This window comes from Lactococcus sp. EKM203L, assembly GCF_011800585.1.
Lineage (GTDB): Bacteria > Bacillota > Bacilli > Lactobacillales > Streptococcaceae > Lactococcus > Lactococcus lactis.
The window spans coordinates 1-57,671 of record NZ_JAALEQ010000001.1; the positions used below are offsets into that span (position 1 = coordinate 1).

At 35.8% G+C, this 57,671-nt stretch carries 58 protein-coding genes and 7 tRNA genes; 58 read left to right on the forward strand and 7 right to left on the reverse strand.

Annotation, left to right across the window (positions count from 1 at the left end):
* Window positions 1-80 precede the first annotated feature (80 nt).
* The 11 genes from HFD15_RS00005 to HFD15_RS00055 all read left to right on the forward strand — a co-directional run bounded on the left by HFD15_RS00005 (window position 81) and on the right by HFD15_RS00055 (window position 4,376).
* Window positions 81-153 (forward strand) — tRNA-Val (locus tag HFD15_RS00005).
* A 29-nt stretch (window positions 154-182) separates the two neighbouring features.
* Window positions 183-255, forward strand: a tRNA-Asp gene (locus HFD15_RS00010).
* A gap of 17 nt (window positions 256-272) precedes the next feature.
* Window positions 273-345 (forward strand) — tRNA-Lys (locus HFD15_RS00015).
* Between the two features lie 8 nt (window positions 346-353).
* Window positions 354-435: transfer RNA gene (locus tag HFD15_RS00020), tRNA-Leu, on the forward strand.
* A gap of 12 nt (window positions 436-447) precedes the next feature.
* Window positions 448-520 (forward strand) — tRNA-Thr (locus tag HFD15_RS00025).
* Window positions 521-545: 25 nt separating this feature from the next.
* Window positions 546-617, forward strand: a tRNA-Gly gene (locus tag HFD15_RS00030).
* Between the two features lie 35 nt (window positions 618-652).
* Window positions 653-738: transfer RNA gene (locus HFD15_RS00035), tRNA-Leu, on the forward strand.
* 162 nt (window positions 739-900) lie between these two features.
* Window positions 901-1,797, forward strand: coding sequence for a class II fructose-bisphosphate aldolase (locus HFD15_RS00040; RefSeq protein WP_003131457.1), 897 nt, complete (start codon window positions 901-903; stop codon window positions 1,795-1,797).
* Window positions 1,798-2,502: 705 nt separating this feature from the next.
* Window positions 2,503-3,618, forward strand: a complete 1,116-nt coding sequence (locus tag HFD15_RS00045; RefSeq protein ID WP_023189137.1) for a DUF4097 domain-containing protein — start codon at window positions 2,503-2,505, stop codon at window positions 3,616-3,618.
* Between the two features lie 61 nt (window positions 3,619-3,679).
* Entirely contained in the window at window positions 3,680-3,883 is a 204-nt protein-coding gene (locus tag HFD15_RS00050; protein ID WP_003131460.1) for a PspC domain-containing protein, read from the forward strand.
* 28 nt (window positions 3,884-3,911) lie between these two features.
* Entirely contained in the window at window positions 3,912-4,376 is a 465-nt protein-coding gene (locus tag HFD15_RS00055; RefSeq protein ID WP_017865035.1) for a PspC domain-containing protein, read from the forward strand.
* Between the two features lie 106 nt (window positions 4,377-4,482).
* Here the strand turns inward: HFD15_RS00055 and HFD15_RS00060 are convergent, their stop codons facing one another.
* Complete coding sequence (locus tag HFD15_RS00060) at window positions 4,483-5,235, reverse strand: biotin--[acetyl-CoA-carboxylase] ligase (protein ID WP_167593469.1); 753 nt, start codon at window positions 5,233-5,235, stop codon at window positions 4,483-4,485.
* A gap of 252 nt (window positions 5,236-5,487) precedes the next feature.
* On the opposite strand from HFD15_RS00060, the gene HFD15_RS00065 reads away from it, so the two are divergent.
* The 19 genes from HFD15_RS00065 (at window position 5,488) to rpsO (ending at window position 23,715) form a co-directional block, all read left to right on the forward strand.
* The gene (locus tag HFD15_RS00065) at window positions 5,488-6,681 is read left to right on the forward strand and encodes a cyclopropane-fatty-acyl-phospholipid synthase family protein (RefSeq protein WP_167593471.1); all 1,194 of its coding nucleotides are present in this window, start codon (window positions 5,488-5,490) and stop codon (window positions 6,679-6,681) included.
* Between the two features lie 325 nt (window positions 6,682-7,006).
* Entirely contained in the window at window positions 7,007-8,206 is a 1,200-nt protein-coding gene (gene metK / locus HFD15_RS00070) for a methionine adenosyltransferase (RefSeq protein WP_017865032.1), read from the forward strand.
* Window positions 8,207-8,651: 445 nt separating this feature from the next.
* Window positions 8,652-9,365 carry a glucosamine-6-phosphate deaminase gene (locus tag HFD15_RS00075; protein ID WP_058207872.1) on the forward strand — a complete coding sequence of 238 codons (714 nt, stop codon included), beginning with the start codon at window positions 8,652-8,654 and terminating at the stop codon, window positions 9,363-9,365.
* Window positions 9,366-9,595: 230 nt separating this feature from the next.
* On the forward strand, window positions 9,596-11,191 hold the full coding sequence (gene rny / locus HFD15_RS00080) for a ribonuclease Y (protein ID WP_023189132.1): 1,596 nt from the start codon (window positions 9,596-9,598) through the stop codon (window positions 11,189-11,191).
* A gap of 147 nt (window positions 11,192-11,338) precedes the next feature.
* The gene (gmk, locus tag HFD15_RS00085; RefSeq protein WP_003131468.1) at window positions 11,339-11,956 is read left to right on the forward strand and encodes a guanylate kinase; all 618 of its coding nucleotides are present in this window, start codon (window positions 11,339-11,341) and stop codon (window positions 11,954-11,956) included.
* A gap of 179 nt (window positions 11,957-12,135) precedes the next feature.
* Window positions 12,136-12,489, forward strand: a complete 354-nt coding sequence (gene rpoZ / locus HFD15_RS00090) for a DNA-directed RNA polymerase subunit omega (protein ID WP_010906189.1) — start codon at window positions 12,136-12,138, stop codon at window positions 12,487-12,489.
* A 138-nt stretch (window positions 12,490-12,627) separates the two neighbouring features.
* Window positions 12,628-14,967, forward strand: coding sequence for a primosomal protein N' (locus HFD15_RS00095; protein WP_167593473.1), 2,340 nt, complete (start codon window positions 12,628-12,630; stop codon window positions 14,965-14,967).
* 58 nt (window positions 14,968-15,025) lie between these two features.
* Window positions 15,026-15,400 (forward strand): nuclear transport factor 2 family protein, encoded by a 375-nt coding sequence (locus tag HFD15_RS00100; RefSeq protein ID WP_025017158.1) that lies wholly within the window; start codon window positions 15,026-15,028, stop codon window positions 15,398-15,400.
* 12 nt (window positions 15,401-15,412) lie between these two features.
* Window positions 15,413-15,934, forward strand: a complete 522-nt coding sequence (locus HFD15_RS00105) for an NUDIX hydrolase (RefSeq protein WP_023189128.1) — start codon at window positions 15,413-15,415, stop codon at window positions 15,932-15,934.
* Complete coding sequence (locus tag HFD15_RS00110; RefSeq protein ID WP_003131474.1) at window positions 15,900-16,364, forward strand: VOC family protein; 465 nt, start codon at window positions 15,900-15,902, stop codon at window positions 16,362-16,364. The genes HFD15_RS00105 and HFD15_RS00110 overlap by 35 nt, the downstream gene beginning before the upstream one ends.
* Window positions 16,361-17,320: a methionyl-tRNA formyltransferase gene (fmt, locus tag HFD15_RS00115; RefSeq protein WP_023189127.1), complete on the forward strand. Its 960-nt coding sequence runs from the start codon at window positions 16,361-16,363 to the stop codon at window positions 17,318-17,320. The genes HFD15_RS00110 and fmt overlap by 4 nt, the downstream gene beginning before the upstream one ends.
* A 174-nt stretch (window positions 17,321-17,494) precedes the next feature.
* Complete coding sequence (locus tag HFD15_RS00120) at window positions 17,495-17,737, forward strand: GlsB/YeaQ/YmgE family stress response membrane protein (protein ID WP_003131476.1); 243 nt, start codon at window positions 17,495-17,497, stop codon at window positions 17,735-17,737.
* A gap of 27 nt (window positions 17,738-17,764) precedes the next feature.
* Window positions 17,765-18,325, forward strand: a complete 561-nt coding sequence (gene amaP / locus HFD15_RS00125) for an alkaline shock response membrane anchor protein AmaP (RefSeq protein ID WP_010906186.1) — start codon at window positions 17,765-17,767, stop codon at window positions 18,323-18,325.
* A gap of 10 nt (window positions 18,326-18,335) precedes the next feature.
* Window positions 18,336-18,524 (forward strand): DUF2273 domain-containing protein, encoded by a 189-nt coding sequence (locus HFD15_RS00130; RefSeq protein WP_012898445.1) that lies wholly within the window; start codon window positions 18,336-18,338, stop codon window positions 18,522-18,524.
* 20 nt (window positions 18,525-18,544) lie between these two features.
* Window positions 18,545-19,051 carry an Asp23/Gls24 family envelope stress response protein gene (locus HFD15_RS00135; protein ID WP_012898444.1) on the forward strand — a complete coding sequence of 169 codons (507 nt, stop codon included), beginning with the start codon at window positions 18,545-18,547 and terminating at the stop codon, window positions 19,049-19,051.
* Window positions 19,052-19,249: 198 nt separating this feature from the next.
* Window positions 19,250-20,524 carry a 16S rRNA (cytosine(967)-C(5))-methyltransferase RsmB gene (rsmB, locus tag HFD15_RS00140; protein ID WP_014570715.1) on the forward strand — a complete coding sequence of 425 codons (1,275 nt, stop codon included), beginning with the start codon at window positions 19,250-19,252 and terminating at the stop codon, window positions 20,522-20,524.
* Between the two features lie 80 nt (window positions 20,525-20,604).
* A complete protein-coding gene (locus HFD15_RS00145; protein WP_003130802.1) occupies window positions 20,605-21,381 on the forward strand; it encodes a Stp1/IreP family PP2C-type Ser/Thr phosphatase in 777 nt (258 codons plus the stop codon).
* Window positions 21,381-23,264: a Stk1 family PASTA domain-containing Ser/Thr kinase gene (gene pknB / locus HFD15_RS00150; protein WP_058207874.1), complete on the forward strand. Its 1,884-nt coding sequence runs from the start codon at window positions 21,381-21,383 to the stop codon at window positions 23,262-23,264. The genes HFD15_RS00145 and pknB overlap by 1 nt, the downstream gene beginning before the upstream one ends.
* Window positions 23,265-23,445: 181 nt before the next feature.
* On the forward strand, window positions 23,446-23,715 hold the full coding sequence (gene rpsO / locus HFD15_RS00155) for a 30S ribosomal protein S15 (protein ID WP_010906184.1): 270 nt from the start codon (window positions 23,446-23,448) through the stop codon (window positions 23,713-23,715).
* Window positions 23,716-23,793: 78 nt separating this feature from the next.
* Here rpsO and proC read toward each other — a convergent pair whose 3' ends face one another.
* Entirely contained in the window at window positions 23,794-24,582 is a 789-nt protein-coding gene (proC, locus tag HFD15_RS00160) for a pyrroline-5-carboxylate reductase (protein ID WP_012898440.1), read from the reverse strand.
* Between the two features lie 227 nt (window positions 24,583-24,809).
* Here proC and glmU point away from each other — a divergent pair, with 227 nt between their 5' ends.
* The 21 genes from glmU (at window position 24,810) to ileS (ending at window position 46,064) form a co-directional block, all read left to right on the forward strand.
* A complete protein-coding gene (gene glmU / locus HFD15_RS00165) occupies window positions 24,810-26,186 on the forward strand; it encodes a bifunctional UDP-N-acetylglucosamine diphosphorylase/glucosamine-1-phosphate N-acetyltransferase GlmU (protein ID WP_003130798.1) in 1,377 nt (458 codons plus the stop codon).
* A gap of 104 nt (window positions 26,187-26,290) precedes the next feature.
* On the forward strand, window positions 26,291-26,875 hold the full coding sequence (locus tag HFD15_RS00170; RefSeq protein ID WP_012898439.1) for an NUDIX hydrolase: 585 nt from the start codon (window positions 26,291-26,293) through the stop codon (window positions 26,873-26,875).
* Window positions 26,868-27,146: a cell wall synthase accessory phosphoprotein MacP gene (gene macP / locus HFD15_RS00175; protein WP_003130796.1), complete on the forward strand. Its 279-nt coding sequence runs from the start codon at window positions 26,868-26,870 to the stop codon at window positions 27,144-27,146. The genes HFD15_RS00170 and macP overlap by 8 nt, the downstream gene beginning before the upstream one ends.
* A gap of 32 nt (window positions 27,147-27,178) precedes the next feature.
* Window positions 27,179-27,859 (forward strand): 5'-methylthioadenosine/adenosylhomocysteine nucleosidase, encoded by a 681-nt coding sequence (locus HFD15_RS00180; protein ID WP_012898438.1) that lies wholly within the window; start codon window positions 27,179-27,181, stop codon window positions 27,857-27,859.
* Between the two features lie 57 nt (window positions 27,860-27,916).
* Complete coding sequence (locus HFD15_RS00185; protein ID WP_058207875.1) at window positions 27,917-28,510, forward strand: HD domain-containing protein; 594 nt, start codon at window positions 27,917-27,919, stop codon at window positions 28,508-28,510.
* A gap of 128 nt (window positions 28,511-28,638) precedes the next feature.
* On the forward strand, window positions 28,639-29,949 hold the full coding sequence (pepC, locus tag HFD15_RS00190; RefSeq protein WP_021722575.1) for an aminopeptidase C: 1,311 nt from the start codon (window positions 28,639-28,641) through the stop codon (window positions 29,947-29,949).
* Window positions 29,950-30,030: 81 nt separating this feature from the next.
* Window positions 30,031-30,435 carry a MerR family transcriptional regulator gene (locus HFD15_RS00195; RefSeq protein WP_023189759.1) on the forward strand — a complete coding sequence of 135 codons (405 nt, stop codon included), beginning with the start codon at window positions 30,031-30,033 and terminating at the stop codon, window positions 30,433-30,435.
* Between the two features lie 15 nt (window positions 30,436-30,450).
* Window positions 30,451-31,329, forward strand: a complete 879-nt coding sequence (locus HFD15_RS00200; protein WP_021722576.1) for a LysR family transcriptional regulator — start codon at window positions 30,451-30,453, stop codon at window positions 31,327-31,329.
* A gap of 165 nt (window positions 31,330-31,494) precedes the next feature.
* Entirely contained in the window at window positions 31,495-32,823 is a 1,329-nt protein-coding gene (locus HFD15_RS00205) for an MFS transporter (protein ID WP_167593475.1), read from the forward strand.
* 11 nt (window positions 32,824-32,834) lie between these two features.
* Window positions 32,835-33,680 carry an aldo/keto reductase gene (locus tag HFD15_RS00210; RefSeq protein WP_167593477.1) on the forward strand — a complete coding sequence of 282 codons (846 nt, stop codon included), beginning with the start codon at window positions 32,835-32,837 and terminating at the stop codon, window positions 33,678-33,680.
* A 129-nt stretch (window positions 33,681-33,809) separates the two neighbouring features.
* The gene (locus tag HFD15_RS00215; protein ID WP_039116077.1) at window positions 33,810-34,928 is read left to right on the forward strand and encodes an FAD-binding oxidoreductase; all 1,119 of its coding nucleotides are present in this window, start codon (window positions 33,810-33,812) and stop codon (window positions 34,926-34,928) included.
* A gap of 145 nt (window positions 34,929-35,073) precedes the next feature.
* On the forward strand, window positions 35,074-35,802 hold the full coding sequence (gene rlmB, locus HFD15_RS00220) for a 23S rRNA (guanosine(2251)-2'-O)-methyltransferase RlmB (RefSeq protein WP_012898430.1): 729 nt from the start codon (window positions 35,074-35,076) through the stop codon (window positions 35,800-35,802).
* A gap of 112 nt (window positions 35,803-35,914) precedes the next feature.
* Complete coding sequence (locus tag HFD15_RS00225) at window positions 35,915-36,784, forward strand: DegV family protein (protein ID WP_012898429.1); 870 nt, start codon at window positions 35,915-35,917, stop codon at window positions 36,782-36,784.
* Between the two features lie 160 nt (window positions 36,785-36,944).
* Window positions 36,945-38,315, forward strand: coding sequence for a cell division protein FtsA (ftsA, locus tag HFD15_RS00230; protein WP_003132393.1), 1,371 nt, complete (start codon window positions 36,945-36,947; stop codon window positions 38,313-38,315).
* 30 nt (window positions 38,316-38,345) lie between these two features.
* A complete protein-coding gene (ftsZ, locus tag HFD15_RS00235) occupies window positions 38,346-39,599 on the forward strand; it encodes a cell division protein FtsZ (RefSeq protein ID WP_003132392.1) in 1,254 nt (417 codons plus the stop codon).
* A 3-nt stretch (window positions 39,600-39,602) separates the two neighbouring features.
* Window positions 39,603-40,280 carry a YggS family pyridoxal phosphate-dependent enzyme gene (locus tag HFD15_RS00240; protein ID WP_003132391.1) on the forward strand — a complete coding sequence of 226 codons (678 nt, stop codon included), beginning with the start codon at window positions 39,603-39,605 and terminating at the stop codon, window positions 40,278-40,280.
* A gap of 33 nt (window positions 40,281-40,313) precedes the next feature.
* Window positions 40,314-40,904 carry a cell division protein SepF gene (locus HFD15_RS00245; RefSeq protein ID WP_003132390.1) on the forward strand — a complete coding sequence of 197 codons (591 nt, stop codon included), beginning with the start codon at window positions 40,314-40,316 and terminating at the stop codon, window positions 40,902-40,904.
* Window positions 40,904-41,179 (forward strand): YggT family protein, encoded by a 276-nt coding sequence (locus HFD15_RS00250; RefSeq protein WP_010906174.1) that lies wholly within the window; start codon window positions 40,904-40,906, stop codon window positions 41,177-41,179. Before HFD15_RS00245 ends, HFD15_RS00250 begins: the two co-directional genes overlap by 1 nt.
* Window positions 41,176-41,967 (forward strand): RNA-binding protein, encoded by a 792-nt coding sequence (locus HFD15_RS00255; protein WP_012898427.1) that lies wholly within the window; start codon window positions 41,176-41,178, stop codon window positions 41,965-41,967. The genes HFD15_RS00250 and HFD15_RS00255 overlap by 4 nt, the downstream gene beginning before the upstream one ends.
* A 56-nt stretch (window positions 41,968-42,023) precedes the next feature.
* A complete protein-coding gene (locus HFD15_RS00260; RefSeq protein WP_058207877.1) occupies window positions 42,024-42,950 on the forward strand; it encodes a DivIVA domain-containing protein in 927 nt (308 codons plus the stop codon).
* A gap of 315 nt (window positions 42,951-43,265) precedes the next feature.
* Window positions 43,266-46,064, forward strand: a complete 2,799-nt coding sequence (ileS, locus tag HFD15_RS00265) for an isoleucine--tRNA ligase (RefSeq protein ID WP_058207878.1) — start codon at window positions 43,266-43,268, stop codon at window positions 46,062-46,064.
* Window positions 46,065-46,121: 57 nt separating this feature from the next.
* Here ileS and HFD15_RS00270 read toward each other — a convergent pair whose 3' ends face one another.
* The gene (locus HFD15_RS00270; RefSeq protein ID WP_014570713.1) at window positions 46,122-46,238 is read right to left on the reverse strand and encodes a DUF4044 domain-containing protein; all 117 of its coding nucleotides are present in this window, start codon (window positions 46,236-46,238) and stop codon (window positions 46,122-46,124) included.
* Window positions 46,239-46,296: 58 nt separating this feature from the next.
* Window positions 46,297-46,479: an SPJ_0845 family protein gene (locus tag HFD15_RS00275; RefSeq protein WP_003132378.1), complete on the reverse strand. Its 183-nt coding sequence runs from the start codon at window positions 46,477-46,479 to the stop codon at window positions 46,297-46,299.
* Between the two features lie 242 nt (window positions 46,480-46,721).
* Between HFD15_RS00275 and tuf the strand changes: the two genes are divergently transcribed.
* Complete coding sequence (tuf, locus tag HFD15_RS00280) at window positions 46,722-47,909, forward strand: elongation factor Tu (RefSeq protein ID WP_003132374.1); 1,188 nt, start codon at window positions 46,722-46,724, stop codon at window positions 47,907-47,909.
* Between the two features lie 93 nt (window positions 47,910-48,002).
* Here the strand turns inward: tuf and HFD15_RS00285 are convergent, their stop codons facing one another.
* A complete protein-coding gene (locus tag HFD15_RS00285; RefSeq protein ID WP_012898424.1) occupies window positions 48,003-48,347 on the reverse strand; it encodes a DUF1831 domain-containing protein in 345 nt (114 codons plus the stop codon).
* Window positions 48,348-48,370: 23 nt separating this feature from the next.
* On the reverse strand, window positions 48,371-49,498 hold the full coding sequence (locus tag HFD15_RS00290) for a cysteine desulfurase family protein (protein ID WP_029344390.1): 1,128 nt from the start codon (window positions 49,496-49,498) through the stop codon (window positions 48,371-48,373).
* A 240-nt stretch (window positions 49,499-49,738) separates the two neighbouring features.
* On the opposite strand from HFD15_RS00290, the gene HFD15_RS00295 reads away from it, so the two are divergent.
* The gene (locus HFD15_RS00295; protein WP_058207879.1) at window positions 49,739-50,170 is read left to right on the forward strand and encodes a universal stress protein; all 432 of its coding nucleotides are present in this window, start codon (window positions 49,739-49,741) and stop codon (window positions 50,168-50,170) included.
* A gap of 121 nt (window positions 50,171-50,291) precedes the next feature.
* Here the strand turns inward: HFD15_RS00295 and HFD15_RS00300 are convergent, their stop codons facing one another.
* Complete coding sequence (locus tag HFD15_RS00300; RefSeq protein WP_012898422.1) at window positions 50,292-51,257, reverse strand: ribose-phosphate diphosphokinase; 966 nt, start codon at window positions 51,255-51,257, stop codon at window positions 50,292-50,294.
* 364 nt (window positions 51,258-51,621) lie between these two features.
* Between HFD15_RS00300 and HFD15_RS00305 the strand changes: the two genes are divergently transcribed.
* From HFD15_RS00305 to HFD15_RS00325, 5 genes are all read left to right on the forward strand, one after another.
* On the forward strand, window positions 51,622-52,767 hold the full coding sequence (locus HFD15_RS00305; protein WP_010906169.1) for a hypothetical protein: 1,146 nt from the start codon (window positions 51,622-51,624) through the stop codon (window positions 52,765-52,767).
* A gap of 282 nt (window positions 52,768-53,049) precedes the next feature.
* On the forward strand, window positions 53,050-55,371 hold the full coding sequence (gene pnp, locus HFD15_RS00310; RefSeq protein ID WP_023189772.1) for a polyribonucleotide nucleotidyltransferase: 2,322 nt from the start codon (window positions 53,050-53,052) through the stop codon (window positions 55,369-55,371).
* A gap of 208 nt (window positions 55,372-55,579) precedes the next feature.
* A complete protein-coding gene (locus tag HFD15_RS00315; protein WP_167593479.1) occupies window positions 55,580-56,350 on the forward strand; it encodes a hypothetical protein in 771 nt (256 codons plus the stop codon).
* 106 nt (window positions 56,351-56,456) lie between these two features.
* Complete coding sequence (cysE, locus tag HFD15_RS00320; RefSeq protein ID WP_003132365.1) at window positions 56,457-57,056, forward strand: serine O-acetyltransferase; 600 nt, start codon at window positions 56,457-56,459, stop codon at window positions 57,054-57,056.
* A 13-nt stretch (window positions 57,057-57,069) separates the two neighbouring features.
* Window positions 57,070-57,663 carry a TMEM175 family protein gene (locus HFD15_RS00325; protein ID WP_058207880.1) on the forward strand — a complete coding sequence of 198 codons (594 nt, stop codon included), beginning with the start codon at window positions 57,070-57,072 and terminating at the stop codon, window positions 57,661-57,663.
* Window positions 57,664-57,671 lie beyond the last annotated feature (8 nt).

Below are 57,671 nucleotides of genomic sequence, written 5' to 3' on the forward strand. Positions count from 1 at the left end.
TCGAACACAGAAGTTAAGTCCATCTACGGCGGAAGTACTTGGGGGTTGCCCCCTGGGAGATAGGCGAGTGGCCAAGTTTTGGGAGTTTAGCTCAGCTGGGAGAGCATCTGCCTTACAAGCAGAGGGTCAGCGGTTCGATCCCGTTAACTCCCATTGGTTGTTTCAGCCATTAAGTGAATAAAGGTTCTGTAGTGTAGCGGTTATCACGTCGCCCTGTCACGGCGAAGATCGCGGGTTCGATTCCCGTCAGAACCGTTAGTAGAAATACTAATGACTCGTTAGCTCAGTTGGTAGAGCATTTGACTTTTAATCAAAGGGTCGCTGGTTCGAGCCCAGCACGGGTCATAATCCTAGCGGATGTGGCGGAATTGGCAGACGCACTAGATTTAGGATCTAGCGCTTAACGGCGTGGGGGTTCAAGTCCCTTCATCCGCATACTAGGTATTAGCCGACTTAGCTCAGTTGGTAGAGCATCTGATTTGTAATCAGAGGGTCGCGTGTTCGAATCATGTAGTCGGCATTGTCGTAAGACACAAAGTTTAAGTGCGAACGTAGTTCAGGGGTAGAACACAACCTTGCCATGGTTGGGGTCGCGAGTTCGAATCTCGTCGTTCGCTTGATAATTCTCCCCAGTGGGAGTTTTTGTATAATACCCGGGGTGGCGGAACTGGCAGACGCACAGGACTTAAAATCCTGCGAGGGGTAACCTTCGTACCGGTTCGAAACCGGTCCTCGGGATATGCTAAGATTAATAGTTATTAAACTATTAATCTTTTTTTATCTTTCTTTAAGAATGGCTTAATAAAGCGGTTACTTTGTATTTTTACGAGCTTGGACTAGAAAAATACTTCACAAAATGCTATACTAGGTAAGTAATAAAATATTCGGAGGAATTTTGAAATGGCAATCGTTTCAGCAGAAAAATTCGTACAAGCCGCTCGTGATAACGGATACGCTATCGGTGGTTTCAACACAAACAACCTTGAATGGACTCAAGCTATCTTGCGTGCAGCAGAAGCTAAAAAGACTCCAGTATTGATCCAAACTTCTATGGGTGCGGCTAAATACATGGGTGGTTACAAAATGTGTAAACTCCTCATTGAAACTCTTGTAGAATCAATGGGAATCACAGTTCCAGTTGCTATTCACCTTGACCACGGTCATTTTGATGATGCTTTGGAATGTATCGAAGTTGGTTACTCATCATTGATGTTTGACGGTTCACATCTTCCAATCGAAGAAAACCTTAAACTTGCTGAAGAAGTAATCGCTAAAGCTCATGCTAAAGGCATCTCAGTTGAATGTGAAGTTGGTTCAATTGGTGGTGAAGAAGACGGTATCGTTGGTGAAGGTGAACTTGCTCCTATCGATGATGCAGTTGCAATGGCTAAACTTGGTGTTGACTTCCTTGCAGCAGGTATCGGTAACATTCATGGTCCTTACCCAGAAAACTGGAAAGGTCTTCACATCGATCACCTTGAAAAATTGAACAAAGCACTCGTTGAAGCTATGGGACACAATGTGCCAATCGTACTTCACGGTGGTTCTGGTATCCCTGATGATCAAATCAGAGAAGCTATCGCTAATGGTGTAGCTAAAGTTAACGTTAATACTGAATGCCAACTTGCTTTCGCAGCTGCTACTCGTAAATTCGTTAACGAATTTGACGCTAATGAAGCAGAATACATGAAGAAAAAACTTTTCGACCCACGTAAATTCTTGAAACCTGGTTTCGATGCAATTACTGCGTCTGTTGAAGAACGTATCGATGTATTCGGTTCAGCAAACAAAGCTTAATCAACTTTTAAAACATGATTAAATAAACGTTTGTCATTTATGATGGACGTTTTTTTATTTTTCAATTTGCTTTGATATAGCATAAGGTTCTATCTTAGTATATAAGTTTAATAAGTATTTTCATTTTTATCGATTATGTGCTAGTAAAAAACTTTATCTGGTTGTTGGAAATCTATCATTGCTTACAGAATGATGAAAGAAAATTTGATTTTAACAAATTGGCACATTGAATTCCTGATTGCGCCAGAAGAATGCTTGTCTTACAAAAAATTTTGTCTAATTTACGAAGAATCTGGTATAAGCTTTATTGATTTGAACTATTATACAGCAAAAGAGTGTACTCTAGTAATTCCTTCATTAATTGTTCTTAGGATATTTGAAATTTCTCCATTAGAAGGCATTTGAGAGGAAATAAAAAAAAATAATATTGTCAGCGAACGCCATATTTCTGCTGGTGTAGCTGCTTTGGCAACTTATATTCAACCTAAATAATTACTGACAAAATTAATTAGTAGTTCTGTCATTAAAATAGGAGTATTGAATCTTTTATTTAGCTAAAAAAAGAAGATGTTAAAAATCAGCCCAAAGGCTGATTTTTATTTGGTAAAAGTTTGAGATAATAAGTGTACGAGATAAAGATAATCTCAATAAAAAAAGTTTTTAAGATATTGAATGCTTGAATGAGCAGAGAAAGGATCTAAAAAAATGGCTAATAAAAAAGATAGAATTATGGATTTGATGCGTCGTGGAATTATCACGGAAGATGAAGCTTTAGAATTACTTGAAAAAAATGGTTCAGTGAATGGAGAAGCTTCTGATGATAAAACTGAGAACAAAGAATTCACATATACAGATAAAGAAGGATATGTTAATCACGATGTAGATTTTCCTGATGCAATGAAAAATGTTGCAGAAAGTTTGTTTGCTAGAGGTAAAGAAATTTTCCAAGGGGTTGCAAAATCTGTTGATGATAATATTGATTTTTCAAAAGGATTTCCTAAGGTTAAATCAATTTCTCACACTGTAGAAAAAGATATCAACGAAGATTTCAAAAATGTTAATCTTAATCTTAAGAGTGGTAAAGTAAATATTTTACCGGGTGAAAATGCCCATGTAAAAGTAGAATATAAAATTTACGGGGCAGTTGAAGATGGTGATGTAGAAGCTTATATTGCTGAAAAAACTAAACTTGAAGTTGAAGATGATGTGCTTGAAATTGAAGCAAATGGTCGAATTTCTGCGGATATTGAACTTTACTTACCAGTAAAAGAATATGAAAATATTGAGATTAATACACCTCATGCAGAACTTAAAGTTGAAAAAATTTCCAGTCAAAAAATGAATATTAATCTTATGAACGGAAATGCTGAAGTGCTTGAAGTAAACAGCGATGAGTTGAAGATTAACAATAAGAATGGTGAAATCAAAGTAATTGATGGCACGAATTCAGATTTAGAATTAACTGGAGTTAATGGTAATATCAGAATTACAACTGCTTTTGAATCTGGTGATGTCTCACTCGTAAACGGAAATATTTTGCTGACCGAAAAAACAGGAACGGCTCACAAATTAAATCTTAAAAATGTGAATGGCGATATCAAAGTTTCTGTACCAGAAAGTTTGGGCTTGGTTGGTCATGTTCGCACAATCTTTGGCGGATATAAGACACGTTTAAATCTTGATAGTCCTTTTGAAGCTGGCCGTAATGGAGCAGCGATTGTCCGTCAAGGTGCTGAGTCATTAACCTTTGAATTTGAAACAAAATCAGGAACGATTTGGCTTAAAGATACTGAAACTACTGACAAAGAAGAAACTGAATAAAATTTTACTGACAGAAATTTTATAAGAGTTCTGTCAGTAAATTTGAAAAGAAAGGTGAGAAATGGCTAAGAAAACTCTGAAAAGATCAAGTAGCAATCGAGTCATCGCAGGAACCGTCGGGGGACTTGGTGAATACTTTGGCTTGAGCCGTACAGTAATTAATGTAATTCGGGTTCTGATTGTGCTTGGTACTTTCGGAAGTTGGGGAACATTACTCATTGTTTATGTGATTGCGAGTCTATTGATGACACCGTCACAAGGTTAATTCAACGATTATGAAGAAAGGATAAATTATGTCTCAAAGACAATTAACAAAATCAGTGACAAATCGTAGAGTCAGTGGTGTCATTGCAGGTATTGCAGAATATTTTGGTCTGGGTCGTGATGTTGTGACGATTCTACGTATCCTATTTGTTGTTCTGGCTTTTGGAAGCTGGGGCGGATTGATTCCATTGTATTTCGTAGCAAGTTGGATTATTCCAAGTGCTAGACCACGAAATTACTATGATGATTCAGAAGATGATTATCAAGAAAAATGGAATCGTAAAGCGCAACATTTTGATGAAAAAATGGATCGTTGGTCAGAACGTTATTCAGATAAAATGAATAATTGGGCACGTCGTTATGAAGATAAAGGACGTCAAAATCAACAAGATTCAAACCAATGGGGAAATTCATGGGATGAACCAAAAAGTCGTAAGACTAAGGAAGCACAACCAGTTGAAAAAGAAAAAGAAGATGACTGGTCAGATTTCTAAAAAAGTTACTGACAGAAAGTTCTGTCAGTAAAATAATTCTGGTCCACCATGACCTAAAACTGGCCTCCTATATAATATAATAATAATAACTGAAAAAATGGACTGATTAAGTCCATTTTTTTAGTGAGATTTCGCCACTGGAAAGTATTTTTTGCTGACCATTATCTAAATTTACGATAAGCTCACCTTTAGAGGTTAAATCTGTGGCTCTTCCGGAAAAAGTTTGTCCAGATTGAACAAATTCAACTTGTTTGCCAAGAATAAATGAGTGAGATTTATAAATTTGGAAAAATGAACCCTCTGATAAACGATGAAATTCAGACCAGATTTCGGCAATTAATTCCGAACGACTGATGCTTGCTTGTTCATTATAAAATAAAGAAGTGGCTCTTTCTTCGATTTCAGTTGGAAAGTGGGAAATAGAAAAATTAATTCCGACACCAATGATAATTTGAGCTTCTTGAGTTGGATTAAGTGAAGTTTCGGCAAGAATACCAACAAATTTTTTATCGTCTAGATAAATATCGTTAACCCATTTAATTTGAGGCCTTTTGTCAGTTAATTTTTCGATTGCTGACACAATGGCAGCTCCTGTCAGCAGAGTGAACTCTGGAAGTTTTTCTAGTTCAACTTTGGGCTTGAGTGACAAACTCATATAAATTCCGCCAGACGGCGCAGCAAAATACTGACGGCCAAAACGACCATAAGTTTTATTTTGTCTTTCAGTTAAATAAAGACAATTTTCTTGTCCGTCTAATTTAGCATCTTTTTGAGTTGATTCAGATTCAGCGACAATTTTTACATCAGTCAGCCAAGGATTTTTTTGTAAAATAATAGATTTTTCAAGTTTGTCGTTCATTTTTTTATTATACCATGTGAAGTCGACTGCAAGCGAGAGGGAAAATTAGGAAATTACGTTTCTGCACTTGCGCAAGTTCAAAGTTATCTATTTTCTAGAATCTAGGAGACTGACCTCGGTTATGGGCAAAATCTTTAGCAATTTACTGACAATGAAAATTTTCAGAAAAATCTAACGATAGTAAGTATTTGACTTTCAATAATCTACGGAGTATAGTTTTATTAGAACAATGTTAGGAAAGGGAAGAATAACTTGGTATTTGAAAAAACAGTTTTGAACAAAGCACTTGCAGTTGCTTTCGATATCCCCATTGCAGTAACTTATTGGGATGGAAAAACAGAAAAGTATGGTGAGGGAGAAACGCAAGTTCGCATTACTTTTAATAAAAAATTCTCATTTAGTGAATTGAGCTCAATGCCAACCTTAGTATTGGCTGAAGCTTACATGAATGAAGAAATTGAAATTGAGGGGAGCATTCAAGAGCTTGTTACATCAGCATATCGTAAGGCTGGTAGCTTTTTAACAGACCAATCTGGTTTTGGGAAATCAATGATAAAACTTTTGGGAAATCATTCTCAAAAACAATCTCGTGAAGATATTCATAGTCATTATGATATTGGGAATGACTTTTATAACAAATGGCTTGACCCAACGATGACTTATTCATGTGCTTATTTTGAACATGAAGATATGACTTTGGAAGAAGCACAAATTGCTAAAGTTCATCATATTTTGGACAAACTCGATAGTAAACCTGGGGGACGTTTGCTTGATATTGGTTGTGGCTGGGGAACTTTGATGTTTAAGGCTGTTCAAGAATATGGCCTTTCAGCAGTCGGAGTGACACTCTCAGAAGAACAATATTATTATGTTCGCAAAAAAGCGGATGATTTGGGACTTTCTGATAAAGTGAAAGTTTATTTGGTTGATTATCGTGACCTCAAAGAAGAACCTTTTGATTACATTACATCTGTCGGAATGTTTGAACATGTTGGGAAAGAAAATTTGGAAATGTATTTCCAAAAAGTTTCTGATTATCTCAAACCAAACGGTCGTGCATTGATTCATGGTATTACTGGACAACATCGCGGTGCTGGTGTGGATCCATTTATTGAAAAATACATTTTCCCTGGAGGTTATATTCCAAATATTGCTGAAAATGTTGAACATATTATGACTGCTGGTTTGCAAATGGATGATCTTGAACCTCTTCGTCGTCATTATCAAAAAACGCTTGAAATTTGGAATGAAAATTATCTCGAAGTTTTTGATGAAGTAGAAAAAGAAATGGGTAGACCATTTGCAAGGATGTGGACACTTTATCTTCAAGCCTGCGCTGCAAGTTTTGAAGCTGGAAATATTGATGTTGTTCAATATCTTTTGACTAAAGGTGCTTCAGGTCAAGGTTTGCCAATGACCCGCGAATACATGTTTAAAAAACATTAAGTTTGACAATTGATAAGTTGAAAAACAAGACCATTCAGCATTTCGGGTTTGAATTATCATAAGGACAACTTATTTAAAATTTATCAGTAGATTTATTTTAGAATCATGTAAAGGAAAGAGTGCATTTTTTCCAAAAAAGAGGTAAAATAAGAGAGTTACGAGTCCCGAAAGGATTTGATTTATTTTAAAAATTACTGATGAAAATACTAGCATATCCGTAAGCGCTGAAGCGCCAACGGCTATCCTATGAAGGTTTTTCGTCAGCAAATATTAGATAAGTTTAAAGACGCCTTGTAACCAAAATTTAGATTGGGGGACATTTTTAATGTCAGAAAAACATTTATTTACATCAGAATCAGTATCAGAAGGCCATCCAGATAAGGTTGCAGACCAAATCTCAGATGCCATTCTTGATGCCATTCTCGCACAAGACCCACATGCACACGTTGCTTGTGAAACGGTCGTATATACAGGGACGGTCAATGTCTTTGGTGAAATCTCAACATCAGCTTATGTTGATATTGCTCATGTCGTTCGTGAAACAATCAAAAAAATTGGCTATACAGATAGCGAAAATGGATTTGATTATAAATCAGTGGGCGTTCACGTCTCACTTGTTGAGCAATCAAGCGATATTGCACAAGGGGTAAATGAAGCCGAAGAAGTTCGCGATAAAAATGGCCAATTAGTTGACCCGCTTGATTTGATTGGTGCTGGTGACCAAGGAATGATGTTCGGTTTTGCGACTAACGAAACTGCCGAATATATGCCACTCGCCATCTCACTTTCACATAAATTAGTTAAAAAATTAGCTGATTTACGTAAATCAGGTGAAATTTCATACTTGCGTCCTGATGCAAAATCACAAGTAACTGTAGAATATGATGATAATGGCAAAGCAAAACGCATTGACACAGTCGTTATTTCTACTCAACATGCTGCGTCAGCAACAAACGAAGAAATTCACGATGATGTGATTAATAAAGTCATCAAGGCTGTTATTCCAGCTGAACTTTTAGATGATGAAACTAAATACTTCATCAATCCAACAGGACGTTTTGTTATTGGTGGTCCTCAAGGGGATTCAGGCTTGACTGGACGTAAAATTATTGTTGATACTTATGGTGGGTATGCTCCCCACGGTGGTGGAGCTTTCTCTGGTAAGGATGCAACAAAAGTTGACCGTTCAGCTTCTTACGCAGCACGTTATGTAGCCAAAAATATTGTGGCAGCTGGACTTGCAGAAAAAGCGCAAATTCAACTTTCGTACGCTATTGGTGTTGCGACACCAACATCAATCAATGTTGATACTTTTGGCACAGGTAAAGTCTCAGATGATGAACTTTTAGCAGCAATTCGTAAAGTATTTGATCTTCGCCCAGCAGGAATTATTCAAATGCTTGACTTACTCCGTCCTATTTACGGACAAACAGCAGCTTACGGGCACTTCGGCCGTACAGATGTAGAATTACCATGGGAACAAACAGATAAAGTTGAAGAACTTAAATCCGTTTTAGGTAAATAATCGGCCTCGCCGACCTTCGTTCGGTCTACGTCGCCATTGTCTCCTCCGCTGTCCTTTCTCGCTAATGGGCTAAAGCCCAAAGTCGAAAGGCACTTCGGCCGTACAGATGTAGAATTACTATGGGAACAAACAGATAAAGTTGAAGAACTTAAATCCGTTTTAGGTAAATAATCGGCCTCGCCGACCTTCGTTCGGTCTACGTCGCCATTGTCTCCTCCGCTGTCCTTTCTCGCTAATGGGCTAAAGCCCAAAGTCGAAAGGCACTTCGGCCGTACAGATGTAGAATTACCATGGGAACAAGCAGATAAGGTTGAAGAACTTAAAATAGCTCTTAAAAAATAATAAAAAAAGCGGATTTCCGCTTTTTTATTTTCAACGAGTAGAATTGCTTTAAATAGAATACTTAATCCTGTAAAATAGAAGTAACAAGAAAAAAGGAGCTCCTATGAAAAAAATAATCACTAAAGATTACGCCACAATGAGTGAACTTGCTGCAGCGATTGTTCTTGATAAGATGATGCTTTCAAAAAGGGTAAATCTTTCGCTTACAGCGGGAAATACCCCTCTTGGAATGTATGAAATTCTTATTGATAAACTCCAAAAAATGAATTTTGATCGCTCAAATATCCATTATTACAATTTTGATGAAGTACCACTTGCTGGTGAACGCTATGGATTAACAATGAGTGCTTTAAAGACAGCTTTCTATGATCGAGTACATATTGATGATGGTAATCTTCATGAATTAAATGCTCAAAATAATCAAGTTTTTGACCAAAAAATCTTACAGGACGGTGGGATTGATTTGATTGTTATGGGGATAGGAGAAGATGGTCATTTTTGTGCAAATATGCCAGGACATACAAGCTTTGAGCGAGAAATTTTTGCTGTTCCATTTGAAGAAGGGGATGAGATTTATCAGTCAATCAAAAATTTGACAGATAAAGAACCGGCTTCTCCTTATGTCACTTTTGGTCCACGAACAGTTCTAGCTAGCAAGCAACTTTTAGTTTTTGCTGACGGAAAAAAGAAAGCAGATATTATGAAAAAAGTTCTTGAGGGCCCAATCACAGAAGAAATTCCAGCTTCTATTTTACGGACACATCCAAATATTACTTTTATTTTGGATGAAGAAGCAGCTGCTTTACTTGAAAATTAGTTGATGAAGACAGTTAGTAAAATAACTGTTTTTATTTATTCGTGAAGGAGGTCAATTTATGATGACATAATTGACTCTAAATTATTCTGAAAGCGTTACACTATCTTTCATTGAATAATGAGCCTTAAAATGATATAATAAATGAGTGTTTTACTATGTAAAATACATTAATTTATAATCAAACTGTGAGTAGAATTTATTGGAATTACTACTGACTTTAGAGGAGACTAATGGACATTATTTCTATCGTTCTCTTGGTCTTATTGGTTGTATTAGTTGTCGCATTTATTTTTTACGCTCAAAATATAAAGAAAAATAAGCAGGATGCTGAATCTCTTTTTAATGAAGCTGAAAATAAAGCAAATGAGGTGATGGCGAATGCTAAACGTGAGGCGGAGTCTTTGAAAATGGAGGCTGAAGCCTTCAAAAAAGAAGCCCGTTACACCCTTCGTGAAGAAGAACAAAAGCAACGTCGTGAAATCGAAGATGAATTTAAGCAAGAACGTCAGGAGTTAAAGGAGACTGAAAAGCGCCTAAAACAACGTGAAGAAATCTTAGACCGTAAGGATGATACCTTAACGAAAAAAGAAGAAAACTTAGATTCTAAAGAGGAGAACCTCGTTAGAAAAACTGATACGCTCAGTAAGCGAGAAGAACAATTAGCGCATATTGAAGAAAAGAAACGACTAGAATTGGAGCGTATTTCAAATTTGAGCATAGATGATGCTCGTGAAATTATTTTGAGTGAAACTCGAGATGGTTTGACAAAAGAAATGGCTCAAATTATTCGTCAAAGCGAAGAAAAAGCTCAAGTTGAAGCAGATAAGCGAGCTAAAAATATTATCTCACTTGCTATTCAACGCGTTTCATCTGATTCTGTAGCTGAACAAACTGTTTCGGTTGTCAATTTACCAGACGATGGTATGAAAGGTCGGATTATTGGTCGTGAAGGTCGTAATATTCGTACTTTTGAAGCTTTGACTGGGATTGATGTCATCATTGATGATACGCCAGAAGCAGTTGTACTTTCAGGATTTGACCCAATTCGTCGTGAAATTGCTCGTATGACTCTTGAACAATTAGTTCAAGATGGTCGAATTCATCCAGCGCGAATTGAAGAGTTGGTTGAGAAAAACCGCAAAGCACTTGATCATAAAATGCGTGAATATGGTGAACAAGCAGCCTTTGAAGTTGGGGCGCATAACTTGCATCCTGACTTGATGAAGATTATGGGACGTTTGCATTTCCGTACTTCATATGGACAAAACGTACTTGATCACTCAGTTGAAGTTGCTCATATTGCTGGTAATTTGGCTGGCGAAATGGGAGAAAATGTGGCACTTGCTAAACGTGCAGGTTTCTTGCATGATATTGGTAAAGCACTTGACCATGAAGTTGAGGGAAGCCACGTTGAAATTGGAACAGAACTTGCGCGTAAGTACAAGGAAAATCCAATTGTCATCAATACAATTGCGAGTCACCACGGTGATACAGAACCTTTGAGTAACATTGCGGTACTTGTTGCAGCGGCTGATGCTTTGTCAGCAGCACGTCCTGGAGCTCGTCGTGAATCAATTGAAAATTACATCAAACGTTTGAAAGACCTTGAAGCAATTTCAACAAGCTTTGAGGGTGTGGAAACAGCATTTGCCTTGCAAGCTGGACGCGAAATTCGTGTAATGGTTAAACCAGAAAAATTAACGGATGACCAAATTGTGATTTTGGCGCATGATGTGAAAAATCGAATTGAGGATGAAATGGATTATCCTGGTAATATCAAGATTACTGTTATCCGTGAAACTCGAGCGATTGACTATGCAAAATAAAAAACTGTCTTTTGACAGTTTTTTTGTGTCTTATTACGAAATTATATTTCTTTTTTGTTACAAAAGCTAGTTTTAAGAGCTAGCTTTTGATAGAATGAGTTTAATCGTTGATTAAGAGATGGAATTAGAGATATATCGGAGGAAAAAATGCGTGAGCGTGGTTTATTAATTGTTTTTTCTGGACCTTCTGGTGTTGGAAAAGGAACAGTTCGTGCTAAAATTTTTGAGAGTGAAAACAACTTTGAATATTCAGTGTCAATGACAACGCGTAAGCAACGTCCTGGCGAAGTAGATGGAAAAGATTATTATTTCCGGACACGTGATGAATTTGAAGAAATGATTCGCAATGGTCAGATGCTGGAATATGCTGAATATGTTGGAAATTATTATGGCACACCTTTAACTTATGTCAATCAAACATTGGACGAAGGAAAAGATGTTTTTCTAGAAATTGAAGTGCAAGGTGCGCTTCAAGTGAAGGAAAAAGTTCCAGATGGTGTTTTTGTCTTCTTGACTCCACCAGATTTGGAAGAATTGCGTGGACGTTTAGTTGGACGTGGGACAGATTCGGCTGAAGTCATTGCTTCACGACTTGAAAAAGCAAAAGAAGAAATTCGCTTGATGAGTGAATATGATTATGCCGTCGTTAATGACAAAGTTGAACTTGCTGCCGAACGTGTTAAGAAGATTATTGAAGCTGAACATTACCGTGTGGACCGCGTGATTGAACGCTACGTTCATATGATTGATGATGTGAAAGTTTGATTTAATTGGAAAAATTACTGACAGATTTGTCAGTTTAATGCGAAGGAGCTATCAATTCTACTGATAGTCCTGCCAGAAATGATAAAGTTGATAAATTTTACTGACAGAATTTTATTTTGACGATAACAAGTCTGTCAGTAAAAATAGAATGAAAAGTTTAGAAAATGAGGTAATGAATTATGATGTTAGAACCTTCAATTGACAAGTTATTGGACCAAGTTGATTCAAAATATTCTTTAGTAGTTTTGGAAGCAAAACGTGCGCATGAATTGCGTGATAAAGAACGTCCAACAAAAGAATTTAAAGCTGTAAAAAATACTTTGCGTGCTTTGGAAGAAATTGCTGATGGAACAGTTAAAATTCACCCATCACCTGAATTGAAACGTGAAACTTTAGTTGAAAAACGCGAATTGGAACGTTTGCAAGCTAAGATGAAAGAACAACTCATCAAAGAGCAAATTGCTAAAGAAGAAGCTGAAGAAGAAGCAAAACAAAAAAATAGCCGCGCCGCTAAAGCAGCTGCCGCAGAATAAATTTTTTAAGCGTCAATTGGCGCTTTTTTTATTTCTAAAAGTTACTGACAGCTTTGTCAGTAAGAAGCGGATAAGTCAAAAGCAGGAAAAATGCTTTTCTGTTATAATTAAAGATAAGAAAACGGAGGTCAAAAATAAATGAAAATTGCTAAAGTCATCGTTGATGTGCCTCTGATGCAGACGGATAAACCCTTTTCTTACAGCCTTTCAGCTGAATTTGAAAATTTGCTTGAAGTGGGCATGCGGGTTCATGTTCCTTTTGGAAGTGGAAACCGGCTTGTTCAAGGAATTGTCATTGGATTTGAAGATGAAGAACTTGAGCCATCAGTAAATTTGAAAGGAATTTCTGAACTACTCGACGTTGAGCCAGTCCTAACGGATGAACAGCTTTGGTTGGCAGATGAAATGCGTCATTCAGTATTTTCTTATAAAATTTCATGTCTAAAAGCCATGTTACCTAATCTTTTGAATTCTAATTATGACAAGCTCCTAAAATCGACTGACGGAACTTCTGTCAAATGGTCACAACTGACAGAAGCAGAAAAAATCTCGTCAGCAAAGGCTGTGCGTTTGGGTCAGCTGTCAGTAGAATATTTAGCAAAATCTAAAGAAAATAGAAAAACAGAAAAATTCTTATCTATTCCAGATATCGAAAAACTAGCTGAATTTGAAATTGAAAAGAGAGCCAAAAAACGCTTAGAGTTGAAATATTTTCTATTAAGACTTCAAGAAGAAAAAATTGCAGTCAAATCATTAAATTTTTCTTCACAAATCATTAAATTTTTCGTTGAGCATGACCTAGTCAAAATTGAAGAGGTTGAAATTTCGAGGACGAAAGAAAAATTTGAAGATGTGGAAAATGACAGTGCTAAAATTCTCAACTCCGAACAAAATGCATCTTACGAAAAAATAATTGCATCTTCTGACAAACCATTTTTGTTGGAAGGAATTACTGGTTCAGGTAAAACAGAAGTTTACTTACAGACCATTGACCATTTTCTCAAACTCGGTAAAACAGCAATTATGCTTGTGCCAGAAATTTCTTTGACGCCACAGATTACTAATCGATTTATTGCTCGTTTTGGAGATAAAGTGGCGATTATGCATTCTGGTTTATCTGATGGTGAAAAATATGATGAATGGCGAAAAATTAAATCTGGCAAAGCTCAGGTAGTTGTCGGTGCACGTTCAGCTATTTTTGCACCTGTTGAAAATTTGGGAATTATCATCATTGATGAAGAACATGAAACTTCATATAAGCAAGATTCAAGTCCCCGTTATCATGCAAGAGATATTGCGCTTTTGCGTGCAAAATGGCATGGTGCAAGACTTGTTTTAGGTTCTGCAACGCCAAGTTTAGAAACGCGAGCACGTGCCATGCGCGGAGTTTATGAACTTTTATTACTGACAAAAAGGGCAAATGAAGCAGCAAACCTGCCAGAAATAAAAATCATTGATATGCGCAGTGAAATTTCTGACCAATCTGCTAATTTTTCACAATCTTTACTGACAAAAATAAAAGAAAAAATTGACAAAGATGAACAAGTCATTTTGATGTTGAATCGAAGGGGTTATTCTTCATTTGTCATGTGTCGTGAATGTGGTTTTGTTGTTGATTGTCCCAATTGCGATATTTCCTTGACCCTTCACATGGATACCCGAACTTTGAATTGTCATTATTGTGGTCATGTCGAAGGAATTCCGCAAACTTGTCCTAATTGTCATTCACGAAAAATTCGTTATTACGGTTCAGGAACGCAAAAAGTCGAAGAAGAACTTCGAGAAATCATGCCTGAAGCACGAGTTTTGCGAATGGATGTAGATACGACTCGGACAAAAAATGCTCACGAAAAAATTCTTGAAAAGTTTGGTAATCATGAAGCTGATATCCTCTTAGGAACTCAGATGATTGCCAAAGGTTTAGATTTTCCAAACGTAACCTTAGTGGGTGTCATTAACGCAGATACTGGCCTAAATCTACCTGATTTTAGAGCGAGTGAGCGTTCCTTTGAATTGTTGATGCAGGTGGCTGGACGAGCTGGACGAGCAGATAAAAAAGGTGAAGTATTAATTCAAACTTTCAATCCACATCATTATGCTATTGAAATGACCAAGGCTCAAGATTACGAAAAATTTTATGAAATGGAAATGAGATTTCGTCGTGAACTTTCCTATCCACCTTATTATTTCACCGTTCAAGTGCTTGTTTCTCATCAAGATGAAGAAGTTGCCATTCAAAAATCTTATGAGATCGCTCAATTACTCAAGCAAAATTTGACAGAAAAAGCTAAAATATTAGGGCCAACCGCCAGACCAATTGCCAGAACACATAACCTTTATCATTATCAAATCTTAGTTAAATATCGTTTTGAAGAAGAATTAGAATCAGCTTTAAATCAAGTGCTTGAATTAACCCAACTTCGGGATAACAAAAATTTACGAGTATTGATTGATAGTGAGCCACAAAATTTTGTATAAAAATTTCCACAGGTGGAAAAGTTAAGAATTTGAAAACAAAAGAAAGTTGGTGTGGAAAATGCAGAAAATAGAACTTTTTCAACAAACAATTGACGCATGGTTAAATAAAGACATCAAAAAGTTACTGATAGTTTTATCAGAAGATATTTTATGGACAGAATATTTCGGCGCTCAGTATCAAGGAAAAGCTGAAATTGAAAAATGGTTCTGTCAGTGGAATAATCCTGTGGAAAACAAAGTTAAGTCATGGACTGTGGATAAATATTATGTGGATAATGAGACTGCTTTATTCACATGGACTTTCCGGTGTTTTTATGAAGGTAAAGAAGGCATTCTTGATGGAATTTCTCTTGTTAAATTTTCCGGAAATAAAATTTGTGAAATTCAAGAATTTGAACAAAAATATGAAAAATTTCGGCCATTTTTGAAATGAAATGAGGTAAATATGTTTGAGAAATTCGATTTATTGAAGCATTTTGGAGTCTATGGTGTGGCAATTGACAATGAGAAATTACTTGTCATTGAAAAAAATTCAGGTCCCTATCAAAATCGCTATGATTTACCTGGCGGTTCGCAAGAAGTTGGTGAATCAATGTTTGACACATTAGAGCGAGAAGTTCTTGAAGAAACAGGCTTTACGGTTCTTGCAAGTACTAATAATCGCCTGTATTCCGCTTGGATTTATGAAAATGACCGTCGAGTCGTTGGGCACCACATTTTCAATCTTTTTGATGTAAAATTAAATAGTGTAGCCAAAAAATTACCACAATTTGTTGCTGACGGAAAAAATGACTCTGACAGAGCAGTCTGGAAGTCGATTAAAAACTTGTCAGTAGAAAATTCATCTCCACTTGTCCTAAAAGTAATTGCCGAAATCAATAATTATCCCCATGTGGATAAAGCTGAAATTTACAGAGATTGGAAGGTCAACTATGGAAGCAAAAATTATCCCAAGCCTTTGGTTTGATAACAATGCCAAAGAAGCAATGAACTATTATGTATCTGTATTTCCAAATTCAAAAATCAAAAACATCGAATATTATCCTGATGAAAAGCTAGATGAGCATTTCGTAGGAATGTCTGGAAAAGTATTAAATGGTGAATTTAGTCTGAATGGCCTTGACTTTATCTGCCTTGATGGCGGTCCAATTTTCAAATTTAATGAAGCAGTTAGTTTTACTGTGACTTGTAAAAATCAAGCCGAAATTGATGATTATTGGTCAAAACTTTCTCATGTTAAAGAAGCCGAACAATGCGGTTGGTGCAAAGATAAATTTGGTATTTCTTGGCAAATTATTCCAGAAAATCTTGGACAGTTAATGGCAAAAGGCGATAAGGCTGTTCAAGTATTAATGAAACAAAAGAAAATTATTATCGAGGAGTTTGAAAACTTATGACAAAAACAAAAATTATCTTTATGGGGACACCACAATTTGCTGCGACCGTTTTAAAAGGTTTGATTGATTCTAATCAATATGAAATTCTAGCAGTAGTGACTCAACCAGACCGTAAGGTTGGTCGGAAACAGGAATTAAGAATGACACCAGTTAAAGAACTTGCCTTAACGGTTAACTTGCCTGTTCTTCAACCAGAAAAACTTTCTGGCTCAGTAGAAATGACTCAAATCATGACGCTCCTTGAATCAGGAGAAGTTGGAATTGTGACTGCCGCCTTTGGACAATTTTTGCCAGGTAAATTATTAGATGTTGCTCAATTTGCAGTCAATACTCATGCTTCTTTACTACCAAAATATCGCGGTGGGGCACCTATTCATTATGCTATTATGAATGGCGAAAAAGAAGCTGGTGTAACCATCATGGAAATGATTCGTAAAATGGATGCCGGTGACATGATTGCTCAAGATTCTACTCCAATTCTTGAGGATGATAATGTTGGCACTATGTTTGAAAAGTTAGCCCTTGTTGGACGTGATTTGTTACTTGAAACATTGCCAAAATACCTGAGTGGCCAATTAAAAGCTCAAGCTCAAAACGAAGATGAAGTGACTTTTAGTCCTAATATTTCGCCAGAAGAAGAAAAAATCGACTGGAATAAATCTGCACGTGAAATTTTCAATAAAGTTCGTGGTATGAATCCATTCCCAGTTGCACATACCACATGGAATGGTGATCGTTTCAAGATTTATGAAACAAAAGTTGTTGATGATTCTGTCAGTAACTTACAAGCTGGTGAAATTGTGGAAAAAACGAAGAAATCATTAAAAGTTGCCACAGGTGAGGGCCTCCTTGAACTTCTTTTCGTTCAACCAGCCGGTAAACCCAAGATGGATATCGTTAGCTTTCTTAATGGCCTAGGTCAAAAAATACAGGTTGGGGATAAGTTTGGCGAATAAATTTGTCCACAATAATAAATTAAAAGTTCTATCAATTTTAATGATAGAACTTTTTTTACTTCAAAATTTAGCAAGTAAGTTAGGGTGTAATAAAAAGAAAGCGAATTACTTTAAAAGTTGCTTGAACTTTGATATATTAAAAATGTACAGGAACTGTACTAGAAAGAGGTATTTATGATTTGGTCATTAATCGTCGGAGCTATTATTGGTGTAATTGCAGGAGCAATTACAAATAAGGGCAAATCAATGGGATGGATTGCTAATATTTTAGCTGGTCTTGTTGGGTCTTTCGTCGGGCAAGCACTTTTAGGCTCTTGGGGTCCAAGTTTAGCTGGTATGGCACTTATCCCTTCTATTGTTGGTGCTGTCATCGTTGTTGCTGTCGTTTCATTCTTCTTAGGTAGAGCTAACAACTAGATAAAGCAGCAAAAGAGAGGAGGTATCGTGTCAAAAGGAAAAAAATTTATTTTTATTTTGGCTGATTTATTCTTTCTCACCATTCTTATCCCCATATTATGGGATTACTTTAATTATATGAATTTTCGTTGGGAGCTTATGCCCTCATCAGAAATTCCTTACATTGGGAATCATCTTTCCCAATATATATTTATCAGCTCTTCAATTTTAGGAGCATTATTGTTAATTTGTTTGCTGATTCTTATTTTTTATCCAAAAACTTATCAGGAAGTTCTACTAGATGATAAAACAGGAAATCTAACTTTAAAAGTTTCAGCAATCGAAGGATTGGTCAGAGAAATTGTTAGTAACAACGGTTATATCAGAAATCCAAAAATCAATGTGACTTTATATCAAGCCAAAATAAAAATTGATGTTAAAGGAGAAATTATTCCCAGAGTTGAGATTGTCGAAAAAACAAAAGAAATTGAGCAAGAAATTAAAGAAAGTATCCAAAATTTCTTTGGTATAAATTATGACTTAAAATTAAAAATAAAAGTTAGCTCACTTGCTGAAAATAAAAGTTCGACAAGTCGTCGTGTAGAATAAGGAGGTGGAAATGAATCTTTTAGAAAGATATCGCTATCCGATAATTGGAGGAATAGTAGGTTTAATTATAGCTATTTGTATCTTCACAATCGGATTTTGGAAAATGATTCTTCTCTTCTTACTTATTGGCTTAGGAATTTTCGTTGGCCTTTATCTTCAACGTACGGGAATCATTGAACAACTATTAAAGAAAAAATAAGAAAATACTAGGAGGAAATTATGGTACAAGAAAACACAAAAACAGAAGTAACTGAAGTTAAAGGTAGCTTGACTTACGAAGATAAAGTGATTCAAAAAATTGTTGGACTTGCCCTTGAATCTGTCAATGGACTATTGTCTGTCGATGGAGGATTTTTCTCAAATCTGACAGGAAAACTAGTAAATACAGATGATGTTACAGCAGGTGTCGGTGTAGAAGTTGGTAAAAAACAAGTTGCAGTGGACCTAAAAGTAGTCACAGAATACAAGAAGAACGTTCCTGATATTTACCAAAAAATTAAGGATGTCATTCGTAAAGAAGTTTCTGATATGACTGATTTAGAAGTTGTTGAAGTTAATGTTACAGTTGTTGATATTAAGACAAAAGAACAACAAAAAGATGATGAAAAAAGTTTACAAGATCGTGTGGTTGGCGCAGCTCAAACAACAGGGAAATTTACATCTGATCAAGTAGATAAAGTAAAAGAAAAAGTTGATGACATGGGTGATGATGCTCGTGTAAAATAAGAATCAATTTAACAAAAAAACTGACAAGATGTCAGTTTTTTTGTTACTTTCAAGAAAATTTTACTTTAAATAGAAAACCGTTAAGTATTATATATAGTACAAAAGAATCATGAAAAGAGAGTATTTTTAAGAAATTTAAGGAAAATCATCTGACGAAAGTCATTGACAGTCATTGACTACTAAGGGTATAATAGCTCTATGACAAAAAATGCAAGACAAACCGCACTCGATGTATTGAATGACATTTTTGGCAATGATGCTTATGCCAATATTTCATTGGATCGAAATTTGCGAGATTCTGAACTATCCACAGTTGATAAAGCTTTTGTGACTGCCCTTGTATATGGAGTGGTTTCTAAAAAGGATTTATTGGAGTGGCATATTACTCCCTTCTTGAAAAAAGAACCAAAACCTTGGGCAAAAATGCTCCTATTGCTTACAGTTTATCAAATCTTATTTATGGATAAGGTCCCAACTTCGGCAGCAGTAGATGAAGCAGTCAAAATCGCTAAACGTCGTGATGGTCAAGCGACGGCTAACTTTATCAATGCTGTGTTACGTAATTTCATGCGTTCTGAACATCGAAATGAAGAACCAAAGGATTGGGAAACAAAATATTCAATGCCCAAACTTTTATTGGATAAAATGGTTCGTCAATTTGGTGGAAAAAGAACAGGAGAAATTTTAGAAAGTCTTGAAAAGCCAAGTCACGTTAGCTTACGAAAAATTGACCCAACCGTAGAAATTTCAGGAACTCGTGCTTCTCTACTGACAGAAAGTGCTCTAATTGCTGACAGTGGAAATTTTGCAATGACAGAAGAATTTCAATCTGGCAGAATTACGATTCAAGATGAAACAAGTCAATTAGTTGCCCCTCAACTTGATTTAGAAGGAACAGAAGAAGTTCTTGACGCTTGTGCAGCTCCTGGTGGTAAAAGTACTCATATGGCTCAATATTTAACAAGTGGCCATATCACAGCACTAGATTTATATGATCATAAACTTGATTTAATTAATCAAAATGCAGAGCGTCAACATGTTGCGGATAAAATTACTACTCAAAAAGCCGATGCGACAATGATTTTTGAAGAATTTGGTTCAGATAAATTTGACCGAATTCTTGTGGACGCTCCGTGTTCAGGTATTGGATTAATTCGACGCAAACCAGATATTCGCTACAGAAAAGAAAGTTCGGATTTTGTTGATTTACAAAAAATTCAGCTAGAAATTCTGAACAGCGCCTCGAAAAGCCTGAAAAAAAGTGGTATAATGGTATACAGTACTTGTACAATTTTTGATGAAGAGAACTTTGACGTTGTTCGTCAATTTCTAGAAAGTCATCCTAATTTTGAACAAGTTGAAATTTCTAGCGATAAGGCAGATATGATTAAAGAAGGATGTATTTTTATTACTCCAGAAATGTATCATACAGATGGCTTTTTCATCGCGAAATTTAAGAAAATAGGCGAATAACTGCTGACAAATATTTTTTTTAATTCTGTCAGTAATTTTTAGACCTAAAAATAAAACTTTATTCTTGTTAAGGAGAAAAAGTGGAATACAGTATTTTATCAGATATCGGTTCAAAACGTAGTACTAATCAAGACTATGCCGGTACTTATGTCAACCGTGCAGGTTATCAGCTCTTTTTATTAGCTGATGGCATGGGAGGACACAAAGCAGGTAATGTCGCAAGTAAACTTACCGTAGAAGATCTCGGCAAACTTTGGTCAGAGACATTTTTTGATGCGGGAACACCAGAAGCAACTCTTGAGATTTGGCTAAAAAATCAAGTTCGTAATGAAAATGAAAATATTGCCAGCCTTGGAAAACTTGATGAATACCAAGGAATGGGAACAACTCTTGAAGCCTTGGTTATTAAAGCAGGAATGCTCGTTTCTGCCCATGTAGGTGATAGCCGAACTTATTTAATGCGCGATGGTGAATTAAATAAAATAACCACAGACCATTCTTTAGTTCAAGAGCTTGTAGATGCAGGGCAAATTACCGAAGAGGAAGCTGAAGTTCATCCGAATAAAAATATCATTACTCGTTCACTTGGGCAAACTAGTGAAGTTCAAGCAGATATTCAAGTTTTAGAACTTCAAGTAGGGGACATTATTTTGATGAACTCCGATGGTTTAACAAACATGGTTTCAACTACCGAAATTATGGAAGTTTTAGAGCGGGAAGATTTAACTTTAGATAATAAATCTGAAGCTTTAGTTCGTTTAGCCAATGAACATGGAGGTTTGGATAATATTACCGTCGTTTTGATTAAGTATGATGAAACGTCAGAAAGCGAAACACCAACGCAGGAGGTTAGTTGATGATTCAAATCGGTAAAATCTTTGCCGATCGTTATCGGATTATCAAAGAAATCGGACGTGGCGGAATGGCGAACGTTTATCAAGGTGAAGATACTTTTCTTGGTGACCGCTTAGTTGCAATAAAAGTGCTACGTTCAAATTTTGAAAACGATGATATCGCGATTGCTCGTTTTCAGCGAGAAGCATTCGCCATGGCAGAACTTTCACATCCAAATATCGTAGGTATTTCTGATGTTGGTGAATTTGAAAGTCAACAATACATTGTCATGGAATTTGTTGACGGCATGACACTTAAACAATACATCAATCAAAATGCACCTTTAGCCAATGATGAAGCTATTGAAATTATTACTGAAATTTTATCAGCAATGGACATGGCCCATTCACATGGTATTATTCACCGGGATTTAAAACCACAAAATGTTTTAGTTTCCAGTAGTGGAACTGTAAAAGTAACGGATTTTGGAATTGCGAAAGCACTCTCTGAAACTTCACTTACTCAAACAAATACAATGTTTGGTTCGGTTCATTATTTATCACCAGAGCAAGCGCGTGGTTCAAATGCAACTGTTCAATCAGATATTTATGCGATTGGAATTATTTTATTTGAACTTTTAACAGGTCAAATTCCATTTGATGGAGATTCTGCAGTTGCTATCGCTCTAAAACATTTCCAAGAGAGTATTCCAAGCATCATCAATCTCAATCCAGAAGTTCCGCAAGCTTTGGAAAATGTTGTCATTAAAGCTACAGCGAAAGATATTAAAAATCGCTATACTGATGTAGAAGAAATGATGACTGATGTGGCAACTTCAACGAGTCTTGATCGTCGTGGGGAAGAAAAATTAGTTTTCAATAAGGACCATGATGAAACAAAAATTATGCCTGCCAATCTAATTAATCCTTATGACACCAAGCCTCTGATTGATAAAAAAGAAGATAATGATTCACAAACAGATGAAAAAGCTGCAAGCTCAGAAGTAGTAAATAAAAACAAAAAATCTAAAAAAGGCTTGATTATTGGTCTTATTATCCTTCTTTTAGTTGTTGGCGGTGCTACTTTGGCTTGGGTTGTCTCAACACCAACTAATGTTAAGATACCTAATGTGACAAACTCGACGCTTGACCAAGCAAAAAGCAAAATTAAAGATGCAAAACTAAAAGTGGGAACAGTTCATAAACAACAAAGTTCAACGATTGCTGAAGGAAATGTTATCAAGACTGATCCAACTAGTGGAACAACCGTGAGATCTAATAGCTCCGTTGATATTTATGTTTCTACGGGAAATGAAGATATCATCAAAATGAAGGACTTTGTCGGTGAAAAGATTGATGAGGCGATGGCAACATTACTTAAGGATTATGGTATTGATGAAAGCCAAGTCACTCAAACTTCCGTTCCTAGTGATTCTTACCCAGCAGGTACAATCATTAAACAAAGCCCTAAAAAAGGTTCTAGTTTTGATACCAAAGGGAGTGAAAAAATTACCTTTGAAGTTTCAAGTGGAAAACAAGTTGAAGTTCCGGATTATAAACCGAACGGTCAATATATGACTTATTCACAGTATCAAGCTGCCTTAAAAGCTGCAGGATTCACTAATATTACACTAGACCCTCAAGCAACAACGAATCAACAAGCCGACGGTTATGTATATTCTGTTTATCCGACTGTTGGAGCGTCCGTTGATCCAACTCAAGAAATTGTAATCACTTATAGCGTCTATACTGCTCCAAGTTCAAGTTCAACAACTTCTGAATCAACAACGACGCCTGAAACTTCGTCAAGCACAACTTCAAGTACTTCAAGTTCTACAACAAGTCAGCCGTCAACAGATAACAACAATAGCAGCAAAGAATCTTCAACAACGTCATCAAGTAGTTGAGAAAAATAAACTAGGAATCTCGTGTTCCTAGTTTTTTGATAAATAAGTTAATTTACAAGAAGCTTGTAAAATTAGGCAAAAAAGTGTATCATGGTAGAGTAGTTTTTTACAACCCGTTCTTGGTTTCATGCTTGCCAAGCTGTCACTCGGACTGGGCAATACAAATAAAGGAGAAAAACTCATGGCAATTTCAAAAGAAAAAAAACAAGAAATCATCGCTCAATACGCTCGTAAAGAAGGCGATACTGGTTCACCTGAAGTACAAATCGCTGTATTGACTTGGGAAATTAACCACCTTAACGACCACATCAAATCTCATAAAAAAGACCACGCAACACAACGTGGTTTGATGAAAAAAATCGGTCACCGTCGTAACCTTCTTGGATACCTTCGTGGAAAAGACGTTCAACGTTACCGTGAACTTATCGCTTCATTGGGACTTCGTCGTTAATAAAAAAATGCCATATGGCATTTTTTATTTTATAAATTAAAAACTAAAAGGATCGTTTTCCTTCTAGTTTTTTTATTTTTAAAGATTTTTTTCTTTTTCGATAGTAGCGCTAATAGCATCAATAACTGTTCCGATAAAATGGTTTTGTTCTAAACTTACCACACCAGCGACAGTAGTTCCACCAGGACTTGAGACTTTATCGACTAATGACCAAGGATTTTCACCACTTTGGAGAATCATTTCAGCTGAAGCACGAACCGTTTCGGCAACAATTGCTGTGGCTTGATCTTTAGGAATACCATGCAATACACCGGCACGTGCCATGGCATCAATGAACATATAAATAAAAGCAGGGCTTGAACCGGCAATTGCTGCAAATGTTGAAAAATCTTTTTCAGCAATTTCATGGACAGAACCAGTTGATTTAAAAATTTCTTGAACTGTAGCATAAGCAGAATCATCAACAAATTCATTTTTGACAATGGCCGATGTTGACTGACCGATTTGTGCATTGATATTTGGCATCACTCGGATGATTGGTTGATTTTCTGAATCAGCCAGATGTTTCAAGTCAGATAAAGTGAGTCCCGCTGCAATTGAAATTAATGTTTTGTCTTTAGTTAAATGATTGATTAATTTACTTAAAACAGAGGGAAGTACTTGAGGTTTAACTGATAGAATGATAAAATCAGATTCTTGAACGAGTTCTTCATGATTACTTGCAGCCGTAACATTAAGGGTTTCCGCTTGTTTTTGAGTTTTTGTTAAATTGTGTCCGGAAATGATGATTTTGAATTTATTTTTGTCAAGTCCAGAAATAATAGCTGTTGCCATTTTTCCAACTCCAATAAAACCTATTGTTTTCATAAATAAAATCCCTTCTTTTCTTTTCGTCCATTTTATCATAAAAAGTAATAATAAATCACTTTAGTAGCATCGTAAAATAAATCAGATTTTTTCTAAGTCTGAGTACTAGCTCGCATATTTAGCGCATATTGAGAGGATTTGAATTAAAAAGATAACGAAAATGCCCCTTGATTATGGTATAATTAGGTAAACATTTTATTTTATTTGTAATAATAAAGGAGAAATCTATGAATAAATTCGCAATTGTCTTGGCGGCTGGTAAAGGAACTCGTATGAAATCAGCACTTCCGAAGGTCTTACATCAAGTGGCTGGAAAATCAATGCTTGCTCATGTTCTTACAAGTGTTTCTGAGGTAGAAATTGCTAAAAATGTAGTGATTGTTGGTCATGAAGCGGATCGTGTGATTGCAACTTTACCTAAAGGGACTCAATTTGTGAAACAAGTTGAGCAATTGGGAACGGGTCATGCCGTTCGGATTGCTGCGGATTTATTGGCAAATGAAGATGGAGCAACTCTTGTTATTGCTGGTGATACACCATTAATTACTGGACAAACGTTAGAAGCACTTTTTGACTATCACTTTGCACAAAATGCAACAGCAACTATCTTGACAGCAATTGCACCAAATCCAACAGGATATGGACGAATTATTCGTGATGAAAATGGCTCAGTAGAAAAGATTGTTGAGCAAAAAGATGCGAATGATTTTGAAAAATCAATTACCGAAATTAATACTGGGACTTACATTTTTGATAATAAGTCACTTTTCAAAGCCTTGAATGAAATCACAACTGATAATGCCCAAGGAGAGTATTATTTAACAGATGTCATTGAAATTTTCAAAAAAGCTGGTCAAACGGTAGCGGCTCATATCCTTGATGATTTTGACGAAAGTTTAGGAGTTAATGACCGTGTTGCCCTTTCACAAGCTGAGTTGACGATGCGCAAACGAATCAATCATCAACATATGGTGAATGGTGTAACTCTTATTGACCCTGCGACAACTTATATTGACAGTGAAGTAACGATTGGTGAAGAAACTGTGATTGAAGCAAATGTAACAATAAAAGGAAATACCTTTATTGGTAAAAATGTTTTGATTACAAATGGTAGCCGTATTGAAAATTCAGAAATTCATTCAAATTGTGAAGTTCGTAATTCAACGGTTGAAGAAAGCAGAATGAGTGTTGGAAGTAATGTAGGACCCTATGCTCATTTGCGTCCCGGAACTGTTTTGAGCGAAGAAGTTCATGTTGGAAACTTTGTCGAAATTAAAGGTTCAACGCTTGGTAAAGGTACAAAAGCTGGTCACTTAACTTATATTGGAAATGCAACGGTTGGTGAGAAAGTGAACTTTGGTGCTGGAACAATTACAGCAAACTTTGATGGTAAAAATAAATTCAATACTGAAATTGATGACTTTGCCTTTATTGGTTCGAATTCAACAATTATTGCTCCATTGCATATCGGTAAAAATGCCTTAACAGCAGCAGGATCTGTTGTAACAGAAGATGTACCAGATGAAGCAGTCGAAATTGGACGTGGAAAACAAGTGAATAAACTTGGACGTGCTAAAAAAATGCCACATTATCGTGGTCAATAATTAACAAATAAAAGAAAGAGTTTCTCCTGAAGCTCTTTCCTTCGATTTTGATGAGAAAACTATTCTTTAAATTATTTTAAAAAGTTTTCGGAAGAAAGGACACAATGTTAAATTTTGATGATAAAAAATTTGAAGAAAAAACTTTAGCTAGAGAAGAAATTTTTAGTGGGAAGATTTTTCATGTTGTAAAAGACGTAGTTTCTTTGCATGATGGACAAGAGAGTTTTAGAGAACTTGTTTTTCATAATGGAGGAACAGCGATTGCACCTGTTCACAACAATAAGATGATTTTAGTTGGTCAATATCGTAAAGCATTGGAAAAATTTATTTTTGAAATTCCGGCAGGAAAACTTGAAAAAGGTGAAGAAAAAGATCCCAAAGCTGCGGCCTTAAGAGAGCTCGAAGAAGAGACTGGATATCTGGCGCAAGATTTGACAGAAATTACAGCTTTTTATGGGACACCCGGTTTTTCATCAGAGAAAACATATGTCTATTTCTCATCAAATTTAACAAAAGTGGAACATCCAAAACCCGCTGATGACGGTGAGTTTTTGGAACAAATTGAAGTCACTTTAAGCGAAGCAAAAAAAATGATTGAACTTGAACAAATTGCGGATGCAAAAACAATTATGGCTATTTGGTATTGGGAAATGCAATATTTGAAAAAGGAGCTTGAAAATAATGCCTAAACCTCTTTTAACAGACGAAGTAATTGAACAAGCAAAACAGGATAAGAAAAATCTTGAACGCAGATTGCAAAGAGAGCTTGAAGAAGATACTGAAATCGCTGAAAAATACGATAGTATTGAGAAAAATTTAAGCAAAAATGCTGTTTATAAAAGTCGAAGAATTGAAAATGCCAAGGCTCAAAAACGTGGAAAAGCAATTAATAAATGGCTTTTCATCGTTACACTAATTGTTGTTCTATTGGCAGTAGCTTTCTTTTTGTACTACTTTTAGAGAGTAAAAAGATTAGAAAAAAGGTAAAAAAAATGAAAATAGGAATTATTTGTGCGATGGATGAAGAAATTCGCATACTTGTTGAAAACTTAGAAAATGCAGAAAAACATACTCGTCATGGTTTAGTTTTTCATACAGGTTCAATTGGCCGGCATGAAGTGGTCCTTGTCCAATCTGGAATTGGTAAAGTGATGTCTGCTTTGGCAGTTGGATTTTTGGTTGACATTTTTGATGTCGACGCCATTATCAATACTGGATCAGCGGGAGCAGTTGCTCAAGGTTTAGCAATTGGTGATGTTGTAGTTGCCGATAAACTTGCTTATCATGATGTTGATGTTACTGCTTTTGGTTATGCTTATGGCCAAATGGCTCAACAACCTTTATATTTTGAATCAAGTAAATATTTTGTTTCTGAATTGAAAAAAGTTTTAGAAAATGTGCATGTTGGATTGATTACTAGTTCAGATAGTTTTATCAGTAGCTCTAGTAAAATTGCTGAGATTAAAGAGCATTTTCCGGATGTTTTAGCCGTTGAAATGGAAGGGGCTTCTATTGCTCAAGCTGCAACAGCACTTGGAAAACCATTTGTAATTATTCGTGCGATGTCTGATACTGCTGACCATGATGCTAATGTTAATTTTGATAAATTTATTATTGAAGCAGGAAAAAAATCAGCTGAGGGCTTGATTCGTTTACTCGAAGAAATGGTATAAAATTGGAATCTATCTTTTGATAGATTTTTCTTTTTATGAGAACTAAGAGGAAGTGAAATGGGAGAAATCAAGGATAAAAGGTTAGAACTCTTAATTGAGGAAGTTAATATTTTTTTGAATAATGACCAATTGTTTGAGCACTGTTTAGCAGTGGCAAGGACGGCTGAGGCACTGACAGAAGAATTAACTGATTCTAATGAAAGACGTTCGCAAGCTTTTATAGCAGGACTTTTACATGATATTGGTGGAATTTATCCAAATGATCAAAGAGTAGAAAAAGCAGAAATTTTTAATATCGAATTACTGAGAGAAGAGCGTGAATTTCCATTAATTATTCATCAGAAACTTTCTAAGTATTTGGCGAGTCAACATTTTAAAATTACTGACGAACAAGTTCTGTCAGCAATTGAATGTCATACTACCCTAAGAAAAAATTTTACAGAATTGGACTTGATTGTTTTTCTTGCTGACAAAATTAGCTGGGATGGTGGAGATAATGCGCCATTTAGGCAGGGATTACTGACAGCTCTGTCAGTAAATTTGCAAAGTGCGGCACTTTATTATATTAATTTCATTATTGATGATGGATTGAAAGTTGCCCACCCATGGCTTTTAGAAGCAAAGAAAGATTTAGAAAATCAGCTTTCCTAGCTGATTTTTTTGATAATTTAGATTATAATAGAAGAATGTAAAAAATAATAGAATATCATTATTCAAAATTGATAATGATTATTTTTATCGAAACTTTTGTCAGAAGTTTCGATTTATTGGGAGGTATTATGACAGTAACATCAGATTTCACACAAAAACTCTACGAAAATTTTGCAGAAAATACAAAATTGCGTGCGGTGGAAAATGCCGTGACTAAAAATGGTTTGCTTTCATCACTCGAAGTCCGTGGTTCACATGCAGCAAATTTGCCTGAGTTTTCAATTGACTTGACAAAAGACCCTGTAACGAATCAAAAACAATCTGGTCGTTGCTGGATGTTTGCTGCTTTGAACACTTTCCGTCATAAATTTATCAATGAATTTAAAACAGAAGATTTTGAGTTTTCACAAGCTTACACTTTCTTCTGGGATAAATATGAAAAATCAAACTGGTTCATGGAACAAATTATTGGTGATATTGAAATGGACGATCGTCGTTTGAAATTCCTTTTACAAACACCACAACAAGATGGTGGTCAATGGGATATGATGGTTGCAATTTTTGAAAAATATGGAATTGTTCCCAAAGCTGTTTATCCTGAATCACAAGCTTCAAGTAGCTCACGTGAATTGAATCAATACTTGAATAAACTACTCCGTCAAGATGCTGAAATTTTGCGTTATACAATTGAGCAAGGTGGAGATGTTAAAGCAGTTAAAGAAGAACTTTTACAAGAAGTCTTTAATTTCCTTGCGGTAACTTTAGGTTTGCCACCACAAAATTTTGAATTTGCTTTCCGTAATAAAGATAATGAATACAAAAAATTCGTTGGTAGTCCAAAAGAATTTTACAATGAATATGTTGGAATTGATTTGAATAATTATGTGTCAGTAATCAATGCTCCAACTGCTGACAAACCTTATAATAAGAGCTACACAGTTGAGTTTCTTGGAAATGTTGTCGGTGGTAAAGAAGTGAAACATTTGAATGTTGAAATGGACCGCTTTAAAAAATTGGCCATTGCCCAAATGCAAGCTGGTGAAACAGTTTGGTTTGGTTGTGACGTGGGCCAAGAATCAAATCGTTCAGCCGGACTTTTGACAATGGATTCTTATGATTTCAAATCTTCATTGGATATTGAATTTACTCAAAGCAAAGCAGGACGTCTTGACTATGGTGAGTCGTTGATGACGCATGCCATGGTTTTAGCGGGTGTTGATTTAGATGCTGACGGAAATTCAACTAAATGGAAAGTTGAAAATTCATGGGGTAAAGATGCGGGTCAAAAAGGATATTTTGTTGCCTCTGATGAATGGATGGATGAATATACTTATCAAATTGTTGTCCGTAAAGACCTTTTAACTGAAGAAGAATTGGCTGCTTACGAAGAGAAACCTCAAGTACTTCTACCATGGGACCCAATGGGTGCTTTAGCTTAATTTGCAAACAAAGAACATTTAACTTTAGGTTAAATGTTTTTTTATTGACTTAAAGTTCACTTCAAGTGTTAAAATAAAAGAATGAATATAAAAAAAGCTGCTGAATTATCAGGGATAAAAACAGATAATATAAGGTATTATGAAAGAATTGGGCTGATTCCTAAAATTACACGGACAGAATCTGGAATAAGAAATTTTACAGAAGCTAATATTAGAACTTTGAAATTTGTCAAACACATGCGAGATGCAGGTGTGCAAGTTGAACCTTTGACCCGTTATATGGCATTAGTGAATGAGGGAAATCCCGGAACGAAAGAAGAAAGAATTGAAATTTTGAAGAACCAGGTTGAACAATTGAGAACAGAAATTATTGAAAAGCAATCTGCCTTGGATTATTTGACATTCAAAATTGAAAATTATGATGAAGTGATGTTGCCAAATGAAATTAATTTGAACCAAAGTTCAAAAGAAACAATCAAGATTTAAATAGGAAAAGAATAAATGGAACTTCGATTATTAAAATATTTTTGGACAGTTGCAACTGCTGGAACAGTATCCAAAGCTGCTGAACAGTTATATATTACGCAGCCAACATTATCTAGACAAATTAAAGAACTTGAACGCGAACTAGATACACAACTTTTTATGCGTGATGGGAAAAAACTGATCTTAACTGAAGATGGACAATTTCTTAAAATTAAGGCCGAGGAAATTTTACAGCTGACCAGTAAAACAGTACAAGTTTTTGAAGACCGAAAAAATGCAGAATTATCTGGCCATCTGACGATCGGTGCTTTAGAAGGCTGGACAACTTCCAGTATCGCTAAAACGCTCCAAAGACTGACAAATAAATATCCGTCAATTACTTTTACAATTTTGTCAGGAAATGCTGATGATATCAAATGGAAGATTGACAACGGACTAGTTGATGTTGGTTTTTTGTTAGAGCCAACATCAACTGAAAAATATAATGTTGAAAAAATTGGCTTTCCTGAACGTTGGATGATGCTCACTCAATCCGATTCAGAACTTGCAGAATTAGATGAAGTAAGTCCAGAAATATTTAAAAAGCAAAGAATATTAATTTCAGAACGACCAGAAGTTCGTCAATTTATAGCCGATTGGGCAGGCTGCCAAGTGAGTGATTTAGAAATTATTGGCGGCTTTAATCTCGGTTTTCATCTTTTTGAAATTGCTCGTGCAGGAATTGGCGAAGCAGTTGTTACAGAAGGGGCGCTTATTCGAGATTACCCTGATTTAAAAGCTATTCCATTGAGTCCGGAAGTGAAAACTTTAAGTGTGCTTGCTTGGAAAAAAAATATTCCACTGACTCCTCTTACAAGAGCATTTATTAAGCAATATCTTCAAGATAATGAATAAAAAGTTACTGACAGAAATTAGAGCATATTTGTAAAGACTTAAGTCTCAACAGCTATTCTCAGAAAGCTCTGTCAATAACTTTTTTGTCAGTATTATGCTCGCAAAGCATAATAATAACTAAAATAAGCATTTCTAATCAGTGAATTTTTATTTTAAAATAAATCTATGAAAAATAAAAAAACATTTGGTCTTATCCTTTTTATTATTTTGTTTTCCTATTTCCTTATTTTAATGGATAACTCAATAATATTTACAAGTAGCTTAAAAATTTCTCAAGATTTAAAAATGAATGAATCAACTTTATCTTGGGTTTCTAATGCTTATACGATTACGTTTGGTGGTTTTCTTTTATTAGCAGGACGCCTGGGTGATTTATTAGGGCGAAAAATAATTTTCCTTCTTGGACTTTTCATTTTTGGATTTTCTAGTTTAGTTGTCGGTTTGTCAACTTCTTCAGAAATGATGATTATTGCCAGAGCAGTTCAAGGGATTGGTTCGGCTATTCTTGCTCCAACAAGTTTAGCTTTATTAATGGATACATATAAAGGGGATTTAAGAGTTAGAGCTATCTCATATTATGGAGCAACTGCGGGAATTGGCTCAAGTTTTGGACTTATTCTAGGCGGCTGGCTCACTTCGGCTCTTTCATGGCGTGTTGGCTTTTTATTAAATGTTCCTTTTAGTTTATTATTAATTAATCTAACTCTTGTTAATGTTCATCAAAGCGATATCAAAGCTAGCAAAATTGACTTTTTGGGAAGTTTTCTGTCAGTCCTTATCTCAGTCCTATTTGTTTTCGGAATTACGGTAAGTAATTTGTTCATCATTATCCTCTCATTCATTTTAATTATCTTATTTATACTTTGGGAAAAAATGTTAACTTATGCATTAATTCCTTTAGAATTATTTAAAAATAAAGTACGGACGGGTTCGTATGTTGCACGCTTTGCCTTTATGATGGCAATGTTGACTTACTGGTTTATTCTGCCGCAGATTATGCAAAAAATGTATCATTTTTCACCATTGCAATCCGGACTTGCTTTTCTTCCTTTAACAATCGTAAATTTTATCGCGGCTCTTTTTCTTCATAGATTAACTAGAGCATTAGGAAATAGTAAAGTAATGATCCTAGGACAAGTGATTTTACTGACAGGAATGATTTTGTCATTAGTTTCGCAACCAGAATGGGGATATTTCTATGCGATGATTTTTCAAATGATGATTATTGGATTAGGGCAAGGTTGGCTTCTTGCTCCGCTGACGGCAGCGGGAGTAGAAGAGGTCAGTCCAGAATTATCAGGAGCTGCATCAGGTTTGACAAATATGATGCATCAACTTGGAGGACCTGTTGGTTTATCTATTGTTGTGTTATTTAGCTCAAATATTGTTGACTTAAGTGCTTATTATCATTTGGTCATGGGATTCATCACCGCTTTTCTATCAGTAGGCCTTCTTGTCTTAATTTTTACTAGACCAGACAATAATAAAAAATAAAAGGAGAAAAAATGCAAACAAAATTAACATTAAATGATGGCAATGTCATTCCCAAATTCGGTTTGGGACTTTATCAGCTTCCAGAAGGAACAGAAACGCAAAATATTGTAAAAACTGCCTTGGAATTAGGTTATCGTCATCTGGATACGGCACACGCTTATCAAAATGAAACTTCTGTCGGTCAAGCAATTCAAGACTCAGAAATTTCAAATTCTGAAATCTGGATTACAAGCAAGCTTTGGCCTTCTGATTATGAGCAAGCGCCAGAAGCAATTGAGCGAATGCTAAAACGCCTAAAAGTTGAACAAATTGATTTACTCTTATTGCATCAACAGGTTGGAAATTATCGAAAAGCATGGATTGCTTTAGAAAATGCTGTAAAAGAGGGACAGGTGAAATCAATTGGAATTTCAAATTTTGATGGAGAAAGATTAGTTGATTTATTTAATTTTGCTGATATCAAACCGAGTGTCATTCAAGTAGAAACTCATCCTTATCATCAACAAGTAGAATTACAGGAATTTTTGAAACCTTATGGTACAAAAATTGAAAGTTGGTATCCTCTGGGACATGGCGATAAAAACTTACTTGAAGAAAAAATATTTAAAAAAATGGCTAAAAAATATAATAAAACAGTCGCACAAATCATTTTGCGTTGGCATATTCAAGAGGGAATTATTGTTTTTCCACGCTCAACGCTAAAAGAACATTTAGCAGAAAATATAAATATTTTTGATTTTGAATTATCCTGCTCCGAAATAAAAGAAATTCGTAAATTAAATAAAAAACAACCTTATTTTACGATGACCTATGAGGAGCAAGAAAAAAACTTTTTGTCATGGAAACTAGAAGACTAAAGCACAGTTTCTCATGCTTTTATGCAAAAGTGATATACTTTAGAGAGTTAGAACTTTTAAAACAAAAAATAAAATCAAGCCTAGATAGTCTTGATTTTTTCTATATTTCATTGAAAAAAGGAGAATGTGATGAAAAAAATTGCAATTATTGGTGGCGGAATAATCGGTATGACCTTAGCCAATTATTTAGATACTGATAAATTTGATATTAGTCTTTTTGATGATGAAAAAAATCAGGCAACTAAAGCAAGTGCTGGGATTATTTCTCCTTGGCTTTCTAAAAGAAGAAATAAAAAATGGTATCAATTGGCAAAAGATGGTGCAGCTTTTTTTGAAAAAATGAAAAATGATTTTGAGTTAACTGAAGATGTTTATGAAAAATGTGGCACTCTTTTTTTGCGACAAAAATTAGACTTAATTGAGTTAGAAAAGTTGGCAATTGAAAGAAAAAAAGAAGCTCCCGAGATGGGTGAGATTAAGAGACTCTCGGAGGAAGAAACTGTTGCTTTATTTCCATTATTAAAACCAAGAGAAAGTTTGTATCTTTCAGGAGGTGCAAGATTAGATGGAAAAGCTTACTTATCGTCATTAAAAAAGCGAGCTCAAAAAAGAGGGGTCAAATTTTATTCAGAGCGGGCAACAATTGCTCGAGCGTTAGATAAATGGCAAGTCATTCATGAAGGTGTGACGGAAGTGGTAGATGATTTAGTTTTATGCCCGGGGCCAGCTTTAAAAGAACTTTTGGAATCAATTGGCACACAAGTGGATGTCAAGCCACAAAAAGGACAATTAATTTCATTTCAAACGGATTTTGAAACAAAAAATTGGCCAGTTTTATTTTTAGAAGGGGCTGCAGATATCATTCCTTTTCAAAATGGTCAAGTTCTTTTGGGAGCAACCCATGAAAATGAAGAGGGTTGGGATTTGTCAGAGAGTCAGGAAGCTTTTGAAAGCTTGACAGAGGGGGTCAAATCTTACTTATCAGATACAAAACTAATTGACTTTCCATATCATTATCGTGTGGGAACACGTGCTTATTCTTCAGATTTTTCGCCTTTTTTTGGTCCGCACCCTGACTTTTCTTCATTAGCTTTTGCCAGCGCTTTGGGGTCATCTGGATTAACTACTGGTCCTTATATCGCCTATTTACTTGCCCAATATTTTAATCATCCAGAAATTTCTTGGGATAGTTCAAATTATCAAAAAGACATAAAAAATTATATTAATATAGAAAAAACGAGCAATTAAAAGGCTTATTATCACACTAAAAAATTATGTAAATCATCAGAAGAGGAACTTTTGGTGTTTTACATAATTTTTTTGTCAGATACATAATGAGCCAGAGTAACGAATTGAGTCAGGTTTTTTTGTCTAAAAATGATATAATGATTTCATGGAAAATACAGATTTGATTTACGGACTACATGCGGTCACGGAAGCTTTAAATGGAGACCTTGTCAACAAACTTTACGTTCAAGAAGATTTACGTGGTAAAAATGTTGAAAAAATAAAAGAATTAGCACGACTTAAAAAAGTTAATATTTCATGGACACCCAAAACAGAATTAAATAAATTAACAGAAAACGGTGTTCACCAAGGCTTTATGGCAAGAGTGTCCGAATTTGCTTATGCAGATTTAGAAAAGATTCTCCCAGCATTAGCCGAGAAATCTGATGCCACAATTTTAATTTTAGATGAGTTAACAGATCCTCATAATTTAGGGTCAATTGCTCGGACAGCTGATGCTACAGGAGTCGATGCAATTATTATTCCTAAACACCGAGCCGTTGGAATTACTCCAACGGCTGTCAAAGCTTCAACGGGTGCTTTACAACACGTCCCTATTGTCCGTGTTACTAATCTTTCTCAGACCTTGGATAAACTTAAAGCTGCTAATTTCTGGGTTTTTGGAACGGACATGGACGGCACAGTTTACAGTAAGTGGAATACCAAAGGTAAAGTTGCCTTGATTATCGGAAATGAAGGACATGGAATTGGTCAAAATCTCAAAAAACAAGTTGATGAAATGATTACAATTCCAATGACAGGACACGTTCAAAGTTTAAATGCATCAGTAGCAGCAAGCATTTTGATGTACGAAATTTTTAGAAATCGACTATAAAAAATACTGATGAAAGCTTTAGCGCTTGGAATCATTAAAGCCCAAACGTGTGACTAATCTGTCAGTAAATTCAAGATATTATCAGCAAGTTGAAACAGCGGAAAGGATTATTATGACTTTTCAAATCATGACAGACTCAACAGCAGACCTGAGTCCGTATTATATTAAAAAACATCATCTTACAGTTTTGGGAATGACTGTAACTGTTGGAGAAGAAACTTATGAAACAATAGGTGAAGCCGCATTAGATAATTCCACGCTTCTTGCAGCAATAAAAAAAGGAGCTACTGTCCACACGTCCCAAATTAATTCAGGACAATTTTTAGAAGTTTTTAAAAAATTTGCATCTGCAGATGAAGAACTCCTTTACCTTGCTTTTTCGTCAGGACTTTCTGGGACGTATCAATCAGCTCTGATTGCTCAAGATATGGTTTTAGAAGAATTCCCATCTGCAAAAATCACTGTTGTTGATACACTGGCAGCAGCTTCTGGAGAAGGTTTCCTTGTTGAAGAAACTGTAAAGTTGCGTGACTCTGGAAAAACACTGACAGAAACGCTTGAAGTTTTGTCAGATATTATTCCACGTTTACAAAGTCACTTCATGGTTGACGACTTAAACCATTTGGCAAGAGGTGGAAGAATTCCTAAAGCTGTTGCTCTCGTTGGAACAATGGCAAATATCAAACCTCTTCTTGATGTTGACCCTGAGGGAAGACTTCGGCAAGTGACCAAAGTTCGAGGAAAGAAAAAAGCAATTAATCAACTCCTTGAAAAGAGTCTTGAAGAGATGGATACAGCCTATCCCCGCCTACTTATCTCTTATTCTGGAACAGATGAAATAGCACAAGAAATTAAAAAACAAGCTATGCAAAAAAAAGGGATTAGTGATGTCGATGTTCGTCCACTTAGTCCAACAATTGTAACTCATACAGGTGACGGGACAATCGCAATTTTTTCAATAAGTAAAAAAAGTAGAGAATAATTCAATAAAAAACGAAAAAAATCACAGCTAAACTCTTGTTTTACTGTGATTTTATGTTAAAATAATTAATGAGTGTAATTGTATACAAAATTATCTTTACACTTACCTAATTTATTAAAAAAATATGAATCGTGATGTGTGAGGGAAAGGAGTCGCTTTTATGGCCAAAAGTGGACTTTATACAGGCGTAGATATCGGGACAAACACAATAAAGGTGCTTGTTGCTGAATACGTCTCAGGTGAAATGAATATAATCGGTGTCGGAAATGCAAAATCCGATGGCCTTAAAAATGGAATTATTGTAGATATTGAGAAGGTGGCACAAGCATTGCGTAAAGCTGTAAATGCTGCCGAAGAACGCGCAGGAATCACGATTGATAGAATTAACGTGAGCATCCCAGCGAATTCCCTCGAAATGGAACCTTGCCAAGGAATGGTTCCTATTGTCAGTGATACTAAAGAAATCACGGATAACGATGTTATTCAAGTTGTTCAAAATGCTTTGATGCGTGGGATTGTTCCTGAAAGAGAAATTATTGCTGTTGAAACGAAAGAGTTTACAGTTGATGGATTTACAGGTATTTCAGACCCTCGTGGAATGTTTGGTGTACGTCTTGAGATTCGTGGGGTTGTTTACACTGGACCTAAAACTCTTGTTCATAATGTTCGCAAAGTTGTTGAACGCGCAGGACTGCTCGTTGACAATATTGTAATTGCTCCTTTAGCAATGGCACAATACGTGCTTACAGAAGGTGAGCGTGAGTTTGGAACAATCATGGTTGATTTGGGTGCTGGACAAACAACAGTTAGCATCGTTAAAGAACAATCATTAAGATTTACACATACTAGCCCCGAAGGTGGCGATTATGTAACTAAAGATATTTCAACAGTTCTTAACACTTCTGTTTCTGCAGCGGAAGATTTGAAAGTCAACTATGGTGAAGCAAGTACAGAACGTGCTAGCCAAGATGAGTACTTCCTTGTTGATGTTGTAGGTAAAGAAGAGCCAGAACAAATTACAGAATATTATCTTTCACAAATTATTGAAGCACGTATGACTCAAGTTTTTAATCGTGTACGTCAAGATTTGGAACACGGACATACTTCAGAAACTCCTGGAGGTTTGATTTTGGTCGGTGGAACGGCTGCAATGCCTGGTGTTGTTGATTTAGCAACAAAAATCTTAGGAATAAATGCTCGTCTTTTTGTTCCAGGCGAAATGGGGTTACGTAATCCAGCATTTGCTCAAGTGATTAGTGTTGTTAATTACATTGGAAATCGTAGTGATATTGATATTTTAGTATCTCAAGCATTTTCTGGTGATTATGCTTATACGACGACAGAAGAAACTTATGTTGCTCCTGTTCCAACAATTACACCACAAGCAACAACAGTTGCTGACGTAGAAAATGATTTCTACGTTGAACCTCAGGCACGTCCAGTAGTAGCTCAAAAAGCTTCTGAGCCTGAAGAAGAAAAAGAAGGTCTCGTTGACCGTGCCAAAAATTTCTTTGGCAATCTCTTTGATTAATCTGAAAGTAAAAAACGGAGAAATAAAAACATGGAATTTTCATTTGATACAGACTTAACTTCTGGTGCTGTAATTAAAGTTATCGGTGTTGGTGGCGGTGGTGGTAATGCCATCAACCGCATGATTGAAGAAGGTGTTTCTGGCGTTGAATTTATCGCCGCTAATACTGACGTACAAGCATTGCGTAGCTCAAAAGCAGATACAGTTATTCAACTTGGGCCAAAATTGACTCGCGGTTTGGGTGCTGGTGCGCAACCTGAAGTTGGTAAACGCGCAGCTGAAGAATCAGCTGAAACAGTATCACAAGCCCTTGAAGGCTCAGATATGATTTTCATCACTGCCGGTATGGGTGGTGGAACTGGTACAGGTGCTGCACCAGTTATCGCACAAATTGCTAAAGAACTTGGCGCTTTGACTGTGGGTGTTGTTACTCGTCCATTTGGTTTTGAAGGATCAAAACGTTCATACTTTGCAACTGAAGGAATTGAAGCTCTTCGTGCAAATGTTGATACACTTCTCATTATTTCAAACAATAACTTGCTTGAAATTGTTGATAAGAAAACTCCTTTAACTGAAGCTTTGCGTGAAGCTGATAATGTTTTACGTCAAGGTGTTCAAGGGGTAACTGACTTGATTACTAACCCAGGAATGATTAACCTTGACTTTGCCGATGTTAAAACAGTAATGGAAAACAAAGGTGATGCCCTTATGGGTATCGGTGTTGCGACTGGTGAAGAACGCGTGATTGAAGCAACTCGTAAAGCAATTTACTCACCACTTCTTGAAACTACAATCGAAGGCGCAGAAAATGTTCTTTTGAATGTTACTGGTGGTATGGATATGAGTTTGATTGAAGCACAAGATGCTTCAGAAATTGTTATCCAAGCAGCTGGTAATGATGTTAATATTATGTTGGGTACAGCGATTGACCCTAACCTTAAAGACGAAATCCGTGTAACAGTTGTTGCAACTGGTGTTGCTAAGGAAGATGCTGACGAAGCTTTGGGTTTGCAACCTGAACCACGTCGTCAACCTAACTTGACTCACAATTCTAATATGCAACATGCTCAAACAAGCCGTCCAATGCAAAGTCAACAACAAACGCAAGCGGCTCCGCAAGGGCAAAATCAATCTTCTGCATTTGGAGATTGGGATATTCGTCGTGAAACTTCAACACGTCAAAACGTAAGTAACACACGTGATACTTCTTCAGTAACAAGTTTCGGCGGAGTTCCAACAACAGATGAAGACCTTGACACACCACCATTCTTCCGTAAAAACTAACCAATGACGATTAAAGAGAATGTTAAAAGAATACTGAGTAATGTAGATGCGGCAAAGGCTGCGTCTTCTTATTCTAATCAGTCAGTTTCAGTCGTCGCTGTGACCAAATCTGTTGATGCTAATCTTGCACGTGAAGTTTTTGAAAATGGAGTTTCACATTTAGCGGAAAATCGAACAGAACTTTTTTTGGAAAAATACGAAGCTCTTAAGGATTTAGAAATTACTTGGCATTTGATTGGTAATTTACAAAGACGTAAGGTTAAACAAGTTATTAATTATGTTGATTATTTCCACGCTTTAGATTCTCTGAAATTAGCTCAGGAAATAAATAAACGTGCTGAACACACCATTAAATGTTTTATTGAACTTAACATTTCTGGCGAGGAAAGTAAACATGGATTTTCTGTCAATGAACTTATGGAAATATTACCTGAGTTTTCTGAATTGGAAAATATTGAGATTGTTGGTTTGATGACAATGGCTCCGTTTGATGCGACTGAAAGTGAATGTAATGACATTTTTGGACGAATGAAAAAATTACAAGTTGAAATATCCGAAATGAATCTTTCCAGAATTCCTTGTACTGAATTAAGTATGGGAATGAGCAGAGATTATGAGATTGCCATTAAAAATGGTGCAACTTTTGTTCGAATCGGTACAGAATTTTTTAAAAATCTATAAGTCTTAAGATTAACGTAAACAACGGAGGAAAATATGGCATTTAAAGATTGGATGAATAATCTACGTGATTATTTTGTAGAGGATGATGAAGAGTTCAATGAACCTGCACGTCCTGTGCAAGAATCTAGGCCAACGGTGGCATCTACGCCAAAACCAAAGGTTGAGGAACGCAAAGCACAGCCGGAATATCAGACTCGTCGTCCTGCACAATCAACTTCAAAAGCACAAACACAAACAGCAGCGCCAAAACGCGCTGGTTCAACATTCACAAAACCTATGCCTGAAAAAATCGTACAACAACAAACCGTTTCACAATCTCAATCAGTGGCTGCAACGGTTTCTACTATTGCAATTAAAGAACCACGTGCCTATGCAGACATCATGGAATCAGCACGCATCGTGAAAAACGGTGAATGTGTCCTTGTCAATTTTAAATTTATGGGTGACGCCCAAGCGCGTCGTTCAATTGACTTCATGACTGGGGTGGTCTTTACTCTTGATGGTGATATTCAAAATGTTGGTGGTCAAATTTTCTTGATGACTCCAGCAAATATCACAGTCGATGCAGCGAAAGAAATGTCTATCTTAGCTGGTCAAAATTTTGAAAGTTACGATATTTACTAATGCTTATTACACTTACAATAATAAATTGGCTTTTACGCTTACTTGATGTTTATTCAATTATTCTAGTTATTTACGCCTTAATGAGTTGGATACCAACTCTTTATGGAACTTGGTTTGGACGTATAATTGTTAAAGTTTCTCGTCCCTACTTAAGTTTATTTGAAAATTTACCTCTACAATTTTGGGGATTAGATTTTTCAATCGTTATTGCTTTTATTGTTTTGAAATTTATTCAAAGATTTATTGTTATTGTATTTAACGGAGTATTCTATTGATTACTGAAAATGTCTATCAACACTTTCAAGAAAAGGAACGGCATTTTATTGATCGTTGTTTAGAATGGATAAATCGAGTAGAAGAATCTTATTCGGTGATAAGTACATTTTTTCTTAATCCCCGAGAAGTGGATATTTTAAAAACTCTGGCAAATAAGAGAAATGTTCAAATTTTTTCTAGTGAGGAACTAGCAAGAACGGAATTAGTCAAAATAATTTTGGCGCCAGATTTTTATGTTCTTGACAGAGAAGATTTTGATATTTCCTTACTTGAAATTAATTATGCTTCAAAATTTGTAGAACTTTCACATGCCCAAGTCCTTGGAACTTTTTTGGGACAGGCTGGTGTTAAACGGCAAGAATTGGGTGATATTATTGTTAGTGACAATAAAATTCAAGTTTTTGTCAGTAAACATCTTGTTGAGAGTTTTAAAGCAATAGAAAAAATTGGGCGAGCAGCGGTCAAAATTCAAGAAATTTCTTTGGAAAACTTAGTTGAAGAAACAGATAAAGCTGTCAGAGAAGTTGTTCTTGTGGATAACTTAAGAGTTGATAAAATGATTGCAGTCGCTTTCAAAATTTCTCGCAATATTGCTACAAATATGTTAGAATCAAAGAAGGTTAAGGTTAATTACCTAGAAATTGATAAAAAAGATTTCTCTGTTGGTCTTGATGATTTGATTAGCGTTCGAGGTTTTGGGCGTATCAAAATATTAAGGATTTTAGATTTTACTAAAAAAGGAAAACAGAGAGTTGAAATAGAACTTATAAGAAATCGAAAAAAATAGATTCTAAGATGAAAATCAGATTTATAAGATTTTCTAAGGATAAAGAGGAGTGATTGATGACATTAAATAGTTTAGATGTTCAAAACAAAACTTTTAATCCACAATTTCGCGGCTTCAGTAAACATGAAGTTGATGAATTTTTGGATATCGTTGTTCGAGATTATGATGAATTCGCTCAAACAATTAAAGATCAAGAACGTGAATTAAAGGCGTTACGCGAACGCGTGAAATATTTTGATGACATGAAAGATTCACTGAACAAGTCAATTGTTGTTGCTCAAGATGCTGCTGATAATCTCCGTGAACAAGCCAAAAGTGAAGCTGATACGCTTAGAATTAATTCTGAAAAAGAATCTGCTGATATTATTGCAAATGCAGGACAAAAGAGTTCTTTAATTATTGAAGCGGCTAAAAAAGAAGCTGGATTTATTTTGAATGCTGCTTCTGATGATGCGCGTAAATTAGTACGTGATACTGATGATTTGAAACGTAAAATGCGTCTCTATCACCAACGAATGACTTCAATTATTGAAAATCAACTTGCGTCTATTCAATCGGATGACTGGGCTGAAATCTTTAGACCTACTCAAGATTATGCAATCAATCCTGAAGAAAAATTGCAATCAATCATTGAAGAACATTTGGAAAATGCTGAATCTACTTTGGCAAAAACCCAAGCAATTAAACCTTTAACAGATGAAGATATTACACAAGCAAATGAAACATCTGATGAAACAGAAACAATTGTTTCAGAGGAAATTGTTGTTGAAACCGAAGTACCTGACGAAGTAAAAGAAGAAGTAGAAATTACTGACGAAGCTAATACTACTGATGATTCTAACGAAGAGTCAGAAGTTGAAGCTCCAAAAGCAGATGATTCAGAAATTTTCCCAGAATTAGATTCAAAAGCACCAGCTGAAACAGCTGAGGTTGTTGAAAAAGATAATCAAGAAACAATTGATTTAAGCGAATTAAAAAATTAATAATCAGACCAAGATAAGAAAAAATATAATTCAAGCAAGCGAGTGATGATGGAAGACTCGTATTCCCTATTTTTCTTATTATCAGCTGATTGGACTTCTAAAGTTACTGACAGAATTTATTTTCTCAAAGAATTTTTAGAAAAATCTTGGACTGAACTAAAAGTAAGTTCAAGCGTCTTGCACGTTACGCAAAAGAGTTTCTGTCAGTAAATTTTACTGACAGAAAAAATGAAGGTGGTACCACGGTTTTTCGTCCTTTGCGAAAAATCGTTTTTTTTTATTCAATAAAAACAAAATCGAAAGAAAGAAGAAAATATGAAAATCAAAGATACTTTGAATTTGGGGAAAACAGCTTTCCCAATGCGTGCAGGCTTGCCAAATAAAGAACCAAACTGGCAAAAAGACTGGGCAGATGCGACACTTTATGAGAAACGTCAAGAATTAAATGAAGGAAAACCCTCATTTATGCTTCATGACGGGCCTCCTTATGCGAACGGAAATATTCACCTCGGACACTCTTTGAACAAAATTTCAAAAGATATTATTGTTCGTTATAAATCAATGGCAGGATTTCGTGCTCCTTATGTTCCAGGTTGGGATACTCATGGTTTGCCAATTGAGCAACAACTTGCTAAAGCAGGCATGAAGCGTAAAGAAATGGATTTGCTTGATTATCTTGAGGAATGTCGTAAATACGCGATGAAACAAGTAGATATGCAACGTTCAGATTTCAAATCCCTTGGTGTTCTTGCTGATTGGGACCATCCATATTTGACACTATTGCCAGAATATGAGGCAGCTCAAATTCGCGTTTTTGGTAAAATGGCTGAAAAAGGATATATCTATAAAGGACAAAAACCAATTTATTGGTCACCTTCATCAGAAAGTTCACTGGCTGAAGCTGAAATCGAATATCAAGATGTTCGTTCAGCATCAATTTTTGTGGCATTTAAAGCTAAAGATACTAAAGGTAAATTACCAGAAGATGTAGAATTTGTAATCTGGACAACAACACCATGGACAATTCCATCAAATTTGGGAATCTTTGCTCATCCTGACTATGATTATTCAGTTGTAGCAGTTAATGGTCGTAAATTTGTGATTGCCTCAGAAATGCTTGAAGCTGTTGCTGAAAAATTAGAATGGGAAAATCCAGAAGTCCTTCAAACGATTAAAGGTTCTGAATTAGAATATATGGTTGCAAAACATCCATTCTATGACCGTGAAACTTTAATCATGAATGCAGATTATGTTACTCTTGATTCTGGGACTGGCCTTGTCCACGTTGCCCCAGGACATGGTGAAGATGACTACTTTGCAAGTCGTAAGTATAAATTGCCTGTTCTTTCACCAATTGATAACCGTGGTTATTATACTGATGAAGCTCCTGGACTTGAAGGACTTTTCTACGATGAAGGAAATAAAGTTGTCAGTAAATGGCTAGAAGAAAAAGATGCTTTATTGAAACTCGAATTCTTCACTCACTCATATCCACATGACTGGCGTACTAAAAAACCAGTAATTTTCCGTGCAACACCACAATGGTTTGCTTCAATCGATGACTTCCGTCAAAATATTTTAGATGAAGTTGAAAGAGTAGATTGGGTAATTCCATGGGGTAAAACTCGTTTATTCAATATGGTTCGTGACCGTGGCGATTGGGTCATCTCACGTCAACGTGCTTGGGGAGTTCCGTTACCAATTTTCTATGGTGAAAATGGAGAACCAATTATCACACCAGAAACAACTGAACATGTAGCCAAACTTTTTGCTGAATTTGGTTCAAAAGTTTGGTTTGAACGTGAAGCAAAAGACCTTTTACCAGAAGGATTCACTCATCCAGCTTCACCAAATGGTGAATTTACAAAAGAAAAAGATATCATGGACGTTTGGTTTGACTCAGGTTCTTCTTGGAATGGTGTCCTTAACGAACGTGACTACCTTAGCTTCCCTGCAGACCTTTACCTTGAAGGTTCAGACCAATACCGTGGTTGGTTTAATTCATCAATTACAACCTCAGTTGCGGTAAATGGCGTTGCACCATATAAAGCAGTTCTTTCACAAGGATTTGTTTTAGACGGTAAAGGACGTAAGATGTCTAAATCAATTGGAAATACAATCGTGCCAAAAGATGTCACTAAGAAATTTGGTGCTGACATTCTCCGCCTTTGGGTGGCATCAATTGATACTGAATCAGATGTTCGTGTGTCAATGGATATTCTCAGTCAAGTTTCTGAAGTTTACCGTAAAATCCGGAATACATTGCGTTTCTTAATCGCTAATACATCTGATTTTAATCCAAAAGAAGATGCAATTGATTTTGCAGAACTTCGTCCAGTAGACAAATATATGCTTGTGAAATTTAATGAACTTGTAAAACAAATTCGTACAGCTTATGATAACTATAGCTTTATGACTGTTTACAAATCAATCATTAATTTCATCACAAATGATTTGTCATCTTTCTATCTTGATTTTGCTAAAGATGTTGTTTATATTGAAGCAGCAAATTCACCAGAACGCCGCTCAATGCAAACAGTTATGTATGTTATTTTGAAAGATTTAGTGAAAATTCTTGTACCAATTTTGCCACACACAGCAGAAGAAACATGGACTTACTTGGAACATGAACCAGAAAATTTTGCTTATCTTGCAGAAATGCCAGAAGCAGCAGAAATTCCTGGAAGTGAAGAATTGTTAGGAAACTGGCAAGAATTTCTTGATTTCCGTGATAAGATTTTGAAAGCTTTGGAAAGTGCTCGTGAAGCAAAATTGATTGGTAAATCATTGGAAGCAACAGTAACTATTTATCCAAATGAAGTTGTGCGTACTTTATTGACGGCAATTGATGAAAATGTTGCTCAACTTTTGATTGTATCAAACTTTGTAGTTGCCAACGAACCAGTAAATAATGCCCCAGAGTCTGCAATGAAATTTGATGATCTTGCAGTTCTTGTTGAACATGCGGCTGGAGAAGTTTGTGATCGTTGCCGTAGAACAGATGAAACAGTTGGACACAATGCTAATGAACATCTCAAAATGCTTTGTGAACATTGTGCACATATCGTTGAAACAGAATTCCCTGAAATCCTTGAAGAAGGTTTTGAAGATTAATAAATAAAAAAAGTTACTGACAAAACTGTCAGTAACTTTTTATTTTAAAATTAATAATTACAATACCGCAAGCATTGATGCAAGTACGCTGAAAAGCGTAAGAACAACCATGATAATCACAACGACCATGGTTACTTTTTGGAAAGTACTTTTTTGTGGTTTTTTATATGCCATAAGTTCCTCAATAAAAATATTTTTAACTAATTGTAACAAGAAAAAGAAGACTTTTCAATTAGTTTGGGTCTTTCTCCTTATTATTTTCTTTTGGAGTCAAAAATTTAGCAAATGGATCTTCCTTTTTTTCAGGAGAAGGAACGCTTTTTTTATCATCATCAGTCACTAAATCAACAGTTGAGACGCCTAAATCGTCCATCATTTTATCAAAATCATCACGTTTTCTAAAAGTTAAGCCCATTGTGGTCTCCTTGAAATAAAATATTTTACAGTGCTCAAAAAGAGAAGAGCAATACTAGAACTATTTTACTACTTCATAGATAAAAAAGCTAGATATATGAAAAAACTTCTTGAAAAAATGCGATTAAAAGCTGATAAGACTTGCATTTCAAAACTATTTTAAGTATAATGATAAAGAACGGTAGTTTGCTTTATGCAGACTACCTATAATAAAACAAATTCCCCAAAGGAGACATTTTTAAAATGGCTAAAGAAGTATACGACCGTAGCAAACCACACGTTAATATTGGTACTATCGGACACGTTGACCATGGTAAAACTACCCTCTCAGCTGCAATCTCTAAAGTATTGTCTGACAAAGGTTACTCTAAAGCGACTGACTTCGCATCTATCGATGCTGCTCCAGAAGAACGCGAACGTGGTATCACAATCAACACTGCTCACATCGAGTACGAAACTGAAAAACGTCACTATGCCCACATTGACGCTCCAGGTCACGCGGACTACGTTAAAAATATGATCACTGGTGCTGCCCAAATGGACGGTGCAATCCTCGTTGTTGCTGCAACTGATGGACCAATGCCACAAACTCGTGAACACATCTTGCTTTCACGTCAAGTTGGTGTTAAATACCTTATCGTCTTCCTTAACAAGGCTGACCTTGTTGATGATGAAGAATTGATGGAACTCGTTGAAATGGAAGTTCGTGACCTCTTGAGCGAATACGACTTCCCAGGTGACGATATTCCTGTAATCGCTGGTTCAGCACTTGGTGCTTTGAACGGTGAACCACAATGGGTTGCTAAAGTTGAAGAATTGATGGACATCGTTGATGAATACATCCCAACTCCAGAACGCGACACTGACAAACCACTCCTTCTTCCAGTCGAAGACGTATTCTCTATCACTGGTCGTGGTACAGTTGCTTCAGGACGTATCGAACGTGGTACTGTTAAAGTTGGTGACGAAGTTGAAATCGTTGGTATCAAAGAAGAAACTAAAAAAGCTGTTGTTACTGGTATCGAAATGTTCCGTAAAACACTTACTGAAGGTCTTGCTGGTGATAACGTCGGTGCACTTCTCCGTGGTATCCAACGTGACGAAATCGAACGTGGTCAAGTTATTGCTAAACCAGGTTCAATCACTCCACACAAACTTTTCGAAGGTGAAGTTTACGTATTGAGCAAAGAAGAAGGCGGACGTCACACTCCATTCTTCGACAACTACCGTCCTCAATTCTACTTCCACACAACTGACGTTACTGGTTCAGTTAAACTTCCAGAAGGAACTGAAATGGTAATGCCTGGTGACAACGTGCATATCGACGTTGAATTGATCCACCCAGTTGCGATCGAACAAGGTACTACTTTCTCTATCCGTGAAGGTGGACGTACTGTTGGTTCAGGTATCGTTGCTGAAATCAAAGCTTAATTATAAATCTAAGCAAATTGGAGCTGTCATTTATGACAGTTCTTTTTTTTAAAAAATTTTTCTTAAAATAAAAACTCCCAAAAGGGGAGTTTTTTAAATTTCTGATTTTGTAAATACACCGCGGTCAACAAGTGCATCCATTTGGAAGTAAAATTTATTTTGAATCATTTCACTCGCATTTTTAAAAATATCAACATTTCGTAAACCGGATTTGTCAGTAATTGAAAGTTTAAAACCACTTAAATCTGGATTAACAATAATTTTTAATAAAAATCCTTCGTTTGAATTTGGAACTTCTTCAAGAAGTCTTTTAAATTCAAAATTACCAATTTTAGTTTGAATAAAAGTTGTATCTTTTAAAGTGAATTTTTTAACAGTAGGCGCAAGTTGATAAACATATTTGCTACCTTCCAAATGTTTTTCGGTGATAAATGCCATTGTGAGTCTCCTAAATAAATTGTTTATTTTTTTAAAATAGAACTAAGTTTTTCAACGAAGAGATTAACTTCATCAATTGTATTCATTTCTGAAAAAGAAATACGTATGTTTTCTTTTAGTTTTTCAGAATTTTTCCCGTAAACAGCTTCAAGAACATGGGAAGGTTCAATTGTACCGGCTGTACAAGCAGAACCAGTTGAGATTGCGAAACCAGCTAAATCAAGTTTGGTCAAGAGTAAATCATGATTTTCATTCGGAAAAGCAAGATTTAGAACATGAGGCATACTTGGACCAAAATTATTTTTATAAAATGAAATCTTTTGTTCTTCTAGTTTAGTTAGTAAAGTTTCATTAAGTTTTTCAACTGCTTGATAATTTGATTCAATATTTTCAAGGGCAAGTTCTAAGGCTTTAGCTAAACCAACAAGAGAATGGAGATTTTCTGTACCAGCCCGTCTTTTTTCTTCTTGTTCTCCTCCATGAATCAAAGCATCAAAATGTAGCTTTTCGTTATAGTACAAGAAGCCGACCCCTTTTGGTCCATGAAATTTGTGCGCTGATGCTGAGAGGAAATCAGCCGAAACATCCAGAGGATGCACTGAAATTTTTCCCATTACTTGAGTAGCATCAACATGAAAAACTGCTTGATGTTGCTTCAAGAGCTCTCCGACTTCCTTTACTGGAAGAAGTTGGCCTGTTTCATTATTAGCCCACATCATGCTGACTAAAATTGTATCAGGACGCAAGTTTTCTTCTATAAGTGAAGCTGGGAATGTTCCGTCCGCTTTTGGTTTTACAAAGCTAACATCAAATCCATAACGGTCATGAAGATATTGAACAGTATTTAGAACAGAAGGATGTTCAATAGCTGTTGTGATGATATGATTTCCTTTATCTTTATTAGCCAGTGCATAACCAATTAAGGCTTGGTTATTTGCTTCGCTAGCACCAGAAGTAAAAATGATATTGCGACTTGGAACTTCTAGAGCATTTGCCACAGTTTCACGGGCTTTACGAACAATCTGACTTGAAGCACGTCCGAGACTGTGAATGCTAGAGGGGTTTCCAAAATTAGCGGATAAACTTTCTGAGATTGCGGTGATAACATCAGGAAGTAGAGGTGTTGTAGCAGCGTTATCTAAATATATAATTTGATTTTCCTACCTTTCATAGTAATTGCTGGATATTTTATAAGGAAATGATTTAATTCCATCAGGATTAAAAGTCCCCTTACCTGTAAGCTCTATTTTACCATTTTTTTATTCTTTTTATATGAAAAGCAATGAGATTATTCTTTAAATATCTTATAATCTTATTCAGATCAATTAATGTGATTTATTGATGGTATATTTCTAATAATAATTATATAATATTCTTAGGGAGGTTTTATTATGGTTGAAGAATATAAAAATATCTTAGTTGCAGTAGATGGTTCAGAACAAGCTTATGATGCCCTTCGTGAAGCGGTTGACACAGCAAAATTAAATCATTCACATCTGAAAATATTGTATGTTTTAAATGATAAGTTAGCAAATATTCCAGTACATTTAGACACAATGACCTTGTATAAAAGTGTACAAGAGCATTCTGATTATGTTGTAGAGCAAGTTCAAGAATATCTTAAAGGCACAGAAGTTGATTTTGAGATTGTACGTTTAACTGGCAGCCCTAAAAGAGAAATTATTAATTATGCAAACGAAAATAATATCGATTTAGTTGTAATTGGGTCAACTGGTCTTGATGCGATTGATCGTTTTATCATTGGTTCAACAACACAGTATATTGTTAACCATGCCTCTTGCAACGTAATTGTTATTAAATAAAGAAAAGAAAAAGTCGTCAATTGAGATGACTTTTATTTTATAAATTAATATATCAAAAATAAAAATACCAACTTAGTGTTGGTATTTTTCAATTGCTTAAAGTGTTTCTATAAGAATTCCTTTAATCTTGAGGTTTTTCATGTTCAAAAAGTGGAGAAACTGGACGTCCTTCGTGGATACGAAGAATAGCACTGGCTAAGTATTCAGCTGCACTCAAATATTTTACATTTAAAGGTTTGCGATGGTTTGTCACAACAGAATCTGTGACCAAAATTTCTTTGATATCTGCTTTTTCAAGAACATCAGCGGCTCCGCTAGTAAATAATCCGTGGCTGGCAACTGCATAAATTTCACTTGCTCCCGCTTCGCGTACAACATTTGCAGCGTTGGCAAAAGTGACCCCAGTGTTCAAAATATCATCGATAAGAATAACTTTTTTACCTGAAACATTACCGATAACATATCCGTTTTCACGGTTTTTGTCATCATCTTCATAGTCAACAATGGCAATTGCTGACTCTAAGTATTCAGCAAGTGAGCGTGCACGTTTAATCCCAGAATTTTTTGGTGCAACAACAATCACGTCATCACCAAATAATCCACTCTTACGGTAGTAGTCAGCAAAAAGTGGGACAGTAAACAAGTTGTCTACAGGTATATCAAAGAAACCTTGTACTTGGACAGCGTGAATATCGAGGGTTAATAAGCGGTCAGCTCCAGCTTTAACAATCATATCAGCAACTAATTTGGCTGTGATTGGTTCACGAGAAGTCGCAGTACGGTCTTGACGAGCATATCCAAAGTATGGGATAACAACGTTAATTGTACGAGCAGAAGCACGTTTACATGCGTCAATCATGATTAGTAATTCCCAAAGGTGATCGTTAACAGGGCAGCTTGTTGATTGAACAATAAAGATGTCTTGACTACGGACACTTTCTTCCATGTTAATCATAATTTCACCGTCGGAAAACTGTTTTGAAGAAAGTTTTCCTAGAGGAACTCCTGTAAACTGGCTAATTTTCTCAGCAAGACCAGGGTTTGAGTTTAAGGCAAAAAGCTTTAAGTGTGAATCAGAGTAAACCACGATTTCTCTCCATTTTCTTTTATGAAATAATATAGTTCTATTTTAGCAAAATAATGGTGATTTTCATAGTCTATATCTGTAAATATCTTTGTGAATTAATCTGAAAATAAAATTTGAGAGTATTTTGAATAATTCTTTCAAGCAAAAAATTATTTCACAAACTTAAAATTCTAATAAATTAAAAAAGCGCTTTAATGCTTGATGTATAAGCGATTGAAAACATTTTCAAAAAAACGAGAATGTAAAGTTTGTGAAAGTTCGTGCAAAGTCTTGCGTTTACAAAAGCGAAGTGTTACAATGGTTCTGTAAGGTTCGTGAAAGGTAAGTGTTACGAACAAATTATTTATTTTTAGGGGAATTAAAAATGAAAAAAACAAAAGTGATCTCACTTCTTGCAGTTTCAGTACTCTCAGTTTCTTTACTTGCCGCTTGTGGAAGTAATAACTCTTCAAGTAGCTCTGATAAAAAAACAGAACAATCATCAAAAGCAGAAGTTTTTGCTGGTGCAACTCAAGGAACAAACAACTTCTCTGATTTGCAAAAAGGCTTTGCTAAAAATGGAGCTTGGTTGAATGCAACTAAAGGTGATATGGATGCTTCTGGGAAAACTTTGACTGTTGAAGGTCTTTTCTTAGGTGACGGACAAGTCGCTCGTAAATTGGCAATCTACAATCAAGATAGCAGCCACAAAATTACTGACCGTTATACTTTGACAGTTGATAAAATTGAAGTGAAATCTCCTGGTTTCTATATTTCAAATGGTACTGTTAAAGGGAATGTTGATGTATTTGCAACTGGCTTCCACGGACAAACTGGTACAGGTGTTGAAGGACAAGCAACAATTGATGGTAACTTGACTTTTGCTAGCCAAGACCTTCTTGATGCTTACAATAAATTACCAGATGCTCAAAAAGTTAAAGTAACTGGTACAACTTCAGTTGTTAAAGGCGATGTTGTTTCATTCAAACCTGGTGGAATTACAGCTGGCGCTCACGGAAATGTAACTTATTCATTTGAAGGAAATGGTACAGATACAGAAACTGGGGCAACAACTGGTACTGCTGATGTTTCAGTATTGAAAAAAGCACTCGGTAAAAATGGTGCTTGGCTTGTAGCTACTAACGCTGATGTTGATGCTTCAGGTAAAGACCTTACAATTGATGGTACTTTCCTCAATGAAAAATCAGCTGTTCAACGTACACTTGCAATGATTAAACAAAATGATCAACACCAAGTCACTAAATCTTATACTTTGACAGTTAAACGCTTGATTGTTAACTCACCTGCTTTCGATCTTGAAGGTGGTAATATCAAAGGTGACGTTTATGTCGGTAAAGATGCTTCAATTATGGCACGCGACATGAAAGGGACTGATGGTCAATCAATCCAATCTGAAATCACTGGAAATCTTTACTTTGCAACTCAAGAACAACTTGATACTTACAAAGCTCTTCCAGCTGCAAACCAATTTAAAGTCTCTGGCGAAGTTGCTGTAAAAGCCGCTAACTAATGAACTAAAAATTGTCTAAAAGGCTCTCTATGAGTCTTTTTTTCTTACTTAAAATATAGTATAATGGGACATACGTGTAGTTCTATACAAAAGTGAATCTGTCAGTAAAAATGTTACTGACAGAAAATAAAAAAGTTTTGTCAGTGAAAAATTACTGACAAGAGGTTCAGTAATGACAGATTGATTTTTGTTTAGAAAAACATAAAGCTAAAATATATTACAAAAGCAGGAGACTGGACTGTTAGAGAAAGTTCATAGCATTTCAAGTCAAGGAGAAAAACATTGGCAAAAGAAACATTTTCAATCGAATTTGCAGGTCGGACATTAACTGTTGAAACAGGTCAAGTTGCAAAACAAGCAAATGGTGCTGTTGTTGTACGTTATGGAGATACAACTGTTTTAACAGCCGCTACAATGGGTAAAATGGCTACGGGTGATTTCTTCCCACTTCAAGTGAACTATGAAGAAAAAATGTATGCTGCTGGTAAATTCCCAGGAGGTTTCAACAAACGTGAGGCTCGTCCGTCGACTGATGCAACATTGACTGCTCGTTTAATTGACCGCCCAATTCGTCCTATGTTTGCTGAAGGTTTTCGTAATGAAGTTCAGGTAATTAATACTGTTCTTTCTTATGATGAAAATGCTTCTGGTCGTGTGGCAGCAATGTTTGGCTCTTCTTTAGCGCTTGCAATTTCTGATATTCCATTTGATGGACCAATTGCAGGTGTTGAAGTTGCTTATATTGATGGAGAATATATCATCAATCCAACTGTTGCGGAAAAAGAGGCATCAAGTTTGGAGCTCTCTGTTGCGGGAAATATCAACGCAATCAATATGGTTGAATCTGGGGCCAAGGAACTTTCAGAAGAAGTGATGCTTGGTGCACTTTTGGCAGGACATAATGCTGTTAAAGAATTAATTGAATTTCAAAATGAAATTGTTGCAAAAGTTGGAAAAGAAAAAGCTGAAGTTGAACTTTTGCATGTTGATGAAGATTTAAAAGCCGAAGTGATTGCAGCTTACAATTCAGATTTGCAAAAAGCAGTTCAAATTGAAGAAAAATTGGCGCGTGAATCTGCGACAAAAGCAGTTAAAGAGGCGATAATTTCTGTTTACAGTGCAAAATATGAGAACGATGAAAATCTATCAATCATTTTGCGTGATCTTGCTGAAATTCTTGAAGGAATGGAACATGCGGAAGTTCGTCGCTTGATTACTGAAGATAAAATCCGTCCTGATGGACGTAAGATTGATGAAATTCGCCCGCTTGATGCTGAAATTGACTTTACCCCACGTAATATTACACATGGGACAGGTTTATTTACTCGTGGTCAAACCCAAGCTTTATCAACATTGACTTTGGCACCAATGAATGAAGCACAAATCATTGATGGTTTGAATGATGAATATAAAAAACGTTTTATGCATCATTATAATTTCCCACAGTATTCTGTTGGGGAAACAGGACGTTACGGGGCACCTGGACGTCGTGAAATTGGTCACGGAGCGCTCGGTGAACGTGCTTTAGAACAAGTATTGCCTTCTTTAGAGGAATTCCCTTATGCCATTCGTTTGGTCGCTGAAGTTTTAGAATCAAATGGTTCGTCATCACAAGCTTCAATCTGTGCAGGAACACTTGCACTGATGGCTGGTGGTGTACCAATCAAAGCACCAGTTGCTGGGATTGCGATGGGCTTGATTTCTGACGGAACAAATTATACTGTTTTGACAGATATTCAAGGGCTTGAAGACCATTTTGGTGATATGGACTTCAAGGTTGCGGGAACTCGTGACGGGATTACTGCACTACAAATGGATATTAAAATTTCAGGAATTACACCAGAAATTCTTGCCGAAGCTCTTGCACAAGCAAAAACTGCACGTTTCCAAATTCTTGATGTAATTGAAGCAACAATTGCACAACCTCGTGAAGAGTTAGCACCTTCAGCACCTAAAATTGATACAATTACAATTCCTGTCGATAAGATTAAAGTTGTCATCGGTAAAGGTGGCGAGCAAATCGATAAAATTATTGCTGAAACGGGCGTAAAAATTGATATTGATGACGAAGGACTTTGTTCAATTTTCTCTTCTGACCAAGCAGCGATTGATCGTGCTAAAGAAATTATTGCTGAACTTGTTCGTGAAGCAAAAGTTGGTGAAATTTACGATGCAAAAGTGGTTCGTATCGAAAGTTTTGGTGCTTTTGTAAATCTATTTGGTAAGCAAGATGCAATGGTGCATATTTCTGAAATGGCTTGGGCTCGGACAGAAAATGTTGAAGATGTTGTGAAATTAGGTGACACTGTCAAAGTTAAAATCATGAAAATTGATGACAAGGGTCGCGTAGATGCATCAATGCGTGCTTTAGTTGAGAAACCAGAAGGTTATGTTGAACCTGAGCGTAAACCAAGAGAACGCCGTGAAAATGGTGACCGTCGCAAAGGTAACGGAAATAGTAACCGTGGTAATGGTTTTGACCGTCGTAATAATGACCGTAATAATCAGGGAAATAAAGTTGGAAACCACAGTTTTGAGCTCCGTGAACGTAAATCACATATTGATGAAGAGTTTCCAGAACTCTCAACTAAAAAACCAGAATAAGCTCAATCATAAAATGGAAAAGCTGTAAAAATAGACCTTGAAATAAAATAAAATTTACTGATTAAAATGCTAGCCTATCCAGAAGTCATAGATGGCTAATGGATAGATGATAACCGAAATGTGATTATTCATGCTTGGATTTCTGTCAGTAAATTATTTGTTTATTTAGCTTGTAAATAATCACTGACAGGTCTGTCAGCAAAAAAATATGTCAAATTATAATCTCAATCCAGAACTAGATGAACGTTTGCGAGTTTCATTAGCAAATCCAGGCTCATTTATGGAAGACCTCTCATTGGTCTATGCTTTTCATCAATTTCCAGTATTGGCACCAAAATCAGTTTTCTTTGTTCCGATTGAAGACCATAAGACACTACCTGTTTTTACAACAGAAGAAGAACTTGAAGTTTTCCTGTCAGAACTGACAGACTTTGAGACGGAATGGGAATTGCACTCATTAATTGAAATTTTAGACCAATTAATGGAAACGGATATTGATATTTTAGCAATCAATCCTAAATTACCTCAAGATGAAGATAAAGGCAACACCGTTTACTTTGGGACACCAGAATTAATGCAATTTTTAGTTCATTATACTGAAATTTTGAATAAAGTTTTTAGTCCGGAAAATCTTGAGGCTGAACAAAGAGAAAAATATTATTTCGTTCCAGCTTTCGTCACAACAAGTGGTCAGAGAACTTTCCCTAATCTAATCAATCAGGACAATGAAGAATATCTTCCTTTGTTTGATAATTTAGATAGTTTGGCTAAATGGCACAATGAAGCCTACTTTAGTCAAGCCTTTAAGGAAAATAATGGACAAGTTCTACTTTTGAAAATTGATGAATTATTAAATGGAGAAGATGAAGCCATAAATGACTTAGGAAAAAGCCTAGGAATTACTGTAAATCCTTTGGACTACTCACAAGAAGAAGTTCAAAATTCAATGGTCACTTGGGAAGAATTAACAAGAGATTAAATCAATTGAAAGCTTGATTTAGTCAATTACACGTTTTTGAATCAACAAGGCCCACAATGCTTATGGTATAATTTACTATAAGTATTTTTTAACGAAGTAGGAAAAAATGAACGAAAAAAAGAAAGGTTTTTGGTCTGAAGCAATTCGAGTGACCAAAGAAAATGATCCGGCAGCTAGAACTGCCCTGGAAGTCTTTTTGACCTATCCAGGAGTAAAAGCTCTTGCAGCTCACCGAATTTCACATTTTCTTTGGCGTCATCATTTGAAACTTTTGGCTCGGATGCACTCACAATTTTGGCGATTTTGGACTCAAATTGAAATTCATCCAGGAGCAGAAATTGCCCATGGCGTCTTTATTGACCATGGTTCTGGATTAGTTATTGGCGAAACTGCCATTGTTGAAAAGGACGTCAAGCTTTATCATGGAGTTACCTTGGGGGGGACAGGAAAAGATAAAGGGAAACGTCATCCAACAATTAGACAAGGGGCATTAATTTCTGCCCATTCTCAACTTTTAGGTCCTATTGAAGTTGGAGAAAATGCAAAAGTAGGGGCGAGTGCTGTTGTGGTAACAGATGTTCCGCCAGAAGTAACTGTTGTTGGAATACCTGCAAAAGTTGTTCGAGTTAAAGGTAAAAAAGATGTCGAGCGCATCACAAGCCTTGAAGAAAAAAGAGAAGCAAGCTATCATTCATCACATTTGTGAGGAGAAATGAGAAGTGAAAAAGAGAAAAGTAGCCATTTATGAGGGACATTTACTTGCAACTTTAAAATCATTTACGGATGCTGTTATGTCTATCATTGCAACGATTATGGTTTTAGAAATTCCTTTACCAAAACTTATTGGCAATAATCAGTATGATTTTCGTGAAACAAGCAGCTCACTCATTATTTTCTTTGTGAGTTTTCTGGTTGTTGTTTCTTATTATTTTCAATTTAGTAAGTTCTTTGGACGCATAAAGAAAATAAGTGGTTGGCAGATTTTTGCTTATACAATTTTTCTCATGCTTGTCTCACTTTTTCCCTTTATGACCCAAATTGATAATGGAATTCATCCCGCATACTTCACAATCATCTATGTTTTATATATTATTGTGACCTCACGGTTTGCTTCTTTGCTTATCAAATATACTTACCGCCTGAATGAAATAATAATCAGCAGGCATCAGTCACGTAAAACTTGGGATTTGATTGTGATGTCTGCACTTGCTATTGTGATTTCGAGTATTGGATATCCTGCTTATACGGGGATTCCATTGCTCTATTTACCAATACGTTCTCTTATCACCTCTATTGTTTATGATGAAGATTAAGAAGGAAA

Excerpts from the sequence above, each read along its gene's own strand:
- rsmB (WP_014570715.1), top strand. The coding sequence starts at position 19,250 with ATGACAAAAAATGCAAGACAAACCGCACTCGATGTATTGAATGACATT.
- HFD15_RS00185 (WP_058207875.1), top strand. The coding sequence starts at position 27,917 with ATGGGAGAAATCAAGGATAAAAGGTTAGAACTCTTAATTGAGGAAGTT.
- HFD15_RS00045 (WP_023189137.1), top strand. The coding sequence starts at position 2,503 with ATGGCTAATAAAAAAGATAGAATTATGGATTTGATGCGTCGTGGAATT.
- HFD15_RS00225 (WP_012898429.1), top strand. The coding sequence starts at position 35,915 with ATGACTTTTCAAATCATGACAGACTCAACAGCAGACCTGAGTCCGTAT.
- HFD15_RS00270 (WP_014570713.1), bottom strand. The coding sequence starts at position 46,238 with ATGGCATATAAAAAACCACAAAAAAGTACTTTCCAAAAAGTAACCATG.
- metK (WP_017865032.1), top strand. The coding sequence starts at position 7,007 with ATGTCAGAAAAACATTTATTTACATCAGAATCAGTATCAGAAGGCCAT.
- HFD15_RS00215 (WP_039116077.1), top strand. The coding sequence starts at position 33,810 with ATGAAAAAAATTGCAATTATTGGTGGCGGAATAATCGGTATGACCTTA.
- HFD15_RS00050 (WP_003131460.1), top strand. The coding sequence starts at position 3,680 with ATGGCTAAGAAAACTCTGAAAAGATCAAGTAGCAATCGAGTCATCGCA.
- HFD15_RS00240 (WP_003132391.1), top strand. The coding sequence starts at position 39,603 with ATGACGATTAAAGAGAATGTTAAAAGAATACTGAGTAATGTAGATGCG.
- HFD15_RS00075 (WP_058207872.1), top strand. The coding sequence starts at position 8,652 with ATGAAAAAAATAATCACTAAAGATTACGCCACAATGAGTGAACTTGCT.
- ileS (WP_058207878.1), top strand. The coding sequence starts at position 43,266 with ATGAAAATCAAAGATACTTTGAATTTGGGGAAAACAGCTTTCCCAATG.
- HFD15_RS00040 (WP_003131457.1), top strand. The coding sequence starts at position 901 with ATGGCAATCGTTTCAGCAGAAAAATTCGTACAAGCCGCTCGTGATAAC.
- pknB (WP_058207874.1), top strand. The coding sequence starts at position 21,381 with ATGATTCAAATCGGTAAAATCTTTGCCGATCGTTATCGGATTATCAAA.
- HFD15_RS00275 (WP_003132378.1), bottom strand. The coding sequence starts at position 46,479 with ATGGGCTTAACTTTTAGAAAACGTGATGATTTTGATAAAATGATGGAC.
- HFD15_RS00305 (WP_010906169.1), top strand. The coding sequence starts at position 51,622 with ATGAAAAAAACAAAAGTGATCTCACTTCTTGCAGTTTCAGTACTCTCA.
- gmk (WP_003131468.1), top strand. The coding sequence starts at position 11,339 with ATGCGTGAGCGTGGTTTATTAATTGTTTTTTCTGGACCTTCTGGTGTT.
- HFD15_RS00245 (WP_003132390.1), top strand. The coding sequence starts at position 40,314 with ATGGCATTTAAAGATTGGATGAATAATCTACGTGATTATTTTGTAGAG.
- HFD15_RS00110 (WP_003131474.1), top strand. The coding sequence starts at position 15,900 with ATGGAAGCAAAAATTATCCCAAGCCTTTGGTTTGATAACAATGCCAAA.
- rpoZ (WP_010906189.1), top strand. The coding sequence starts at position 12,136 with ATGATGTTAGAACCTTCAATTGACAAGTTATTGGACCAAGTTGATTCA.
- HFD15_RS00095 (WP_167593473.1), top strand. The coding sequence starts at position 12,628 with ATGAAAATTGCTAAAGTCATCGTTGATGTGCCTCTGATGCAGACGGAT.
- HFD15_RS00260 (WP_058207877.1), top strand. The coding sequence starts at position 42,024 with ATGACATTAAATAGTTTAGATGTTCAAAACAAAACTTTTAATCCACAA.
- tuf (WP_003132374.1), top strand. The coding sequence starts at position 46,722 with ATGGCTAAAGAAGTATACGACCGTAGCAAACCACACGTTAATATTGGT.
- HFD15_RS00130 (WP_012898445.1), top strand. The coding sequence starts at position 18,336 with ATGAATCTTTTAGAAAGATATCGCTATCCGATAATTGGAGGAATAGTA.
- HFD15_RS00180 (WP_012898438.1), top strand. The coding sequence starts at position 27,179 with ATGAAAATAGGAATTATTTGTGCGATGGATGAAGAAATTCGCATACTT.
- rpsO (WP_010906184.1), top strand. The coding sequence starts at position 23,446 with ATGGCAATTTCAAAAGAAAAAAAACAAGAAATCATCGCTCAATACGCT.
- HFD15_RS00105 (WP_023189128.1), top strand. The coding sequence starts at position 15,413 with ATGTTTGAGAAATTCGATTTATTGAAGCATTTTGGAGTCTATGGTGTG.
- rny (WP_023189132.1), top strand. The coding sequence starts at position 9,596 with ATGGACATTATTTCTATCGTTCTCTTGGTCTTATTGGTTGTATTAGTT.
- HFD15_RS00295 (WP_058207879.1), top strand. The coding sequence starts at position 49,739 with ATGGTTGAAGAATATAAAAATATCTTAGTTGCAGTAGATGGTTCAGAA.
- rlmB (WP_012898430.1), top strand. The coding sequence starts at position 35,074 with ATGGAAAATACAGATTTGATTTACGGACTACATGCGGTCACGGAAGCT.
- HFD15_RS00100 (WP_025017158.1), top strand. The coding sequence starts at position 15,026 with ATGCAGAAAATAGAACTTTTTCAACAAACAATTGACGCATGGTTAAAT.
- HFD15_RS00170 (WP_012898439.1), top strand. The coding sequence starts at position 26,291 with ATGTTAAATTTTGATGATAAAAAATTTGAAGAAAAAACTTTAGCTAGA.
- cysE (WP_003132365.1), top strand. The coding sequence starts at position 56,457 with ATGAACGAAAAAAAGAAAGGTTTTTGGTCTGAAGCAATTCGAGTGACC.
- HFD15_RS00285 (WP_012898424.1), bottom strand. The coding sequence starts at position 48,347 with ATGGCATTTATCACCGAAAAACATTTGGAAGGTAGCAAATATGTTTAT.
- glmU (WP_003130798.1), top strand. The coding sequence starts at position 24,810 with ATGAATAAATTCGCAATTGTCTTGGCGGCTGGTAAAGGAACTCGTATG.
- HFD15_RS00250 (WP_010906174.1), top strand. The coding sequence starts at position 40,904 with ATGCTTATTACACTTACAATAATAAATTGGCTTTTACGCTTACTTGAT.
- fmt (WP_023189127.1), top strand. The coding sequence starts at position 16,361 with ATGACAAAAACAAAAATTATCTTTATGGGGACACCACAATTTGCTGCG.
- macP (WP_003130796.1), top strand. The coding sequence starts at position 26,868 with ATGCCTAAACCTCTTTTAACAGACGAAGTAATTGAACAAGCAAAACAG.
- ftsZ (WP_003132392.1), top strand. The coding sequence starts at position 38,346 with ATGGAATTTTCATTTGATACAGACTTAACTTCTGGTGCTGTAATTAAA.
- HFD15_RS00200 (WP_021722576.1), top strand. The coding sequence starts at position 30,451 with ATGGAACTTCGATTATTAAAATATTTTTGGACAGTTGCAACTGCTGGA.
- HFD15_RS00060 (WP_167593469.1), bottom strand. The coding sequence starts at position 5,235 with ATGAACGACAAACTTGAAAAATCTATTATTTTACAAAAAAATCCTTGG.
- HFD15_RS00195 (WP_023189759.1), top strand. The coding sequence starts at position 30,031 with ATGAATATAAAAAAAGCTGCTGAATTATCAGGGATAAAAACAGATAAT.
- HFD15_RS00055 (WP_017865035.1), top strand. The coding sequence starts at position 3,912 with ATGTCTCAAAGACAATTAACAAAATCAGTGACAAATCGTAGAGTCAGT.
- pepC (WP_021722575.1), top strand. The coding sequence starts at position 28,639 with ATGACAGTAACATCAGATTTCACACAAAAACTCTACGAAAATTTTGCA.
- proC (WP_012898440.1), bottom strand. The coding sequence starts at position 24,582 with ATGAAAACAATAGGTTTTATTGGAGTTGGAAAAATGGCAACAGCTATT.
- HFD15_RS00210 (WP_167593477.1), top strand. The coding sequence starts at position 32,835 with ATGCAAACAAAATTAACATTAAATGATGGCAATGTCATTCCCAAATTC.
- HFD15_RS00205 (WP_167593475.1), top strand. The coding sequence starts at position 31,495 with ATGAAAAATAAAAAAACATTTGGTCTTATCCTTTTTATTATTTTGTTT.
- HFD15_RS00135 (WP_012898444.1), top strand. The coding sequence starts at position 18,545 with ATGGTACAAGAAAACACAAAAACAGAAGTAACTGAAGTTAAAGGTAGC.
- ftsA (WP_003132393.1), top strand. The coding sequence starts at position 36,945 with ATGGCCAAAAGTGGACTTTATACAGGCGTAGATATCGGGACAAACACA.
- HFD15_RS00120 (WP_003131476.1), top strand. The coding sequence starts at position 17,495 with ATGATTTGGTCATTAATCGTCGGAGCTATTATTGGTGTAATTGCAGGA.
- HFD15_RS00315 (WP_167593479.1), top strand. The coding sequence starts at position 55,580 with ATGTCAAATTATAATCTCAATCCAGAACTAGATGAACGTTTGCGAGTT.